The organism is Ruminococcus flavefaciens ATCC 19208, from assembly GCF_000518765.1.
Lineage (GTDB): Bacteria > Bacillota > Clostridia > Oscillospirales > Ruminococcaceae > Ruminococcus > Ruminococcus flavefaciens.
Genome location: NZ_JAEF01000007.1, coordinates 118,305 through 175,975, shown reverse-complemented (window position 1 = coordinate 175,975; position 57,671 = coordinate 118,305). Strand labels below are relative to the sequence as shown.

45 protein-coding genes and 1 riboswitch (1 of these 46 only partly in view) are annotated in these 57,671 nt (G+C 44.3%); of the genes, 29 read left to right on the top strand and 16 right to left on the bottom strand.

Features of this window, described 5'->3' with window-relative positions; genetic code table 11:
* Positions 1–989: the 5' portion of a PFL family protein gene (locus L870_RS0102985; protein ID WP_028516873.1), read on the bottom strand. 370 nt of this gene lie to the left of the window's left edge; the window shows 989 of its 1,359 coding nt (coding positions 1–989); the start codon lies at positions 987–989; its stop codon lies beyond the left edge, outside the window.
* Between the two features lie 18 nt (positions 990–1,007).
* A complete protein-coding gene (locus L870_RS0102980) occupies positions 1,008–1,277 on the bottom strand; it encodes an ACT domain-containing protein (protein ID WP_028516872.1) in 270 nt (89 codons plus the stop codon).
* 307 nt (positions 1,278–1,584) lie between these two features.
* Here L870_RS0102980 and L870_RS0102975 point away from each other — a divergent pair, with 307 nt between their 5' ends.
* From L870_RS0102975 to L870_RS0102920, 12 genes are all read left to right on the top strand, one after another.
* Positions 1,585–2,439 (top strand): histidinol-phosphatase HisJ family protein, encoded by an 855-nt coding sequence (locus tag L870_RS0102975; protein ID WP_028516871.1) that lies wholly within the window; start codon positions 1,585–1,587, stop codon positions 2,437–2,439.
* Positions 2,440–2,452: 13 nt separating this feature from the next.
* Positions 2,453–3,436: a hypothetical protein gene (locus L870_RS0102970; protein WP_028516870.1), complete on the top strand. Its 984-nt coding sequence runs from the start codon at positions 2,453–2,455 to the stop codon at positions 3,434–3,436.
* 181 nt (positions 3,437–3,617) lie between these two features.
* A complete protein-coding gene (locus tag L870_RS0102965; protein ID WP_028516869.1) occupies positions 3,618–4,094 on the top strand; it encodes an Lrp/AsnC family transcriptional regulator in 477 nt (158 codons plus the stop codon).
* Between the two features lie 5 nt (positions 4,095–4,099).
* Positions 4,100–5,278, top strand: a complete 1,179-nt coding sequence (locus tag L870_RS0102960; protein ID WP_028516868.1) for an aminotransferase class I/II-fold pyridoxal phosphate-dependent enzyme — start codon at positions 4,100–4,102, stop codon at positions 5,276–5,278.
* Positions 5,275–6,135 carry a 4-(cytidine 5'-diphospho)-2-C-methyl-D-erythritol kinase gene (ispE, locus tag L870_RS0102955; RefSeq protein ID WP_028516867.1) on the top strand — a complete coding sequence of 287 codons (861 nt, stop codon included), beginning with the start codon at positions 5,275–5,277 and terminating at the stop codon, positions 6,133–6,135. The genes L870_RS0102960 and ispE overlap by 4 nt, the downstream gene beginning before the upstream one ends.
* 190 nt (positions 6,136–6,325) lie before the next feature.
* Positions 6,326–6,715, top strand: a complete 390-nt coding sequence (locus tag L870_RS0102950; protein WP_028516866.1) for a YegP family protein — start codon at positions 6,326–6,328, stop codon at positions 6,713–6,715.
* Between the two features lie 298 nt (positions 6,716–7,013).
* Positions 7,014–7,892, top strand: a complete 879-nt coding sequence (gene dapF / locus L870_RS0102945; RefSeq protein ID WP_028516865.1) for a diaminopimelate epimerase — start codon at positions 7,014–7,016, stop codon at positions 7,890–7,892.
* Positions 7,880–9,091 (top strand): LL-diaminopimelate aminotransferase, encoded by a 1,212-nt coding sequence (locus tag L870_RS0102940; RefSeq protein ID WP_028516864.1) that lies wholly within the window; start codon positions 7,880–7,882, stop codon positions 9,089–9,091. The genes dapF and L870_RS0102940 overlap by 13 nt, the downstream gene beginning before the upstream one ends.
* A 594-nt stretch (positions 9,092–9,685) precedes the next feature.
* Positions 9,686–11,263 (top strand): ribonuclease Y, encoded by a 1,578-nt coding sequence (rny, locus tag L870_RS0102935; RefSeq protein ID WP_028516863.1) that lies wholly within the window; start codon positions 9,686–9,688, stop codon positions 11,261–11,263.
* Between the two features lie 153 nt (positions 11,264–11,416).
* A complete protein-coding gene (locus L870_RS19700) occupies positions 11,417–13,135 on the top strand; it encodes a hypothetical protein (protein ID WP_028516862.1) in 1,719 nt (572 codons plus the stop codon).
* Positions 13,136–13,170: 35 nt separating this feature from the next.
* Positions 13,171–14,640, top strand: a complete 1,470-nt coding sequence (locus L870_RS0102925; protein WP_028516861.1) for an O-antigen ligase family protein — start codon at positions 13,171–13,173, stop codon at positions 14,638–14,640.
* A gap of 178 nt (positions 14,641–14,818) precedes the next feature.
* Positions 14,819–14,989, top strand: a complete 171-nt coding sequence (locus tag L870_RS0102920) for a DUF362 domain-containing protein (RefSeq protein WP_028516860.1) — start codon at positions 14,819–14,821, stop codon at positions 14,987–14,989.
* A 55-nt stretch (positions 14,990–15,044) separates the two neighbouring features.
* Here L870_RS0102920 and L870_RS0102915 read toward each other — a convergent pair whose 3' ends face one another.
* The gene (locus L870_RS0102915; RefSeq protein WP_028516859.1) at positions 15,045–15,227 is read right to left on the bottom strand and encodes a DUF1540 domain-containing protein; all 183 of its coding nucleotides are present in this window, start codon (positions 15,225–15,227) and stop codon (positions 15,045–15,047) included.
* 197 nt (positions 15,228–15,424) lie between these two features.
* Between L870_RS0102915 and L870_RS18280 the strand changes: the two genes are divergently transcribed.
* Positions 15,425–17,383: a DUF6583 family protein gene (locus L870_RS18280; RefSeq protein WP_051411368.1), complete on the top strand. Its 1,959-nt coding sequence runs from the start codon at positions 15,425–15,427 to the stop codon at positions 17,381–17,383.
* Between the two features lie 375 nt (positions 17,384–17,758).
* Here L870_RS18280 and coaBC read toward each other — a convergent pair whose 3' ends face one another.
* From coaBC to L870_RS0102895, 3 genes are read right to left on the bottom strand one after another with little or no spacing between them, the layout of a single operon-like run.
* Positions 17,759–18,949 carry a bifunctional phosphopantothenoylcysteine decarboxylase/phosphopantothenate--cysteine ligase CoaBC gene (gene coaBC, locus L870_RS0102905; RefSeq protein ID WP_028516858.1) on the bottom strand — a complete coding sequence of 397 codons (1,191 nt, stop codon included), beginning with the start codon at positions 18,947–18,949 and terminating at the stop codon, positions 17,759–17,761.
* Between the two features lie 13 nt (positions 18,950–18,962).
* A complete protein-coding gene (locus tag L870_RS0102900; RefSeq protein ID WP_028516857.1) occupies positions 18,963–19,943 on the bottom strand; it encodes a 2-hydroxyacid dehydrogenase in 981 nt (326 codons plus the stop codon).
* A 50-nt stretch (positions 19,944–19,993) separates the two neighbouring features.
* Complete coding sequence (locus L870_RS0102895) at positions 19,994–20,512, bottom strand: cysteine hydrolase family protein (RefSeq protein WP_028516856.1); 519 nt, start codon at positions 20,510–20,512, stop codon at positions 19,994–19,996.
* Positions 20,513–20,953: 441 nt separating this feature from the next.
* Between L870_RS0102895 and L870_RS0102890 the strand changes: the two genes are divergently transcribed.
* Genes L870_RS0102890 through L870_RS0102870 form a run of 5 tightly spaced genes read left to right on the top strand, consistent with a single transcriptional unit; the run spans position 20,954 to position 28,203 of the window.
* The gene (locus L870_RS0102890) at positions 20,954–21,715 is read left to right on the top strand and encodes an ABC transporter ATP-binding protein (RefSeq protein WP_028516855.1); all 762 of its coding nucleotides are present in this window, start codon (positions 20,954–20,956) and stop codon (positions 21,713–21,715) included.
* Between the two features lie 5 nt (positions 21,716–21,720).
* On the top strand, positions 21,721–24,234 hold the full coding sequence (locus L870_RS0102885; RefSeq protein ID WP_028516854.1) for an FtsX-like permease family protein: 2,514 nt from the start codon (positions 21,721–21,723) through the stop codon (positions 24,232–24,234).
* 11 nt (positions 24,235–24,245) lie between these two features.
* Positions 24,246–26,168, top strand: a complete 1,923-nt coding sequence (locus L870_RS0102880) for a serine hydrolase domain-containing protein (protein WP_028516853.1) — start codon at positions 24,246–24,248, stop codon at positions 26,166–26,168.
* A 14-nt stretch (positions 26,169–26,182) separates the two neighbouring features.
* Positions 26,183–26,932 carry a response regulator transcription factor gene (locus tag L870_RS0102875; RefSeq protein ID WP_028516852.1) on the top strand — a complete coding sequence of 250 codons (750 nt, stop codon included), beginning with the start codon at positions 26,183–26,185 and terminating at the stop codon, positions 26,930–26,932.
* Positions 26,929–28,203, top strand: a complete 1,275-nt coding sequence (locus L870_RS0102870) for a HAMP domain-containing sensor histidine kinase (protein WP_028516851.1) — start codon at positions 26,929–26,931, stop codon at positions 28,201–28,203. The genes L870_RS0102875 and L870_RS0102870 overlap by 4 nt, the downstream gene beginning before the upstream one ends.
* Positions 28,204–28,246: 43 nt before the next feature.
* Here the strand turns inward: L870_RS0102870 and L870_RS0102865 are convergent, their stop codons facing one another.
* A complete protein-coding gene (locus L870_RS0102865; RefSeq protein ID WP_028516850.1) occupies positions 28,247–29,755 on the bottom strand; it encodes a dockerin type I repeat-containing protein in 1,509 nt (502 codons plus the stop codon).
* Between the two features lie 369 nt (positions 29,756–30,124).
* Here L870_RS0102865 and L870_RS0102860 point away from each other — a divergent pair, with 369 nt between their 5' ends.
* A complete protein-coding gene (locus L870_RS0102860; protein WP_028516849.1) occupies positions 30,125–32,146 on the top strand; it encodes a dockerin type I domain-containing protein in 2,022 nt (673 codons plus the stop codon).
* Between the two features lie 106 nt (positions 32,147–32,252).
* Here the strand turns inward: L870_RS0102860 and L870_RS0102855 are convergent, their stop codons facing one another.
* Together L870_RS0102855 and L870_RS16420 are read right to left on the bottom strand one after the other, a co-directional pair.
* Complete coding sequence (locus L870_RS0102855) at positions 32,253–33,752, bottom strand: hypothetical protein (protein ID WP_028516848.1); 1,500 nt, start codon at positions 33,750–33,752, stop codon at positions 32,253–32,255.
* Positions 33,749–34,327, bottom strand: a complete 579-nt coding sequence (locus L870_RS16420; RefSeq protein ID WP_037270976.1) for an RNA polymerase sigma factor — start codon at positions 34,325–34,327, stop codon at positions 33,749–33,751. The genes L870_RS0102855 and L870_RS16420 overlap by 4 nt, the downstream gene beginning before the upstream one ends.
* 240 nt (positions 34,328–34,567) lie before the next feature.
* Here L870_RS16420 and L870_RS0102845 point away from each other — a divergent pair, with 240 nt between their 5' ends.
* Positions 34,568–37,114: a glycoside hydrolase family 11 protein gene (locus L870_RS0102845; RefSeq protein ID WP_028516847.1), complete on the top strand. Its 2,547-nt coding sequence runs from the start codon at positions 34,568–34,570 to the stop codon at positions 37,112–37,114.
* A 160-nt stretch (positions 37,115–37,274) separates the two neighbouring features.
* On the opposite strand, the gene L870_RS19695 is transcribed toward L870_RS0102845, so the two are convergent.
* Complete coding sequence (locus tag L870_RS19695) at positions 37,275–41,402, bottom strand: endo-1,4-beta-xylanase (protein WP_051411367.1); 4,128 nt, start codon at positions 41,400–41,402, stop codon at positions 37,275–37,277.
* Between the two features lie 651 nt (positions 41,403–42,053).
* Between L870_RS19695 and L870_RS0102830 the strand changes: the two genes are divergently transcribed.
* A complete protein-coding gene (locus L870_RS0102830) occupies positions 42,054–43,967 on the top strand; it encodes a diguanylate cyclase (protein WP_051411366.1) in 1,914 nt (637 codons plus the stop codon).
* Between the two features lie 138 nt (positions 43,968–44,105).
* On the opposite strand, the gene tnpA is transcribed toward L870_RS0102830, so the two are convergent.
* Complete coding sequence (tnpA, locus tag L870_RS0102825) at positions 44,106–44,573, bottom strand: IS200/IS605 family transposase (RefSeq protein WP_028516845.1); 468 nt, start codon at positions 44,571–44,573, stop codon at positions 44,106–44,108.
* Positions 44,574–44,818: 245 nt separating this feature from the next.
* Here tnpA and L870_RS0102820 point away from each other — a divergent pair, with 245 nt between their 5' ends.
* The gene (locus tag L870_RS0102820; RefSeq protein ID WP_028516844.1) at positions 44,819–45,316 is read left to right on the top strand and encodes an RNA polymerase sigma factor; all 498 of its coding nucleotides are present in this window, start codon (positions 44,819–44,821) and stop codon (positions 45,314–45,316) included.
* Positions 45,313–46,020, top strand: coding sequence for a zf-HC2 domain-containing protein (locus tag L870_RS18270; RefSeq protein ID WP_051411365.1), 708 nt, complete (start codon positions 45,313–45,315; stop codon positions 46,018–46,020). The genes L870_RS0102820 and L870_RS18270 overlap by 4 nt, the downstream gene beginning before the upstream one ends.
* 15 nt (positions 46,021–46,035) lie before the next feature.
* Here the strand turns inward: L870_RS18270 and L870_RS0102810 are convergent, their stop codons facing one another.
* The 5 genes from L870_RS0102810 to asd all read right to left on the bottom strand — a co-directional run bounded on the left by L870_RS0102810 (position 46,036) and on the right by asd (position 50,245).
* Positions 46,036–46,437 carry a PaaI family thioesterase gene (locus L870_RS0102810; protein WP_028516843.1) on the bottom strand — a complete coding sequence of 134 codons (402 nt, stop codon included), beginning with the start codon at positions 46,435–46,437 and terminating at the stop codon, positions 46,036–46,038.
* A 3-nt stretch (positions 46,438–46,440) separates the two neighbouring features.
* On the bottom strand, positions 46,441–47,004 hold the full coding sequence (locus L870_RS0102805; protein ID WP_028516842.1) for a GNAT family N-acetyltransferase: 564 nt from the start codon (positions 47,002–47,004) through the stop codon (positions 46,441–46,443).
* A gap of 83 nt (positions 47,005–47,087) precedes the next feature.
* Positions 47,088–47,837, bottom strand: a complete 750-nt coding sequence (gene dapB / locus L870_RS0102800) for a 4-hydroxy-tetrahydrodipicolinate reductase (RefSeq protein WP_028516841.1) — start codon at positions 47,835–47,837, stop codon at positions 47,088–47,090.
* A 144-nt stretch (positions 47,838–47,981) separates the two neighbouring features.
* Positions 47,982–48,872 (bottom strand): 4-hydroxy-tetrahydrodipicolinate synthase, encoded by an 891-nt coding sequence (gene dapA, locus L870_RS0102795; RefSeq protein WP_028516840.1) that lies wholly within the window; start codon positions 48,870–48,872, stop codon positions 47,982–47,984.
* 293 nt (positions 48,873–49,165) lie between these two features.
* A complete protein-coding gene (gene asd / locus L870_RS0102790; protein ID WP_028516839.1) occupies positions 49,166–50,245 on the bottom strand; it encodes an aspartate-semialdehyde dehydrogenase in 1,080 nt (359 codons plus the stop codon).
* Between the two features lie 102 nt (positions 50,246–50,347).
* Positions 50,348–50,520: riboswitch (Lysine riboswitch) on the bottom strand.
* Between the two features lie 148 nt (positions 50,521–50,668).
* Between asd and queA the strand changes: the two genes are divergently transcribed.
* Genes queA through hflX form a run of 6 tightly spaced genes read left to right on the top strand, consistent with a single transcriptional unit; the run spans position 50,669 to position 57,254 of the window.
* A complete protein-coding gene (gene queA / locus L870_RS0102785; RefSeq protein ID WP_028516838.1) occupies positions 50,669–51,700 on the top strand; it encodes a tRNA preQ1(34) S-adenosylmethionine ribosyltransferase-isomerase QueA in 1,032 nt (343 codons plus the stop codon).
* A gap of 28 nt (positions 51,701–51,728) precedes the next feature.
* Entirely contained in the window at positions 51,729–52,106 is a 378-nt protein-coding gene (locus L870_RS0102780; RefSeq protein ID WP_037270972.1) for a hypothetical protein, read from the top strand.
* Between the two features lie 24 nt (positions 52,107–52,130).
* Complete coding sequence (gene tgt, locus L870_RS0102775; protein ID WP_028516836.1) at positions 52,131–53,261, top strand: tRNA guanosine(34) transglycosylase Tgt; 1,131 nt, start codon at positions 52,131–52,133, stop codon at positions 53,259–53,261.
* Between the two features lie 33 nt (positions 53,262–53,294).
* Positions 53,295–55,682, top strand: a complete 2,388-nt coding sequence (locus L870_RS0102770; RefSeq protein ID WP_028516835.1) for a hypothetical protein — start codon at positions 53,295–53,297, stop codon at positions 55,680–55,682.
* Positions 55,683–55,685: 3 nt separating this feature from the next.
* Entirely contained in the window at positions 55,686–56,003 is a 318-nt protein-coding gene (locus L870_RS0102765; RefSeq protein ID WP_028516834.1) for a GIY-YIG nuclease family protein, read from the top strand.
* A 3-nt stretch (positions 56,004–56,006) separates the two neighbouring features.
* Positions 56,007–57,254 (top strand): GTPase HflX, encoded by a 1,248-nt coding sequence (gene hflX / locus L870_RS16400; RefSeq protein ID WP_037270969.1) that lies wholly within the window; start codon positions 56,007–56,009, stop codon positions 57,252–57,254.
* Positions 57,255–57,671 lie beyond the last annotated feature (417 nt).

The following is a 57,671-nucleotide window of genomic DNA, read 5'->3' as shown; positions in this document are numbered from 1 at the left end:
CCTGAGAGTCCGCCGACTGTAGATGAAGCCATTACGCCGCCTTTCTTTACAGCGTCGTTGAGCATTGCGAGGCAGGCTGTAGTACCGTGAGTACCGCACATTTCAAGTCCCATTTCCTCAAGGATATGAGCAACACTGTCGCCGATAGCAGGTGTAGGAGCAAGTGACAGGTCAACTATACCAAATGGTACTCCGAGAAGCTCGGAAGCTCTTGCGCCGACAAGCTGACCCATACGTGTTATCTTGAATGCGGTCTTTTTGATGATGTCGGCAATTTCGTTTATAGAAGCGTCAGGGTACTTTGTAAGAGCTGCGCGTACAACTCCGGGACCCGATACGCCAACGTGTATCTCGCAGTCAGGCTCGCCCACACCGTGGAAAGCACCTGCCATGAAGGGGTTATCCTCAACGGCATTGCAGAATACAACAAGCTTTGCAGGTCCTATGCAGTCGCGGTCTGCGGTCTTTATTGCAGCTTCCTTGACTATCTGACCCATGAGCTTTACAGCGTCCATATTTATACCCGACTTTGTAGAGCCTATATTTACAGATGAGCAGATGTTCTGTGTAACGTCAAGAGCCTCGGGGATAGACTTGATAAGTGCCATATCTCCTGCGCTGAAGCCCTTGTGTACAAGTGCGGAATATCCGCCTATGAAGTTTACGCCGCAGGTATCGGCAGCTCTCTGGAGAGCCTTTGCAAACTTTACTGTATCACCGTTCGGACAGGCTGCTGCAAGCATAGCGATAGGAGTTACCGAGATACGCTTGTTTACGATAGGGATACCGTACTCGGTCTCTATCTGCTGACCTATAGCAACGAGGTTTCCTGCCTTTGACACTATTTTATTGTAGACCTTTTCGCAGGCTTTATCAATATCCGTGTCGATACAGTCAAGGAGAGAGATACCCATAGTAATGGTACGGATATCAAGGCACTCGTCCTGTATCATGCGGATAGTTTCAAGTATATTGTATACATTAAGCATTGAGCTGACTTCCTTTCATCAGATACTGTGCATTGAGTTGAAGATATCCTCGTGCATGGTGTGGATAGAGAGACCAAGCTCAGTACCGAGGGCTGTCATTCTTTCTACAAGCTCAGAGAAATCGCCCTTGATAGCTGATATATCCACCAGCATTATCATAGCGAACATATCCTGAAGAACGCTCTGTGTTACCTCTATTACATTAACATTGTACTCAGCGCAGATACCGCTTACCTTGTGGAGAATACCCACAGTATCCTTACCTATAACAGTTACAACTGCTCTCATAGTAAAAAACCTCCGTTTTATTGTTATTCGGCGTATTGCGAATGATTGATATAATTATAACACACTTATTCCGAAAAAGCAACAGCCACGGGAAATTTTTTCATCTAAGAACTTAGAACTAAGAGATAAGAACTAAGAGCTAAGAATTGTAGGGGCGGCGTTTCGCCGCCCGTCAATTACGTTTAAATCACAAATGACACACTGTAGGGAACGCCGCCCTCGGCGTTCCGAGCCATTAGCCTGCGCCCCCTTGCTATTTCAAAAATTATATGTTATAATATTAGAATATCAAAAAAGAGGTGATACCATGAAGCTAATGGACTGCCACACACATACGCAGTTTTCGGTTGACTCCGAGGCTGATATAAATAAATGTATCAAGCGAGCCGCTGAGCTGGGACTTGCCGCCTATGCCATTACCGACCACTGTGAGTGCAACGGCTGGTATAAAAAGGAGCACTATTCCGAGAACGAATGGTATCTGCGCGAAAGCTTCGATTATGCTGCCGACTTTGAGAACTCCGTATCTGCGGTGACTGCACTGAAAGAGAAGTGGGCAGGAAAGCTCAACCTTATCTGCGGCGTGGAGCTTGGACAGATAATACATGATACAGAAGCGGCGAAGATAGTCAATGCCGACAAGAGAGTCGACTTCATCATAGGTTCGGTGCATCAGGTCAGGGGCGAGCAGGATTTTTACTTCATAGACTACGAAAAAATGACTATGGACGAGATATACGACCTGCTTGAGCGTTATTTCAAGGAAGCCTATGAAGTCAGCAGGACTGATCTCTTTGACGTTTTCGGTCATATTACCTACTGCCTGCGATACATGAAGCAGAGGAACGGCATAAATGCTGATATAAGCCGCTTTGATGATATAATAGCGGAGATATTCCGTGATCTCGCGCAAAACGGCAGGGGCATAGAGATAAATACTTCGGGACTGAGACAGGGCTTCGGGGACTGCTTCCCCAGCCTTAAATATGTTAAACTGTTCCGCGATATGGGCGGTGAGATAGTCACTATAGGCTCGGACTCCCATACAGTTGAGGATATAGCAGCCAACTCCGCCGACGGCATGGAGATAGCGCGAGCGGCAGGCTTCACAAAGCTTGCTTACTTCAAAAAGAGAAAGCCTTATTTCATTGACATAACATAACGGGGGGATAGATATGAGGACAAAAAAGCTGTTTCTGACAGTGCTTGTACTTGGTATGGCGGCATCTTCCTTCGGCTGCGGCAAAGAGAGCAGCAAGTCAGAGGAAAAAAACTCTGCGAAAGAGACAACTACAGAAGCTGCGGAAGAAGAGACTACGAAAAAGGACAATAAAGGCGGAGATGCTCTTGACGGACTGTCGCTGGGGATGCTTGGATATGTGGAAAAGAGCAAGCAGACTTCCGCAAACATAAACGCCAAGACGCTTTATCATTCTGTTATGTGCGTTCTTACGGACGAGGAAAAGAAGATAGCCAATGATATCATCTACACAAAGACAGGCGAGGGAGAGTTCGGAGAGAAGGTCAACGAGTATTTTGCCGAGCTTGCCCCTCTTGAATATATAGTCATTCCCGATGACTACGGTCAGCCAAAAGCAATTATCTGCTGCGGAGGTACTTCACGAAAGGATAAGGTCGGAGTTTACGGCGATATCGGTGACGCTGACGAGATAAGGGAGATGAAGTGGAAGAAAGTCCTTGAAAAATTCGGTCTTGAGTACAAGAATTACACGGATATCGAGCTTGAAAAGGATGATCTCAGCAATTACAGCTACACTCATGAAGAACCGCAGGGAATAGACTTTGATGATGCTGATGCAGTGAAGTCCTGCGATCTTGCTGCGGCTATCGCATGGGAGTACAACCGCGGCGAAGAAGATATCCCCGTATATCTCTACGGCAAATGGAGCAAGGATACTCCTTTAACAGTTTTGGCAGAGGAAACGGACTGGGAGGTACCTGAGCACGGCGACATAGAGTATGTGCTGGAATACAACGGTTTCAGCGTGATAAATGTTTTCTGCTGGGACACCGAATGCGACAAAAAATATGTGGGCGATGCGGATATGGGATACGGCTATACGAATTTTGTCGGCAAGACATGGGACGACGTACTGGAATACTACGGTTATAAACAGGGCGAATACGTAGAGTATTGATATAGCCGTTAGCCCATTGTAGGGACGACCATTGGTCGTCCGTGAGTGGTTAGTGATTAGTGCATAGTGATCAGATTTGTAGAGGCGCAGGCTCTGCGCTGTAGGGACGCGCATTGCGCGTCAGTAAACATACAACATCAAATCCGGGAACGGACTATTATTAATGAAAGGAACTGATATTATGAAAGACATTGTAAAAATATTACAGCAGAATGCCCGTATATCAAATGCGGCATTGGGTGAGATGCTCGGTATATCCGCAGAAGCAGCCGCAGCAGAGATAGATAAGCTTGAAAAGAGCGGAGTCATCAAGGGCTACAGCGTTATCGTTGACGACGACCTCTACGATAAGTCAGCTGTTTATGCAACTATCGAGCTTAAAGTTACTCCACAGCGCGACTGTGGATTTGACGATATAGCAAAGACAATTATGATGTACGACGAGGTCGAGAGCGTTAGCCTTATGTCATCGGGTGCATATGACCTTGCTGTTGAGGTAAAGGGAAACAATTTAAAGGACGTTGCATTCTTTGTATCTGAGAGACTTGCTACTATTGACGGAATACTTTCGACTTCCACACACTTCATTCTGAAAAAATACAAGGAAAAAGGCATCTTCATTGACGGTGAAGAGCCTGATGAAAGGGGACTCGGCTGATCGTGATAGATTACGATAAAGTCCTTTCAAACAAGATAAAGGACATCAAACCGTCGGGGATACGTAAATTCTTCGATATTGCAGGTACTATGGAGGACGTTATCTCCCTCGGAGTAGGTGAGCCTGACTTCAATACGCCGTGGGCTATAAGAAAAGCAGCTATACAGGTACTTGAAAGAAAACATATCATCTACGGACCTAATAAGGGACTTGCTTCACTCAGAAATACTATTTCAGCACATATCAATAAAAAACATCACGTAAAATATGATCCCGACAAGGAGATAATCGTTACAGTCGGCGGCTCTGAGGCTATAGATCTTGCGTTAAGAGGACTTATCGACCCGGGCGACGAGGTGCTCGTGGTAGAGCCGTGCTTTGTCTGTTATGCTCCACTTGTTGAGCTTGCAGGCGGAGTCCCTGTGTCTGTTCCTACACGCATTGAGAACAACTTCAAGCTTACTCTTGATGACTTCAAGGACAAGATTACAGACCGCACAAAGCTCCTGATACTGCCTTTCCCGAATAATCCTACGGGAGCAGTAATGACTAAAGAGGACTTGGAGCCTATTGCAGATTTTCTCCGTGATACCAATATAATGGTACTCTCGGACGAGATATACTCCGAGCTTACATACGGCAGAAAGCATTTCTCAATAATCGAGCTTGAGGGCATGAGAGAGCGTACTATCTACGTTAACGGCTTCTCAAAGGCTTATGCCATGACAGGCTGGAGACTGGGCTATGTTACCGCTCCCGAGCCTATAATAACCCAGATATCCAAGATACACCAGTACGGTATCATGTGCAGCCCGTTCATAAGTCAGAATGCCGCAGTTGAGGCACTTACCTCCTGTGATAAAGAGGTAGAGAAAATGGTCGAGGAATACAATATCCGACGCCGTTATCTTGTGGGAGAATTCAACCGCCTCGGACTTACCTGCTTTAATCCCGAGGGAGCATTCTATGTGTTCCCGTGTATAAAGAGCACAGGCATGACCAGTGAGGAATTCTGTGAAAGACTGCTCTTTGAGGAGAGAGTTGCGGCTGTTCCGGGAAGTGCTTTCGGTGACAGCGGCGAGGGCTATATGCGTATTTCCTATGCTTATTCTCTCAAACACCTCATGGAAGCTATAAGACGTATCGAGAAGTTCCTGAAAAAGCTGGAGGCTGAGAAGAAATGAGGGTAAAGACAGCGGCAAAGGTCAATCTTGCCCTTGATGTCAAAGGAAAGCTCCCCAACGGCTATCATGCTTTGGAGAGCGTATTCCAGACAGTGGGACTTTATGACGAGGTCACAGTTGAGCTTACCGACAAGGGAATCGAGCTTACCTGTGATGTGCCAGAAAGATTTGCAAGCTCCGACCCTATCCCGTGCGATGAACGGAATATAGCCTATAAAGCTGCAAAGCAGTTCTTTGAAGAGAATGGTATGAGCTTCGGCTGCCGTATACATATAAAAAAGGGGATACCCTCACAGGCAGGAATGGGCGGCGGAAGCACCGATGCAGCGGCTGTTCTCTTCTGTCTTGGCAGGCTTACGGGGAAAAGCATAAATGTTCCCGAAAAGCTTGGTGCGGACGTTCCGTTCTTCTTCACAGGCGGAACTGCCTATGTTGAGGGCATAGGTGAGAGGATAACTCCGATCGCCGATTATTCGGGAAGGATATTGGTTATTGCAAAGGGCAGAGAGGGCGTTTCCACTGCGGAAGCCTACAGGAATATAGATTCTCTCGAAGCTCCTGTGCATCCCGATGCGAAAAAACTTGCGGAGACTATTGAAGAAGCTCCTAATGAGGCGTATGAATGGTTCGGGAATCTCTTTGAGCAGGCTGTACAGCTTGCTGAGATCGACGATATAAAATCGGTCATGACCGGCAAGGGCGCACTTAGCGCAGTAATGACAGGCAGCGGCTCGGCTGTATTCGGACTCTTTGACGATGAGGAGAAAGCTGCGGTATGCGCTGAAGAGCTTGAAAGAGCAGGTTATTTTTCGGCAGTATGCAAAACAGTGTCCGAAAGCTTTATTATTTCAGAATAAATATAGTCAGGAGCGTACATTGTGCGCTCTTTTTTTATCAAAAATTGAACAGATTTACTTTTTGTTCGTTATTTTGATGAAATTTAACAAAATCTATTGACAAGCTGATATAATTCAGTTATAATTATGGTGAAAATCGGCGGCAAGTTCGATTTATAATAATATTGCTGAAAGGTGTTGAAAAAATATTATGGGCAAATTCATCATCAAGACTACCAAGACTGGCTTTACATTCAGCCTGAAGGCTGGAAACGGAGAGGTGATCGCTACAGGCGGAGAGGTATATAATACACTCGCAAGCGTGAAAAACGGCATCGCCAGCGTTATGAAGAACGCTCCTGAGGCTAATCTTGAGGATCAGACCGTAGAAGGATTTCAGACTGAGACAAATCCGAAGTTCGAGATTTACAAGGACAAATCAGGCGAATTCAGATTCCGCCTTAAAGCAAGAAACGGTGAGATCATCGCTTGCTGCGAGAGCGGTTACGTCAAGAAGGACAGCTGTAAGAAGGGTATCGCCAGCGTGAGAAAGAATGCGGTCGATGCTCCTGTTATCGAGCCTGAGCCTGATAAAAAGTAAGTCCTTCAGGGGAATAGGGATATATATGGGTGTGGTAATTCGTTTATCACACCCCTTTTGTTTTACAGTTGAGAGTTGAGAATGTAGGGGCTGGCGTTATTTGCATCGTAAGGCTCGGGCCGCCAAAGGCAGCCCCTACAATTCTCAGCTCTTTTTTCACTAATTAGCTATTGACATCACCTATTACGTTAGTATATAATAAGTGTAGCGAAGCTTTTGCGTGTTAGCAGCGCAGGAGCTGTTTAGCACCGCTGTTTACTGCTCTCTCCCGTGAGTCACCACCGATGGGAGCAAAACTATGAAATTTTCAAAAATGCACGGCATCGGCAACGACTATATCTATGTGAACTGCTTCGAGGAAACTGTCAGTGAGCCAGAAAAGGTCTCTGTAGTCCTCAGCGACAGGCACAAGGGCGTTGGCGGCGATGGTCTTGTACTCATCATGCCCTCGGATATTGCGGATTTCCGCATGAGGATATTCAACGCAGACGGCTCTGAGGCTATGATGTGCGGCAATGCCACACGCTGTATCGGCAAATACGTCTATGATATGGGACTTACCGACAAGACTGACATTACACTGGAGACAAATTCAGGCATAAAATATCTGAAGCTTTATTTAAAGGACAATAAGGTGGATTCTGTTACTGTGGATATGGGCAAGGCTATACTTGTACCAAAGGATATCCCCGTCAACAGCGATCTTGACCGCTTTGTGAGCCGACCTGTTGAGGTCTGCGGCAAAACATGGGATATAACCTGTGTTTCTATGGGAAATCCCCATGCTGTAATCTTCACAGAGGGCATAGCAGAGCTTGACCTTGAAAAAATAGGTCCTCACTTCGAGAACCATGAACTCTTCCCTAATCGCGTGAATACTGAGTTTGCAGAAGTCATCGACGACCATACTCTCAATATGCGCGTCTGGGAGCGCGGAAGCGGCGAGACCTTCGCCTGCGGTACGGGTACCTGTGCTACAGTTGTGGCAGCGGTGCTCAACGGTATCTGCAAGCAGGACGAAGAGGTACTTGTGCATCTTCGCGGAGGAGATCTGCGTATCACTTATAAGTCGGACGGAACTGTACTTATGACAGGTCCTGCTGAGTACGTTTTCGAGGGAGAGGTTTCCGACGAATTCATAAATAAAGCAAAGGAGAATGTTGTATGCCGCAGCTGAACGAAAATTTTCTCAGACTTGAGAAAAACTACCTTTTTATAAATATTGCAAAGAAAATAGCCGCTTTCAAGGAGGCTCACCCCGAGGCTGATATCATAAGAATGGGTATCGGCGATGTTACTCTTCCTATCGCACCTGTTGTCATAGAGGCAATGAAAAAGGGCTGCGATGAAATGGGCGTAAAGGAGACCTTCAAGGGATATGAGGACAGCGGTGCAGGCTATGATTTCCTGCGTGAAGCTGTTTCGGGCTATTATAAGAGCTTCGGAGCTGATGTTGCTCCGAACGAGATAAGGATAAACGACGGTGCAAAGTCTGACTGCGGAAATATCGTGGATATCTTCGGCGACGACAATACTATCCTTGTCACAGACCCTGCTTATCCTGTTTATGTGGACTCTAACCTGATGAGCGGCAGAAAGATAATCTATGCCGACTCAAACGAGGAGAACGGTTTTGCTGCAATGCCTGATGAGTCGGTACACGCAGATATCATCTATCTCTGCTCACCGAATAACCCTACAGGCTCGGTATATAACCGTGAGCAGCTGAAGCAGTGGATAGCTTACGCTAAGAAGAATAATGCTGTAATTATCTATGATTCGGCTTATGAAGCATTTATCACAGATCCTGATGTGCCGAGAAGCATATTCTGCATCGAAGGTGCTAAGGAGTGCTGTATCGAGATGTGCTCACTTTCAAAGACCGCAGGCTTTACAGGTATGAGATGCGGATATACCGTTATCCCCGATGCACTCAAGGTCATCGCAAGCGACGGTACAGAGGTTTCTGTGGCTCAGATATGGGGCAGACGACAGGGAAGCAAGTTCAACGGCGTTTCCTACCCTGTACAGTGCGCAGCAGCTGCTGTATTCACTCCCGAGGGCTTGAAGCAGGTACATGAGAATATAGCTTACTATCAGGAGAATGCACGTATAATATCCGAGACTATGACAAAGCTGGGCGTTAAGTTCACAGGCGGCGTAAATTCGCCGTATATCTGGTTCAAGTGTCCTAATGATATGAAGAGCTGGGATTTCTTCGACCTTATGCTTGAAAAGATAGCAGTTGTGGGAACTCCGGGCGCAGGCTTCGGAAAGAACGGCGAGGGCTGGTTCAGACTGACTTCGTTCGGTGCCAGACAGCGTACTATCGAGGCTATGGAGCGTTTTGAAAAGCTTGTAAATGATATGAAATAATGAAAAGGGCGGAGCTATCCGCCCTTTTTTGCAGCGTGACGCTGCACCCTTGCTCGTCCACTTATCATCAAAAGGGCAATTGCTTCTCGACACGGTGAATATCATCGGGATTTACGGGCGAACACTGTTCGCCCCTACAATTTTTTGCGTTATCTGTTATGTAAGGCATACACGGGCGGATAATATCCGCCCCTGCTAATAACTACTCACTGCTTTCTGCTCACTAACAACTTTTTGGTGCTTTTATTCAAAAAAAATCTATTGACATAGCGCCCGAAATATTATATAATAATTATGTTGTATTTATTTGCATAATATTACTTTGGCAGTATATGCAGCTTTGTTTTAAATCATTATCCGTAAAGGGCGATATATATAAAGTTCCTGCGGTATAAATATGATAATGAAAACAAATTTTGGACGGGGATAAATACGTCCGTCTATTTTTTGCGGGTCGGATCCTATGGGGGATCGGCTCTTGATCTATATATTTACAAATGAATAAAAAAAGCGGCATTTACCGCCTTTCAGTAATAATAAAAAATTATGATACAAACTTTTGATTATTTTTACAAAAAGGAGGTAATGCACTGTATGGATCCAATCATCGCTATTGTCCTTATTATTGCTGCTTTAGCAGCAGGCGTTGGCGTTGGATATGCTCTGTTCTACAAAAAGGGCGTTGAGGCAGGCGTTGAAAAGCGCAAGCACGACGCAGAAGCGATAGTAGGCTCTGCTGAACAGCAGGCTGAGCGTATCATCGAAGATGCCGAAAAGGACGCTGATAATAAGAAGAAAAGCGCGCTCATTGAAGCAAAGGACGAAATACATAAGCTCCGCACTGAAGCAGATAAGGAGATCAAGGATCGCAGAGCAGAGCTGTCACGTCAGGAAAGACGTATGCAGCAGAAGGAAGAAAACTTAGACAAGAAAACTGATAACCTTGAAAAGAAAGAGGAAACTCTCAACCAGAAGATCAAAACAGCTGACGAAAAGCTGAAGGAGGCTGACTCTATAAAGAAGAGCCAGATGGATATTCTGGAGCGTATTTCCGAATTCACCAAGGATCAGGCTAAGGAGTATATCATCTCAAAGCTTGAGGACGATCTGGTACACGAAAAGGCTGTAAAGGTAGCAGCCTACGAGCAGGTTATCAAGGATGAATGTCAGGAGAAGGCAAGAAGCTATATCTCGCTGGCTATCGCCAAGGTTGCTGCCGATCAGGTATCAGAGGCAGCAGTTTCCGTTGTTCCGCTTCCGAATGATGAAATGAAGGGTCGTATCATCGGTCGTGAGGGCCGTAATATAAGAACTCTTGAAACTCTGACAGGTGTTGATCTTATTATTGACGATACTCCCGAGGCTATCACTATTTCCTGTTTTGACCAGATCAGACGTGAGGTCGCAAGGATCGCTCTCGAAAAGCTTATCGCTGACGGAAGAATCCACCCTACACGTATTGAGGAAATGGTCGAAAAGGCTAAGCGTGAGGTCGAGTACCGCATCAAGCAGGAGGGTGAACGTGCTGTTATCGAGACAAATGTTCACGGTCTTAATCATGAGCTTATAAAGCTTATCGGTCGTCTTAAATTCCGTACAAGCTACAGACAGAATGTCCTCGATCATTCCATCGAGGTTGCCAAGCTCTGCGGTGTTCTTGCTTCAGAGCTGGGAGTTGACGCAAATATTGCAAGACGTGCAGGACTTCTTCACGATATCGGTAAGGCTCTTACTGCCGAGATCGAAGGTTCACACGTTCAGATAGGCGTTGATGTTTGTAAAAAATACAACGAAAATCCTGTTATTATCCATGCTGTTGAGGCACATCACAACGATGTCGAGCCAAAGACAGTTATTGCCTGCATAGTTCAGGCAGCCGACGCTATCTCCGCTGCAAGACCTGCCGCAAGAAGCGAAAACTACGAAAGCTATATCAAACGTCTTCAGAAGCTTGAGGAGATATGCAACTCATATGACGGCGTTGAGAAGTGCTTCGCAGTACAGGCAGGACGTGAAGTCAGGATCATGGTTATGCCTGAGGTCATCAATGATGAAAAGATGGTCCTCGTTGCAAGACAGATCGCTCAGCAGATCGAATCTGAAATGGATTATCCGGGTCAGATCAAGGTCAATCTCATTCGTGAGAGCAGAGTTTCTGACTACGCTAAATAATGTGTTTATGCGGTAAATAGTGAACGCAGAAAGTTCGGCTGTCGGGCATTATGCTCGACAGCCATTTTATTTCACTGTGGAAACATAAGCGAGACTGTTTCACTTGTGCTTTCAGAATGAAATACGTCCTTTACGTAAAGGGGGATCATTATTATGAAAAAGACTGCATTTTTCAAAGCACTGACATCATTTGCTGCGACGGCACTGATAGCCGCTGTGACTATTCCCGCAAGTGCGGGAGCTGCATGGAAAAAGGTCTGTACACTGGGAGATCTTAACAATGACAGTCAGGTAAATGTGGCGGATATCGTTGTCCTTTCAAAAGATCTGCACGGCACCGCTAAATTTGATGACAAGAGCGTGTACAGCGTGTCGGGATCAGAGAAGTATTCCATCGAGTTTGCAAACGGAACGCGCATGGACGCTCTGATAAATAACGGAGCTATCCAGAAAGCAGATCTGAATTTCGACAGTACTGTAGATATCCATGATCTTGTGGAGCTCAGAAAAAGCGTACTTAACAGTAATTACAGGGGTAATGTTGTGCAGTGGGTACCAGAAACGACGACTGCCACCACAACAACTACTACCACAACTACAACGACTACAACAACAACCACTACTACTACAACCACCGCGCTAAAGAAGGACTTTATCCCTGCTCCTGTGTATGATATGTACGGAACTCTGCCTTCACAGGGCGATGCGAACCTGATAATATTCTATGTGGATTTCCCTGACTGCAAGTTCGATTACGAGCCGTCTACAGACCGCATTGAAGAGATAGCATTCGGCGGAGAGAATAAAAACTCAAAGATGTATCCGTTTGAGAGCTTCTCAGCTTTCTATTCCAGAGCTTCAAAGGGAAATATGAACCTTCAGGGCAAGGCTTACAGATATACCTGCAAAAAGAATATAAGCAATTATGAGGGCGATGTATACAAGACCGACTTTACTACGGAAGTAATAAAGAATATGGACAGCCAGATAGACTATACAAAGTTCGATGCAGATCATAACGGAGAAATAGATGCTATACTCTTCTGCGTTCCAAGCTCATCGGACGAGAACGACTGGTGGCCGTGCGCAGGCGGATACGGCGGAAATTACTGGACAAGAGTGGACGGTATGGCTATAGGTCACGTTATAACAGGCAATGCCGCTATAAAGAGCGATAACGACTATGTAGACTTTACTTCCACCTATCTCCATGAAATGGGTCACTGTATGGGACTTCCCGACTATTACCTCTATGAGGCTGAGGACTTTGAGGGAATGCACGGTTCGGCAGGCTATGACCTTATGGACGAGGCTTTTTCTGACTTCAGCGCTGTATCCAAGCTCATGCTGGGCTGGTACAGAGAGGATCAGATACAGGTCTATGACCGCTCTAAGGGAGCACAGACATTTACGCTTACCAACGGTCAGTCAGATGAAGGAAACTGTCTGATAATACCCAATAATTCCCTTAACAGCGAATATAAATCCGAGTACTTCATTCTTGAGTATACGACACTTGATGCAAATAACAGTCAGGTTAAGGGGCATTTCTGGTGGAGACCTACGGGCAGCGGTGTAAGAGTGCTGCATATAGAGGCTACGGAAGCCGATGACGGCTGGAGGAAGTATTTCCTGTACGAGAGTGGAAACAATGAGTATACCAACAATGATAGCGGCAAACGCTTTGTAAGGCTGGTAGATGACGGTGACAAGGACAACCTTCTCAGAGAAGGCTCATCAGTAAACGGCAGTACAAACGGTTTCAGATGGTATGACGCAAGCGGCGGACAGACTATTGACCCGGGACTGACTATCACCGTAGGCAAAAAGAGCGGCAGCAGCTATACTGTTACTGTGACACCAAATAATTAAATACTGCATGAAATGCAGGAAGGAAAATACAAAACATGGCAAAAACATTATTTAATTCGTCCGAAAAATCCAATTTTATCCTTAACATGACAGAGGAGCAGTATTCAAAGCTTGCTTCAAGAGGTCTTGCATTGGCAATGATGATGGCTCCGCTGTTCACTATCGCACCTGAGATATACGCCAATGAGGTGAATATAAAAGCAAGCTATGCGTTTACGGCAGGCGGACTTGTTACAGGTGGAGTTATCGCAATGATAATCGCTATCATCGGTATGATGAAGAAGTATATAAGCAAGTGGAACGCTTTTCCCGTATGTGCTATGGCAGCAATGGTGCTGTGGGGCGTAGTATCTCTTGTGAACGGCGTTGACCTGAATATTTCGTTTTACGGCTATCCCGAAAGAGGAGAGGGCTTGCTTGCCATAATCTTTTATTTATGCTTTTTCTCGGCAGCTGCATCGCTGAAGCGCGAAACGGCGCTGAAGACTATTGTTGACGGTATCGTGGGAGCAGGCATAATAAACAGTGCGGTATCGCTTATACAGGTATTTGCAGGAAAGCTCAGCCATTATACCAATGCTATGGGTATAAAGATAAATGCTGCCTCCGGTCTTTCAATGTCACCGCTTTTCCTTGCTATGGTGCTCACACTTTCACTTACTGCTGCACTTATAGGCTTCATGACATCTGAAAGCAAGGTGCGCAGAACGGTTTTCATATGCTCTGCACTGCTTTTCTCATTCGTGATGATGTTCACATATTCGCTTATCGGTATATGCGGACTTGCAATTGCTGTGATAATCTCAGCTATAGCTGCAATTAAGCTGAAAGCTCCGAAGAAACGTCTTGTATGTCTACCTGCAAGCCTTGCTGCGGCAGGAGCTGCAATAGCTCTGGTTTTCGGAGGAGTTATCGGTGATATAAATTCGTACAGGCTTTATGACGGAAGGCTGCTCTGGTGGTGCGACAGTTACATGAGAGCATCGGCATCAGGCAACTATGATCCCGAGACAGTTGATATTGACGATACATTTGAGGTATATTCTTATCTTAATATAAAGTCACTGGATATCATCGAGAATAACGCCCTTTACGGAACAGGTCCGGATCAGCTTGCGTTTTCACTTATTAATACTTTTGCGGAAGTAGACCCTGATATGTCTATTCCAGAGTTTATGGTAAGCGATGTAAACAGAGGCACATTTGACAAGGTATATAATGAGTATCTCTATACCGCTGCTACAAGAGGAATTCCTTCTCTTATCGCTTTTGTACTTACCCTTATCGGTGCTGTGGCACTGGGCATAAAGTCGATCCGCAAAAGAAAGACAGCCGAAGCAGTTACTGTATTTGCAATAGCTGTAACAGGCGTGCTTGTATTCTTCATAGGATGCAGCAGCATAACCTTTGCTCCTGTTTTCTGGACAGCCGCAGGTGCTGCCTGTGCAGGTATAGCTTCGGAAAAGGAAACGAAAGCTCAGAAAAAACAGAATAATAAAAAATAATTGTACAGCAAAGCCTGAGAGACTGACTCTCAGGCTTTATTTTACGGTTTATCGGGAATTTGCAGGCTTTTACGTAAGCATAGACTAACAAAAAACTCTTGATTTTTTGTAATAATATGATACAATGTAAATAACGAGGAGCAAGTATGCTCCCGATTAATACGGAGGTGCATGTATAATGGCATATATTATTTCTGATGATTGTGTAATGTGCGGTGCTTGCGCAGGTGAGTGCCCTGTAGGCGCAATTTCTGAGGGCGACGGCAAGTACGTTATCGACGCTGATGCTTGTGTAGAGTGCGGCGCTTGTGCAGGCGTATGTCCTGTTGGTGCTCCTAACGCTGAGTAATCAAAAAAGCGTAAGCAGTTCCTTATATCGGAACTGCTTATTTTTTTACTGTTTTTTATTCGCAGCAGCCTGAGCGCTTTACGAATGAATTGCAGTCTGTACATTCGGGTACGGTAGGATCGGATTCGTGAGTGCCTACCGAAATGCAGTCGAGAGAACAGTAGTTTTCGGATACAAGGTTATGGCGGCACTGTGATACGTCACACTTGATGCTCTTGTTTTTCTTCATTTCTTCCATGATAAACATCTCCATTCAAAGAATTGTCCTTATGGACTATTTATATTCTGCCACGTAAATTATGAATTATTCGTTATATATTTATTACAGCATGAAAACAAAACGGGAGAAATATTGACTTTTTCGTCGATATATGATAATATTAACGTTAAGGGAGAACAAGCTCTCTTAATGATATTTTTATGGAGGGGATCTGTATGTCAAATTATGATCAGAACAATGGCTTCGACAATTCTCAGTTCGATGCTTCGATGAGTGCTTCGGGTGTTGAGAATGTCACAAAAAAGGGCAAGGGAAAGAAAGCAGCTCTGATAGGGGGTATATCGGCAGCTGTAGTAGTAGGCGGCAGTGCAGCAGCATACGCTTTCTCTGATACCGTTAAAAATCAGGTAAAGCTGCGTCTTAGCAAGCCTGAAAAGTATTATGCATGGGTAACTGATAAGAATTCCGCTACCATCGGCGAAATAGCAAGCGAAAAATACAAGACTGCACTTGATAATATCAAGAAGGGAACAGAAGTTGATCTGTCTGTTTACTATGAGGCAAATGACAGCGTTAAAGACCTTATCATTGATAATATCTTCGGCGGAAGAGGCGATGACGAGGAAGAAAATCAGGTAATTGACGTTATCAGAAATACAGACAAATATGCTCTGTCTGCAAACGTTGCAGTCAAGAAGGGCGTTTTCAATTCAAGTGCCGGTATTGATCTTGACGATGAGCGCGTTGTAAGCTTTGATGTAGCAGGCAATACCGAAGAAATGGGTTATTATTTCCGCATTCCCGAGCTGAAGGAAAAGTGGATCGGCTTTGATGCTTCGGATATTGTGGAAGAGATCGGTGATTCAGAGGTTATAGATACATTCAAGGATATACTCAAAGATCCGGGTTCATTCCTTTCACCCGAGGAGCTTGAAACTGAGATCAACAGATACGCAGGTGTATGGGCAAACTTTGCAAAAGATGTTGAGCTTGAAAAGAGCGAAGAGATCGACATCAGTGATATCACCGTAAAGTACACTGTTGCTACAGTTGAGCTCAACGACAAGGATATGGATAAGCTTGAGCTTGAGTTCTTAAAGGAACTGAAGGACGATGAGATCATAAAGGGTATCATTACTGATAAGTTTGAGATCGTTGACGAGGACGAGTTTGAAGAATCCATACAGGACGAGATCGACTCTGTAAAGGAAGACCTTGACGATAACGAGTACGACAAGGAGACTCTCCTTACAATAGATACCTATATCGACGCTACAGGTACTATCCGCGGATTTAATTTCTCAGCTGATGACGAGACTCTCTTTATGGCGATCGGCAAGGACGGCGACAGCATCAGAGGTGAAGTTAAGGCTATAGATGAGGACGGCGAGGTTCCGTTCAGCATTGAGCTTACTGCCGAGGAAAACGGCAAGAAGTACAGCGGAGACATCACATTCACATCTACAAGCTATTCATATCGTGATGATGATACAGTTACGAAGGAAGCTGTAGTGAAGTTTGATGATTTCGAGATAGTTAACGAAGAAAAGCACTATGTAAATGCTGACATTGCTATCAATATCCCTGATCTTGATCCAATCGACATTGCTTTGAGCTCTGACGGCAAGAAGCAGGATATCAGTCTTGCACTTCGTTTTGACGGAACAGATTACGGCAGAGCAGGATTTACTTATGCTATAAACCACGGTACAGATGTTGAGTCTCCCGATAAGAACGATGCATTTATGATAGATAAGGACAGCGCAAGTGATTTCGAGTTAGACGATTATGTAACAGAAGATGAACTGACAGACTTCTTTAAGAGCACACTTAAAAAGATAGGCTTTGACGACAAGTTTGTTGATAAGTATTCAGATTCAATAACAGAGTATGTTTCAGATGAAGTTGACGATGGTTTCAGCATGATCGACGATGATGATTATGACTGGGATTTCGATGATGACGATTGGGACGATGACGACTGGGACTGGGACGATGAAGATGATGACGATGATATCATCGGCGGTTCAGACAGCTCAGGCTTCAAATATGAATTCAACCGTGATGACTTCGACTATGATGATTACAAGGACTACTATACAAAGGAAGAATTTGAAGAAATGCTTGACGAACTGGAATCATACTACGCAGATATTAACAAGAAAGCTTCATAACAAAGCATAAAGAAAGACCTCCGATTATCGGGGGTCTTTTTTGTTTAGTCCTTAGCCTGTAGGGGATGGCGTCCTTGACGTCCCGAAAGGTTAGGTGTATAGTGAGTAGATTGTAGGGGCGAGTTCTGCTCGCCCGTATTTCCCGTAACCGTTATGTATGCCGTGATGTGCATGGAGATGTCCGTATAAAAAAGGGCGGATAGCTCTGCATATAGCATTGCTGACCAAATCAAAGATTTGGAGCACTGCTTAATTATCCGCCCTTACACATCGTATCTTGTTGATTGCATCGTAAGACGCGGACGACCAATGGTCGTCCCTACAATTATTTCATGTTACTTATACGGGACGTCGAGGACGCCAGCCCCTACACTTTTAGCTCATTGTTTTGAGTTTGGAAAGTATGACATTTGCGGCATCGAATTTGCTCATAAGCTCCATTTCTTCATCGCCGTCATTAGTTATCATGGTAATGATATTGGTATCAGTTCCGAAGCCTGCACCTGCGCTCCTGATAGAGTTAGCGCATATCATGTCGCAGTTCTTTTTTGTGAGCTTCTTGCGTGAATTCTCGATAACATTGTCGGTTTCCATTGAGAAGCCGCATATTACCTGTCCTTCACGGCGGTTCTCGCCGATATATTTGAGGATATCGGTAGTACGCTTCAGCGGTATGCTCATATCGCTGTCGGACTTCTTTATCTTGCTGTCGGCAGTTGTTACGGGAGTATAATCAGCGACTGCGGCAGCCTTTATAACTATGTCTGACTCGTCAAGGCGTTCCTTTACTGCGTTGAACATATCCTCGGCAGACTTTACGGGAACCACGTTCACGAACATAGGCGGCTCAACGTCTGTATGTGCCGCAACTACGGTAACATCGGCGCCGCGGAGCATAGCAGCTCTTGCAAGTGCAAAGCCCATTTTGCCGCTTGAATGGTTGGTGATGAATCTTACAGGGTCTATGCTCTCACGGGTAGCACCTGCGGTAACCAGTACCTTTTTGCCTGCAAGGTCTTTCTCGAAAGCAGCCTCACGGACGATGTATTCAAGAAGAGTTTCCTCGTCGGGGAGCTTTCCGTCGCCGATATCACGGTTTGCAAGCATTCCGCGGACAGGCTCTACTATCTCATAGCCGAATTTTTTCAGTTTCTCGATATTGTCCTGAACGATAGGGTTATGGAACATATTATGGTTCATTGCAGGAGCGATAATCTTCTTGCAGGTGCAGGCCATAACAGTAGTTGTGAGCATATCGTCTGCGATGCCGTTGGCTATCTTGCCGATAACATTTGCAGAAGCAGGAGCTATCATAACTACATCAGCCTTTTTGGCAATAGAAACGTGCTCCACACTGTATTCAAAGTTACGGTCAAATGTATCTATCAGGCACTTGTGCTGAGTAATTGTCTCGAAAGTAAGGGGATGAACAAAATTAAGGGAATTGGGAGTCATGGCAACATGGACATCTGCTCCTAACTTGGTGAGCATACGTGCAAGGTTGCATATCTTGTATACGGCTATAGAGCCTGTGACTCCGAGAAAAACAGTTTTTCCTGTAAGCATGGTAAACGCTTCCTTATATATGAAGTTCGTTAGCGCACTCCTCGCCCTTATGGCAGGCGATAAGGTTGCTGACGGTAGTTTCTGCGATATTGCTGAGAGCCTCCTCGGTGAGGAAAGCCTGATGGGAAGTTACGATGACATTTGGCATCGAGATAAGTCTTGCAAGAGTATCATCGGCGATGATGTGTCCAGAGAAGTCCTGGAAGAACACGTTGGCTTCTTCTTCGTATACATCGAGGCAGGCTGCACCTATCTTACGTGCCTTTATGCCTTCGAGGAGAGCCTCTGCGTCAATGAGAGCACCTCTTGATGTATTTACGATGACTACACCCTTTTTCAGCTTTTCAATGGACTTTTCATCTATCATATGATAGGTCTCATCTGTGAGAGGGCAGTGGAAGGAGATTATATCACTGCGGCTGAAAAGCTCGTCAAGCTCAACGTACTCGATATCGCTGTCCTTAGCAGGGAACTTATCATAAGCGATAACGTTCATTCCGAAGCCGCGGCAGATGTTGATGAAGATGCGTCCTATCTTACCTGTACCCACAACGCCTACGGTCTTGCCGTGAAGGTCAAAGCCTGTAAGTCCGTTAAGTGAGAAGTTGTGGTCTCTTGTGCGGATAAAAGCCTTGTGTACGCGGCGGATAGAGGTGAGCAGGAGAGCCATTGCGTGTTCTGCAACTGCATAGGGTGAATAAGCAGGAACGCTTACTACTCTCAGCTTTCCTTTTGCGTACTTGATATCAACGTTGTTATAGCCTGCACATCTGAGCGCAAGTATCTTAACTCCGAGAGCGGCAAGCTTGTCTATTACAGCAGCATTCACTGTATCGTTTACGAATACGCATACTGCTTCACAGCCCTTTGCAAGTGCGGCAGTATCCTCGTTGAGTTTTGTCTCATAAAACTTGAACGTGATTTTGTTTTCCTTTCCGAATTTCTCGAATGAAGGAGTATCATATGGCTTGGTATCGAAAAAAGCGACCTTCATGTAATTTCACCTACCCGTATCATATAGTGGCTCAGCCGTTTATTCTATTATTACACTATCTTTGCAAATATACCTGCAAGTGAAGCGATATATGTTTTCTGAACTGTATCGGCAGGGATAGTCTCACCGTTTATAGTCAGATCCATAGTAGCGCAGGCATTTGCTACGAGAGTTACATCATAGCCGTGATCCATAGCAGCGCGGACTGTAGTATCTACGCACATATGTGTCATCATACCGCATACGATAAGCTTTTCAACACCGAGGCTGCGGAGGCAGTCGTTGAGCTCTGTACCGAGGAAGCTGTTAGGGCAGTATTTGATTATAACAGTATCGGTAGGAAGCGGCTTGACTCTTTCTGATATCTCACAGCCGTATGTCCCTTCGACAAAAAAGTCGTCATCAAGCTGATTGATATGCTTTATATATATAATGTGTCGTCCCAGTTCGCGGCTTTCTTTGATAAGGTCGATTATGTGATCCTCTGCCTCACGGGCATTGTGAAGCTCACAAGCTCCTCCTTCAAAGTAGTCGTTTTGTACATCTATGATAAGCAAAGCTTCTTTCATAATTCATATCTCCTCATATAATATTTTTAATTTAAGTATACCACATCGCGTTAGCTCTGTCAATCACTTTACCCGTTGTCATAATCACGAAAAATCTTGTTTTTTCGGTCGAAAAAATGTCATGGAGCATAGTGATGATGCAGTATAAGGCGAAAAACGGGAGCTTAATTCAACAAATAGTATAATGTGGCGTTTGAATTACGAATGGTACGATAATGACATAGGCGTTAGTATGTACAGGTAAATAAGAAGATGTCTTATTGAAAAAACAGCGCTGCTATGGTATAATCTATGTATTAAGGTCTTTGATAATAAACAATTAAGAATTTGATAAGAAATTAATAGTAGTATGATAAAGAAGTTTCCGGAAAAATGAGGTATACTAAGATCACAGAATAAATGCAGGGCACTTGGGGGCAGCTGCGGAAAAGGAGTATTTTTATGAGTACTGCTGTATTACATACAGAAAAGCTGTGCAAGACCTTCTCAAGCGGAGGTTTTCAGCAGCACGTTATCAAAAATCTTGATATTGAGATCCGCGAAAAGGATTTCACTGTGATCATGGGTTCTTCGGGCTCGGGCAAATCCACACTTCTGTACGCACTTTCGGGCATGGATAAGCCTTCTCTCGGAAAGGTATTCTTTGGAAGTGAAGACATATCGGGGCTTTCAAACGATGCGCTTGCGGTATTCCGCCGTAAAAACTGCGGTTTTGTATTCCAGAGCATATACCTTCTTGAAAATATGACGGTGTTCGACAATGTTATGACAGGAGCACTTGTGGCACAGAAGAATTCTGCGGAGCTTGTGAAAAAAGCCGAGCAGCTTCTTGAAAAGGTGGGCATAAAGAAAGAGTGCTGGAATAAGTATCCCAATCAGCTTTCGGGCGGCGAGTGTCAGCGTGTGGGCATCGTTCGTGCAGTAATAAACGATCCTAAGATACTGTTTGCAGATGAGCCTACAGGAAGTCTTAATTCCGCTTCGAGCCGTGATGTGCTGGATATTTTCACAGAGCTTCACAATAAGGGGCAGAGCATCGTCATGGTAACACATGATGTAAAAACTGCTCTCCGCGGAAACAGAGTCATCTTCTTATCTGACGGTACGATAAGCGGCGAGTATGAAATGCCGAAATACGGTACTGACGATATCAAAAAGCGCCGTGACGGCTTGCAGGATTTCCTTGACAGAATGGGATGGTGACGGCAATGGGAAAGATCGTTAGACTGTCATGGGCAAATATCAAAAAGCATAAGCTTGAGACCATAGCACTTGTTATACTTATATCGCTGTGTATGCTTCTTATGAGTTCATCTCTTGAGGGAATAAACGGTTTAAAGACAATATTTCCGAATATGATGAAAAATACCGAGAGCTATGAGAACTATATGCTCATTACGGAAAGCTCATATGACAAGGAATATGAAAATATACTCAGCTCGGACGAGCGTGTGGAGAAATGTGCTGTATCTGAGCTTCTGTACAGCATGAGTACGAATTATCTTGACGCAAATGACAAGGAACAGGCTTTGTATATGGCGTTCATTACCGAGGATAATGATGAGAAGTTTGAAAAATTAAAGATCGAAACTACCCTTAGCGATGCTGAGATCGCAGATATCGCTCATCCGATATATATGCCGTATGATGCTGAGGCAAGTCTGAACTGTAAAGTCGGGGATAAATTCGATATGGTATACGGTACGAGAAGATTCTCGTTTACCGTTGCAGGCTTTTACGACACTGTCCTTTTCGACTCAACAGGCGGCGGACTGAAAATGATAGTTTCCGATGAGGATTATCATGTGCTTGAAAGTGTTCTTACAAAGTACGCCCTGTTTGCATATAATGACGGTCAGGGAAAAGGCGGCATAAAGCTTTTTAATGAAATGCTCGACGCTTTTGAGGATTATTCAAATCTTGATGTCCAGAGCGGCTGCATTGGAATAGTCTATGATGGCATCAAGAGCGGCGTTGAAGCTACTGTGGATATTCTTATGAAGATAATGATAGCTATGGCTGTTATCATAATAATATCCGTTGTTATTATGATACGCTTTAGAATAGCAGGAGATATCAAGGATCAGATCGTATCAATAGGTGTTCTTGAAGCTCTTGGATATACCTCAAGGAATATCACATTTTCATATGTAATAGAGTATCTTATTATTTCTGTTGTGGGAATACTTATAGGTACAGGCGGCTGTTTCGTTATTTCACCTGTTCTGTTCCGTGTCGGCGAGATAATGTCGGGACATCATATGTACGGCAGCGTCAAGGCATTACCTATACTGATCCCTGCCGCAGGCATACTGCTCTTTGTTTTCTTGATAGCTTATGTAAGAGCAAACATGGTAAAGAAGTATCCTCCTGTACGTGCTTTGCGCAAGGGCTTGAAGGATCACCGCTTCGGCAAGGAGCGTTTCCCGCTCAGAGACACTAAGAACAACGTTCATCTTCGCCTTGCCATGAAGGGCTTTGTGAAGAATTTCAAGCAGAATATCGGACTTACAGTATGTATAACTATTTCTTCTATCGCTATCGTGTTCAGTTTTATCATGTTCAATTTCTTCAGCGGCGGCATGAATGCAATTGCTATGAGCGCAGGCATGGAGATGAGCAACCTGCGTGTTGAGCTTATGAACTCGGCAGACGCTTATGAGTTTGCAGCTGAGATCGAACAGATGCCCGAGGTGAGAAAGGCTACTCCCACATCGGGAATAAGTAAAATGTTAAAGCTTGTGGAATGCAACGAGTTCATGTTCCCTATGGCGTTCAGAGACTTTAAGGATACGGAAAATATATTTCCTGTGCAGGGACGTTTCCCCGAGCATGACAACGAGCTTATGATAACAAATTTGTGTGCAAGGATAGAAAATATAAACGTGGGAGACAGTGTTACACTGGATTATCTCAACGTTAAAAGGAAGTATATAGTAACAGGTATCGTTACCTGTCTTACCAACGGCGGTATAAACATTTATCTTACAGAGGACGGTATGAAGAGAATCATTCCTACATATTCTCCTGATACTGTTGAGGTCTATCTGAAGGACGGCGTCAATGCAGAAGAATTCAGATACATGCTTACTAAGGAATACGGCAGAAGCATCTCGGACATTTCTGATGATGACAACTCATCGGGTTCGTATGAGGAGAGGATAAAGGCAGAGGCAGAAAGACAGATAGCAGATATTATGGCAAGCTGCGGCGCAACTCACATAGAGTATGCCATTCAGTCAGGTGATACGGTCATCAAGGGCAACAGCAGCGGATTTGTGATAAATTCGATAATGAATATAGGCGATATCATGGATACTCAGCTTTCTGCACTGGCGAAGGCTATATCTATCGTAACCACACTGTTTATGATACTCTCTGCCGTTGTTGTAATGATAATAATCTTTATACTTATGGAATCAAGCATAAGGAGACAGCGCAAGGAATTCGGAATAATGAAGGGTATGGGATATACCTCAAAGGAACTTATGCTCCAGCTGGCATTCAGGATAATGCCTGCGGCACTTTTCTCGGTTGTTATCGGAACCTTTGTCGGTGTTGCAGCTGTCAGCATCATAACGGGCTTTGTGGGTAAAATTTCCATAAATATGCCTGCTGTTATAGCTATGGATATCGTATTTCTTCTTTTCTGCTTTGGCTGTGCATATATCGGCGCAAGAAAGATCAAGAAGATATCGGTTTACGAGCTTATGACGGAATAAGGAGGATATGTATGAAAAAGAACAGAATAGCTGCACTTGCGGCTGCGGTGATGGTTGCCGCATCTGCGGCAGCAGTACCTGTAAGTGCTGAACGTGATATAGTTGATAATAAAACCTATGACAGCCATGATACACTTTCGTGTGTCGGCTCTGTCAGCAAAACCTTTGCGGCAGCTGCTGTTATGCAGCTTGCCGATCAGGGCAAGGTAGATATAGACAAGCCAATTACAGAGTATCTTCCTGATTTCAGAATGGCTGATCCGAGATATAAGGACATAACGGTACGTATGCTTATGAACCATACTTCGGGTCTGATGGGAACTACAGCGGGAGATTTCATGCTCTTTGATGACAGAGATACAGCTCCCCATGATACTATGCTTCAGGAGCTGAGCACACAGAGACTTAAAGCTGATCCGGGGGACTTCGGGGCTTACTGCAATGACGGATTTGAGCTTGTTGAGCTTATAGTGGAGCAGGTCGGCGGTATGTCGTTTACAGATTATATTGAAAAGAATATCTGCAAGCCTCTCGGTATGCAGCAGACGGGTACGGCATGGAATGTTTTCCGCACCGATGAGCAGGTAAAGACCTTCTGGAACGGAGATGTGCTTCTGGCTGCGGATTATTGCATGGATCTCGGTTCGGGAGGCATACATTCCACGGCATCAGAGCTTTGCACCTTCGGAAGTGCTTTCTTTACAGGCGATGAGCGTCTTATCTCTGATAAGTCAAAGAAAGAAATGAACAAGACCGCAGTTGAGGATAAATATGAGGACGGATTTGGTCTGGGCTGGGATCAGGTGGAGTATGCCGATTACGATGCAGCAGGAGTAAAGGTCGTAAGCAAGGGCGGAGACACCATGAATCAGCATGCAGGACTGGTCGTAGCTCCTGATGAAAAGATAAGCGTAGCCGTACTGTCATCAGGGGGAAGCAGTATGTACAATGAGCTTATGGCAATGGCGCTTATGGATATAGCTCTTTCGGAAAAAGGAATAAATGTACAGCATGGTTCAGCTGAAAAGAAGCAGACCCTTGACACTGTTCCCGAGAAATATCTTGCTTATGAGGATATCTATATAACAAGTGAAGCTGTCTATAAGGTCACATTCCCTGACAGAAAATATATGGAGATAGCCTGCATAAGTAGCGATAAGGAAAAGGTACAGGATTATATGTATACCTCCGATGATGATTTCGTTCTCATGGACGGAAATATTTCTTCGGGCAGGGCTGTACAGTCAAAGCAGCAGGAAGTTCTGACCTTCAGGAACCGAAAGGGTATTGATTATATCTGCTGTGATAATTATTTTGAGGTCGGCAGTAAAAATAAGCTTTCCATGTCATCATATAAAATGCAGAGAGCAGAAGCAAATCCTGTCAGCGATTCTGTGCAGGCGGCATGGGATGCAAGAAACGGAAAGAAATACTATTTTTACAACGGAAAATATTCAAATACCTACTATTCGGAAATGCCTTGTGTATCTGTAAAGACTGTTCCCGAGGCAAAGGGATACACTTCTTTAGGCAAGATCATCGACAGCGATAATCTCAGATCTGCACTTGTTATGCCGGGAGGAAGAGATCTGCAGGATATAACTGTAAAGAATGAAAACGGATATGAGATCCTGGATATAACCAACTGCGCTGTAGAGTTTATTTCCGAGGACGCTATCCCCGAGCTTGACAGCAGCGTAACAGAAATAAATCTCAGCACTAAAAAGGCAAAATGGTTCCGTATAGGGGCTGCCGAAAACAAGACACTTATGCTCGATATACCTGAAAATGCAGCGGTATATGTATACGATCAGTACGACCGTATGACCTATTCGAGCTATATGCCGAATTACGGCAATGCAGTGCCTGTGCCTGCAAACGGAAAGATCGTTTTCCTCGGTGAGGACGGAGGCATTATAAATATCACACAGTAAAAAGGAGTAATTATATGAAATATCAGTGTCTGATGATCGACGATGATGTGACTATCGCAGAAACTACTGCGGAGTATTTCAATATTTTTGATATAAGCACAGCATATGTTACAAGCTTTGATGATGCGGTGAAGTTCATTGACGAAAACCAGGTGTCACTTCTGCTGCTGGATATCAATCTTGGTGAAAAATCGGGATTTGAGCTTTGCAAAAAGATCAGGGCACAGTATGATATGCCTATTCTGTTCATAAGCGCGAGAACAAGTGACGATGATGTTCTGACTGCGCTGAACATAGGCGGCGACGATTACATAAAAAAGCCTTATACCCTGAATATACTTCTTGCCAAGGTAAAGGCGATACTTAAACGATATGAAAAAGCGGCGGAGGCAGCAGTTGCTGTCTCCGCAAAAGCCGTTTCGGGGGATAGCCGTTTGCAGTGCAGGGAAGTATTTATAGCGGACGGACTTGTACTGGATACGGGCAGGCATAAGCTGAATAAAAACGGCAGCGAGGTAAACCTTAAAGCTATGGAGTATAAGATGCTGGTTTATCTTCTCGAAAACCGCGGCCGTGTGGTCACTAAGGACGAATTCCTGAAAAACGTATGGGGAGATGAATTCATAGGCGAGGGAACACTTGCGGTGCATATACGTCATCTGCGCGAGAAGATAGAAACAGACCCGAATTCTCCCGATATCATCAAGACTGTCTGGGGCGTTGGGTATATTATCGAGGACGGAGAGGCAGGACAGGAAGCATGAAGTTTTATACAAGGCTCCTGCTGACCATCGCAGCTATAATAGTATGCGGTATAGCTCTGTTTATGAGCATCACTTTTTCGTACAGGAGCAAGAGTACAGATACATTGCAGGTGAATGATCTTACACAGACTGTAAAGGAAAACTGGGACGATATAGCCTCGTTTGACCCAAGTGAATTCAGCGATGAAATGATAATATTCAACAGTGATGATTTTGTTGTATATTCCAAGGTCGGGATCGAACTGAAAAATGTCAACTCCATCGAGGAAGCTGTCAATAAAGGCTGTCTTTGTATGTCTGTGGCAGACGGCAGCCGCCTTATGGGAACCATAATCATACCCGACCCGGATAAACTAAGGTTTGATATGGTAAAGCAGAAGCTTATAGGAGCAGCTATGATAATGGCTCTGCTTTTTATTCTTGCAGGAGTGCTTTACGGCAGCTATGTGCGCAGGAATATTATTGACCCATTCAAAAGAATGGAAAAATTCGCTGTGAATGTAGCCTCGGGAAGTCTTGATGAGCCGATAATGCTGGAAAAGAACAATCTTTTCGGAGCATTCACGGAAAGCTTTGATATCATGCGCGAGGAGCTGAAACGTTCCAGACAGATCGAAGCTGAATTGAAGCAGAAGGAAAAAGAGATGATAGCATCGCTCAGCCATGATCTCAAAACTCCAATAACAGGAATAAAGCTTATTTGCGAGCTGCTTTCGGTAAAGGTGAAGGACGGATATGTTCTGAAAAAAGTCGGCAGTATCCATCAGAAGTCGGAACAGATAAACATTCTTGTAAGTGACCTTCTTGCATCAGTGCTGGACGATCTTGGAGAAATGAATGTGAGCTGCTGTGATGAGAGCTCGGAGATACTGCATGAGATCATTGCCGAGCATGACAGCCGCGGACTTGCGAATGAAGGTGAGATACCGCAGTGTCTTATACAGGTGGACAGACCAAGACTTTCACAGGTCGTCGGCAATATCGTAAGCAACTCATATAAATATGCAGGTACAGCTATAGATATAAGCTACAGCATAAATGACAGCTGCCTTGAAATGTCCATAAGAGATCACGGCGAAGGTGTTCCTGCCGATGAGCTTGATATGATAACAAGCAAATTCTACCGCGGAAAGAAAAATTCAGTCGGTAAGGACGGCAGCGGACTTGGATTGTATATTGCAAGGGAACTCATGGATAAAATGAACGGCGAGCTTATATGCTCATGTCCCAGCGACGGTTTCTGCGTTACCCTGATGATACCGCTTTCATAAAAATATGAACAAGCCCCGAGGCAATGCCTCGGGGCTGAATTTCTTATGGTAAGGTTTTTATTTTGCCGAGAACAAAGGATTGCAGGAGAACAAGGTCTGCAACATCGAATTTACCGTTTTTGTTCAGATCCATATGTGCATCTGCTGCGGTGTTTTCGTCATTGAGCTGTGATATGATAGCATATCTTGCCGAAACGAGGTCCATTGAGTCAACCTGTTTGTCGTTGTTGAAGTCGCCTGCAATGATATCGGGAATACTGTTTTCAAAGAAACTGATATCATTTTTCGTAACATCAACACTGCCGAGAGCACCGCAGTTGTGGAAAGCAAGCTCTATGAGAGAGATCTTGTTCACGGCAGAAAACTCAGGTATATGGTTCATGTGCTCATAAACGTCTATGCAGCTTTCATATGAGTCTGCATCGTCTGTGTCCTTGCGTACAGCAAGATAGCATATATCATCATATGAGCTTACATCGCCGTAGAAATGGTATTTACCTTTGTATAAGTCATATTCATGTCCGTTTTGAGTATAGGACGTTATAAGCTCTGATGATTTGAATTGCAGAGAATTGCCGACACCGTATGATGCTTCGTAGCTTTTGAAAAACTCGTCAATATCCATGCCCGAGATCTTTTCGGCTATCCTGAATTCAGTATGTGTATTAGTATCAGCAGATGAAAGATATAACGTGTATACCATTCCGTACTTTCCGTCCATACTGTCGTTGATATGATGATCAATGGATATATCATTCTTTTCACTGAGCTCATAAACAGAGATTCTTCCAAGATTGAGTTCCACGTAAGAGTCTACGTAGTTCGCAGTATTGAAGAGTATATTTTTATTCGCATTTATTGTGAAGCAGCCGTCGGGACGGGCGAGCATTTCATTGCCTGATATAAGGTAATAATCAGGAGAATAGAAATCGTATTTGCCTATGATGATATAGCTGCTTTTTCTCATGGATATATCCGAATATATTTTTGCAGGAGCAGCTGTATCACTAAGTTTTAGTGCGCTGACATCACAGCTGCACTTGTATTCATTCTGATCAAAGGTAACATTGGTAAGCTTGCCTGTTTTTAGTCCGAAGTTCTGTGCAGCTTCAATAAGCTCATAAAGAGGCATGAAGCTGCCTTCATTGGGGTCTGTTCCTTCACGGTATACATGGTAGAAAATATAATCGTTGTAATCGGTCTCGAGGTTTTTGATCTGCTCGGGATAATACATCGGCTTTTGCCTGCAAACATGGTATATCTCGCTGCCGATCTCAATTGTTCCTGCGTAATTGGCAAAGGAATTGCTTTTTATATCGCTCTCGGCGATATTTTTGAATTCAAGGGTACTGTCCGGGGACTCCATGATTATTTTGGCATAGGTATATCCGTCTGTTGTCTCTACAATAGTGCCGTAATCAAAAACATCGTTGTTGAGCTTGTTGACAAGGTCTGAGATAAGCGAAGCTGAAGTACACATTGCAGCCGATGACGCACACGAAAAAGTTATGAGTGATGCACCGAGTACAGCTAATGCTTTTTTGAGATTCATAATAGGTCCCCCTTTGTATTTTTTATTGTGTGATTTTTTTATCGGCGTTCATAAATAAACCGCCATAATACTGTATAAATTGTACACTGTTTTGGTTGAAAAGTCAAGTGGATTATTGCTGTTTATCGGCATTTCTGTCTATTAATGCGAACATTGTGTTTACAGGCGCGGCATTGCCTGAAATTATTGACACACACGGTTATTTGTGATATTATAAAAACAGATTCCTTTCAATTAAAGAATTCGATAAGATCGGTAAAAATGAGTGTTTTTTGATCATTGTTTTTTATTTGAGGTATATATTTGTATGTATAAGTTCTTCTAAAAATCATGCCTGTTAAACGGCGAACAGAAGGGAAGTAGTATAAGATGAAAAATAGTAATCACAAGGCTTCAAGGATAATTTCAGGCTGTATTGCAGCGCTGCTTACTGTGGGCAGCAGTATGATGTCAGCTACTGACAGCGTGGCTGATGCAGCGGTCACTGACGGCATCAAGCCTGTAAAGATAACCTCGTCAACGTTTCCTGATGCCAATTTCAGATCATATATTTCAAGTGCTTTTGATAAGGACAAAGACGGTACTTTAGATGCCGATGAGATACTGGTAGCAAGAAATATCTGGTGCAACAAAATGAATATCAAGTCATTGAAGGGTATTGAGTATCTTACGGAGCTGCGCGGACTCTACTGCATGGATAACCAGATATCAACAATGGATCTCAGCAAAAATCAGGAGATCACAGGTGTGTGGTGTTCGGGCAATCTGTTTACTTCACTTGATTTCTCAACTAATCCAACGCTTGAATGGGTGTACTGCTTTGACTGTCATATAACTTCGCTGAACGTAGCTCAGAATCCTAAAATGTCATATATTGAATGCAATTCTAACCCGCTGAAGGAGCTTGATGTATCTCATAACCCTGTGCTTGAGCATCTGATGTGCGGCGACTGCGGACTTACATCTCTTGATCTCAGTCATAATCCGAATATGCAGCACCTTGATGCTTTCAGGAATAAATTCACGACACTTGACGTTACCTGCTGTCCTAAGATGAAAAGACTGAATGTCTGGGATAACCATGAGCTGGGAAGCATTGATGTCAGCAAGTGTCCGGGATTGCAGTATTATAACTGCTCAAATAACGGGGCAACAAGTGTTGATGTTAGCCATAACCCAGAGCTCAACAAGCTGAGCTGTGCGTATAATGAGCTTGAAGAGATAGATATTTCTCACAATCCAAAGCTTGCTTACCTTGATTGTATGCAAAATCATCTGAAAGGCATTGATCTGTCGCATAATCCGAATCTGCGCTTTTTGCAGGCGTTTATAAATGATTTTACCGAGCTTGATATCGGCTATAATCCTTTCCTTATAAAGACCTATAACGAAGGCGAAATAGAGGATATCTGGGATTATGGCAAATTCCACGCATGGACGATAGACTACGGCGGAGATACCTCCACTGGCGGAGATAATATATTCTCACTGAGCTTAGATAATAAGGTTAATCTGCATACAGAACTTAAAACAGCTTTTCCTACAGAAAATGATAACGATGATAATATAACAGATACAAAGGAGCTTATTACCCGTGAGGCTGCTGTTCAGACGCTGTACGAAATGGCAGGCAAGCCGAGCGTGAGCGGACTGAAGTCAAGATTTACAGATGTAGAGCACGGGGCATGGTATGAGGATGCACTGCTCTGGGGCGAGAAAAATGCTCTCTGTCTTGGTTATCCTTATGTTCTTTCCGATACCTTCGGCGTCGGCAAATGGGTAACAAGAGAGGATATAGCGCTCATGATGATGAGATTTTCTGAATATATGGGCTATGAGCGTTCTATCGACTTCGGAAGAAGCGATGACTTCATGGACTATTATGAAGTGGACTTCGATCACTGGGAGGCTGTATGCTGGGCTTGTACATGGCATATCATCGAAGGAAAGGGTGAGGAAGGAGCTCCAAAGGAGGAGCGTATTATAGACCCTCACGGCAAGGCAACACGTACTGAATTTACAGAGATGATAAACCAGATGCTGGAAGTAAATAAAAAGTCAATGGAATTCCATATTCCTGAAAATCCCGAGACTCCCGTAACACCTGTGGAACCTGCTATACAGACGGATTATTCACTTGGTGACGTTGATAACAGCAAACGAGTAGATTCTGTTGACGCTTCTATAGTTCTCAGAAATTATGCTCAGACATCGACAAATCAGAAGAGCAGTTTCAACGAAAAGCAGGAAGCTGCTGCTGATGTCAATAAAGACGGCATAGTTGATTCAGTTGATGCTTCAAAGATACTTGCATACTATGCTTATGCTTCGACTGAGAAACAGAATGTTATCTCAATGGAAGAATTCATGCAGAAGGAAGCAAATAAATAAAAAACAGTTGATTATGTGGAGCCCCCCCTTTTCTGAAGAAAGGGGGGCTATTTTAAATTATTATAAACGTCTGTAGGAGTATATCATTCAATAATGAGATAAATGTTTACTCGTTATTATAACATTCACTAAAATAGACGTACTCTACTCTAATAGAATCTGAGAATATTATATCACCACAGTCATATGTTTTGTTTTTGAAGTCGATATCGATATCGAACAAGTCTATATATTCCTGTTTGTCCTTAGGACGGCAGCGTACATGGATGTGGCATGGTGCATCATCGTTCTTACCGTACCCAACAGTGAATGCTAATCGAGTATTGTCAGGATCATCAGAATATGTATCATTTACATCAGTTTCGACCAGCACAGTTCCATCGCAGTATGTATCCGTATGCTCTACAATATACTGAGTGCCGCTCTTAAGTATGCCATTATTCAGGAAATATGACTTGTCGATATAAACACTCGCAAAGTCATCACAGTGAGGCTCAGCCTTTCTTCTCTCCAGTCTCTGACGTTCTTCCTCCTGCATTTCTTTTTCTCTTTCTATAAATGCAGCAGTCTTTTCTTTATATAATGTAAATTCTGTCAGGTCAAAATAAGAAAATTCTATAGCGTCATATTTTGCTTTGATTGAATTATATTCTTCCGCGGATATAACGTCATTATTACGATAATATATGAATCTATTGGTTGGGTCAGGGTCATCGCGGTGCTTTTCATAATACTCCCAGTCATAAGTTGTCCATAATTTTACTGTATCAATAGAATAATCATCGCCCATTGTCACATAGTAATTTACTGTACCGCCTTCCCTGTTTACAAGTTTTATACATTTTCTGTCACTGCTTATTCCAAAATCATTTGTAAAACTATAAGAATTAGCGTTAAATCCTTCTTCATTTATATCATATACGAATTCAGAGCCGTTATATCTGTATATATTAAGTACAGGATATGCATTCTGATATACTACTAAAAGCTCAGGTACATTGTCAGCATTCAGATCTTCATATCCATACCTGACATCAAAAGCAAACTGATCTTCACGGTCTATTTTGTCAAGCACCTTTTCACGCGCTGCTTCAATATCGCTCTGCGGCACAGGAGAAGTTATATTGAAATCCTTTGCTACATATGTTGTTACGGTGTTATATTCGGTTACGGTCTCTGTTGCTGTAGTCGTTGCTGTACCTGTTCCTTTGTGTGTTACAGTCGTACCTGTGTTGGTCACATTCGGGTCGGCATTTGTTGTGATATTCTCGTCAGGCAGCACAGGGCGTTCAGGCTTTTTATGCAGCAATAATGCAGTCGTTCCGATAAGCACTGCCGCAGCGGCAAGGCTTGCTGAAGCAGTAACTATGCGCTTTATCCTTGAACGTTTGTAGGTCTCTGCATCGCCTGATACGGTATATCCGTCATTATCTGTATTTCCTTCTGCGTTGATTCCTTTTGCCTTGTTGAATTTTTCCCTGCTCATTTTCAGCATTCTGTCTTTTGCGTTTTGTGTCAGTATGGGAGAATCTGCTCCCATTTCCTTTATTTTGTTTTCATTTGCGTTTTCAAGCACTTCAAATCCTATCTTTCTGTTATCGCTCATAATCTACCCTCCTTCAGATCAAAGCCTTCAGCCGAAAGCAGTTCCTTCAGCTTTTTCAGAGCGCGGCTGCACTTTACACGGACAGTAGCAGCAGGCATCGACAGCTTCTTGCCTATCTCACCGGATTTCATATTGTAATAATACTTGTGTATCATAATGGAAGAATCAGGTTCGCCAAGTGATTTGATACATTTTATCATTACATTTTGCAGCTCTGTCTGCTCGGCAGTTTCAGCAACGGCATCATCTGACGGCAGCTGTGTATCCATCTCCTCGATGTAAGATTTTTGTCTGCTTTTAGCCGTAAGTGAACGGAACATATTGATCGCTTTATTTGCAGCGATCTTTCCTATGTAGCCTTTTAAGTCACCGTTTATGTTCTGCTTGCTGTCATAGCAGAGAAAGACGGCAGAAAAAACATCGCTGACGCATTCCTCTATATCCTCAGCACTTCCACAGCTCCTTAGCTTATTGAAAACGATGGAATATACATAGTTGATATATTCTTCAAAGAGCGTGTTCTGCGCCTCGGCAGGTGATTTTTCAAATAGTCTGCGGTATTCATTATCAGTCATAGTATTCCCCCTTTTTTATTTTTCGGAGATGTTTTATCGTTTTCATTATACTTACTCGGAGACCAAATGTAAAGTGTTTCATGGATATAAAATTTTTTTGGAAAGATTTCGGGCACAGATTTTTATGTGCATATTAAATTTATGTAAAATAGCAAAATTTTGCTTGATTTATCTGAAAATAAAGTATATAATATGTGCATAATATAACGATTAATATCAAACATTTAAAGGAGGGCAAAAATGAACAAGTGTATGAAGAAGATGTTCTCAGCCATGACTGCGGCGGCAGTATGTGCTGTGAACGTGTCAGCATTTCCGGCTAATTCGGGAATGATAGTAGATCATAACAGCAGTGGTGTCGATAAGGGCTACTATTATGAATTCAAAAATAATGACGATGTCGGTACTGCTTGTGTTAATATGGAACCGGGCGGATACTACGAGTGCAGCTGGGGCAATGATGAGGACTTCACAACAGCAAGAGGCTGGAAGTTTGCTTCACCTGTAAAATATTCAGACCTTGGCTATATGTCTTTGTGCTATAAGCAATATGTGAACATTGACGGATACTATTCAAAAGACGGCTATGTAAGATTTGGTATACGTGTCCGCAATTCTGACGGCAAGACCTTTACTATACTTGAACTGGACGAATCTTCCGACAAACTCAGTATCACCGAAAAGAACGACGGATACGAAAAAATCAGCAGCATGGAATGTGTGGACGAATTCAAGACGAAAAACCTATGGGGAGAGTTCGACGAAGTCAGAAAAAAGAGCGTAGATTATACACTTTATTCTTCTACAGATGAAGATTCTCCTATGTTATACCGCAGAGATGAGTCATTGGAGGCTAATTTCTACGATGATAATACACGTTGGGTATGTGTCAGCGATAAGCTTGCTGCAATGGCAGCAGCAGGCTGTGATATAGGTGATATCACCGATATCACTCTATTTGTTGAGGCAGCACATTCAAAGGGCGATGCCAGGATATATATGTCTGAAATCGAAATAGAGAATATGCCTGAACTTGTGCAGAATGAGTGTGAAGATGAAGAAGCACCGCTGATCCTGAGAGAATATTACGATGACGGTGTCCGCACAGATTACTACTATAATTTAAGCAGCGGCTACCCTGCAAGAATGCAGGTCCTTGCTCCTTCGCTTTTCAAAGCTGACTGGGATTCCACAGAAAATGAATATAACAATGATCCGGTCTTCCAGCGCGGAAAGAAGTTTAAGAAAGGCCAGTCCTATAAGGCAATTGCAAATTCTTCCATAGATTATTCTATGAATATAGACGCTGAGGGAAAATATTTCACAGCGACTTATGCTGATCTTGTTGGACCTCAGACGGACGAGTATAATTACGCTGTGGATATATATATAGTTGATGCTTATCAGGACTGGAGCCCGAATTATGTCGAAAAGGTCGGAGAGCTTACAGCAGATGGACAGGGATATGATGTATATTATGTTTTATTGACTCTTGAAGGAAGCTTCAAGCCTGTTAGAAGGCATATATATTATTTTATCAGCAAAGATGCAGAAGAAAACGGCAGAAACGGAAAGGTCTCCGCTAAGCATGAGCTCGCACCGTTTACTGAGTTCGTAAAAGATAAGGGAACGATCTTGGGTGAACCTGTGACGCTGACCGCGTTTGTGAACGGCGGTAAGGCAAAGGGAAGCGTTGAGCTTGTAAAGAACGAAGTAACTATTCCTGAGTTTACTCGTGATGACGGTTACTATGACAGAGAGCTCAGGAAACTCTCTGTCAACTCAGAACACCGTTTCAAGCAGATAGAAGATGTTTGTTATGATGTTGACGGCGAGAATGCTTCCATGGAGGGCTATGCAGGCGAGAAGATAGACTGTAATTGGAAGAAAGAATCTGAGTCGATGTGGTCATCAGGTACAGATAAGGAACATCATTCCTTCAGCATATTCAAGGATAGACAAAACGATTTTAATTGGAGCGGTTTTGAAGGTGTGTTTTCTTTTACTGATCCTGAGTCCGACGACTCACAGGATACAGATGCAGGCACAGCTGATCTGACAGGCGGCTTTAAAGATGATGAAAAGGTATATGTGGATTACAGCGTTGATCTCGGAGAGCTTACCGATGAGGGCGAAAACTCAAACGTTATCATAGGCGGTTATGTTCAGTGCCATAATAACGATTACCGTTCTGAATCTTCATGGAACGGCTGGTTCTCGGATAACGGCGAGTGTCAGACCTATGATATACTTATCGCCGATAAATGGGACAAGGAAATAGGAACGGAAATTATTTCTTTCCCTGCCCGTGATGTGATAGAACTCGGAACTATAGAGTCGGACGGCGTAGTATATAATGTAAAGGAATACTATCCCGAAGCATCACACAGAATATGTCCTTATATAATAGTATCACGTGTAGAATCACTGAAGCCGTCAGAGGCTGAGGATATTCCCGAAAACCATACACGCTATGAAAGCACGATCTGTATTACAGATATCGTTGAAAAGCTCAAAGCCTTTGATCTGAAACTCCATACGACAGAATTAGCTGGATTTAAAATGCATACCTTCCATAATGCAGGCTCGGCAGTCATCAATACCGCTGAGATCAGAGTAATACCTGATGAAGAAAAGCTTTATACAGCTGATGATGTTCAGAAGCTTAAAGACTTCATTCTCGGAAAAAAGGTCGATATCGAAAAAGATACGAATTACGACCTTAACGGTGACGGTGTATGGGATACATACGATCTTTGTCTGATGAGAAACAGACTCGAAAAATAACAATATCATAAAACACTAAGGGGCGAATGGAATCATTCGCCCCTTAAATTTATCTGGACTGATTAAAAAAAAATCCCTCGGCATAATACCGAGGGAAAAAAGAGAAGAATTACTATCTTGTGTAAAAACAAATGTGTATGAATGAAGTTGTTGTTGGTAATTACTGGCCTTCGTGGAAGAAGTATGGGAGTGCATCGTAAACGTAATGTCTTACATAGCCCCACCAGTGTGTTTTGCCCTGAGCAACCATGAAGTAGAAGTTGCCCTTTGAGAAGTCAGATGTATATACGAACTGGCTCATCTTCTTCATTTCCTCAACCTGTGGGTTAACGTTTGGATAAGCTATATCATCTGAACCTGTTGCAGCGAAGATGAAGTACTCATTCTTCTTGAGACCAGACTTGTCGATAGCGTTAGCGATTGACTTAGCCTTGTCGTATGCAGAGTTACCGTTCCAGTGGTCACCGCTGAGTGGCATGAAGTAGCCAACGATGTCGAGGCAATTCTCGAGAACAGCCCATGTTGAAACTGAACCCATTGAGAAGCCGCCGTATGCTCTGTGCATTCTTGACTTCTGGAGTGATGACTGTGAAGTATCTCCGCCTGCATATGTTGAATATTTGCCTTCTACGAAAGGAACTACGCTCTGACGGAACTCACTGTAGAACCTACCTGCTTCAGTCTTGTTGAAAGTAGGAGTAACAACGATAAGAGGCTCCATGTCGCCGTTCTTTATCATGTTGTCGAAGAGGTTCTGCATCATTGTGTCGTTCTGACCAAAGAGAGTATTCTCGTCCTCTCCGCCGCCGTGCATGAGGTAGAAGATATTGTACTTCTTGCTCTTGTCATAGCCGTATGGGAGGTATACGTTAAGGTTGTTGTAACCGTTGATACCGTTGTAGCTTTCCTTTACTACCTTACCCTGCTGGCTGCACTGGTTGAAGTAGTTGCCGGGAGCTTCCTTGAACTGAACGTTTGCGTTGTAGTTGAAGTTAGATGTACGCTCAGGAACTTCGCCGACTGTACCGCCGCCTGTTACAACTGAGGACTTTGTTCCCTCTGATGCAACAACAACGTTGTCAAGATAGAAGTCCATTGTATCGCCTGAATCAGGGAGAGTCTCGATGTAGAGGACCATATCGCCTGAGTTGTCAGGAATTGTGAATGAAGTGTTTTCGAGCTTTGTCCACTGACCGCTCTTAGCACTTACCTTTGCAATGCTTGTGTAAACAGCTGAATCGCCTTCGCCCTGCTGGAGTGACATCTGGATAGTTGCATCGCTGCCTGACTGCTGGAGAACAGCAGCACTGAAGCTGTATGACTGTCCTACTACGAAGTCAGAACCAAGAGTTACAGCTGCACCGTTCCACTCAGCTGATCTGTCTGAAACATAGAGAGCCTTGCCGCTGTAGTTGCTGTCTGCGCTTACTTCTACAGAAGCACTGCCTCTGCCTGACCAGCTCTGAACGCCTGAATCGAATGAATTATCAAGGTATGTCTTGTTTACTGCAACAGGCTTGGTAGTAGTTGTTGTTGCAGCCTGAGTTGCTTGTGCCTGAGTCTGTGCTGAACCGCCGTTAACGTTGATATTTGCTGACCAGCTCTCAGGAAGTGTATTAACAAGACCTAAGAGATATTTCTGGAGTGTCAGAGCGTCGTTTGTTGTGATACCGCCGCCTGCCTGATTTACGTCAGCGTTTGCAGCTGCCTTTTCTGAAAGTGAATATTTATCAGGATTTGCAAGTGACTGCATGATAAGAACTACGTCGCCCATATCAATTGTTCCGTCACAGTTTGCATCGCCCCACTTTGAAACCTTAGCTTCAAATGCAGCCTTAGGATCCTGTGTAACAACAGGAGCAGTTGTTGTAGTAGTTGTTGTAGTTGTTGTAGTTGTAGTAGTTGTGGTGGTTGTAGTCTGCGTAGCATACTTATCCATTATCTTGATAATGTCGTTGTAGAATGACTTAGGCTGGTAGTTGCTGAATGGAAGCGGTGAACCACCGTTCTCACGGTATCTCCAGCTTCTCTCATCGGTTGTACCCCAGAGAGTTACGCATGAGATGTTCTTAGCGTGTTTACAGATAACTTCGAAGATCTCAGGGTAAAGCTTGCTGTTTGTACCTGTGCTGTTTGTGATATCAAGCTCTGTTACCTGAACATCAAGACCGAGGCTCTCAAACTTCTTGATAGCTGTCTCGTACTCACTTGCTGAAGGATATCTTGAATCAAGGTGTGACTGCATACCGATACCGTCTATGTAGTCGCCGGCAGCCATTACCTTCTTAGCCATGTTGTAGAGGTCATTGGTCTTTGCGCTCATGTACTCATTATAATCGTTGAGGTAGAGCTTTGTTGTTGATGGAGCATACTGTCTTGCATACTTGAATGCGTTGATAACGAAGCTGTCGTTACCGTATACTCTTACCCAACCTGAGTTGCTTGCAGGTCTCATTCCGCCGCCGTCGTTAACGAAGAGCTCGTTACATACGTCGTAAGAATGGAGCTTAAGGTTAGGATAATTCTGCTTGATAGCAGCGAATGTATTCTTGATCATGCTCTCAAGACGCTTGTTCATTCTGTCAGCAGATACGTCTCTGCCGTTCTCCTGGAACAGTGAGTTAGGAGTCTGGCTGTACCATACGAAGGTATGACCGCGAACACCGATTCCGTTCTGTTGAGCGAACTTAAGAATAGGATCTGCATTTCTGAGGCTGATGTTTACATTATCGCCGTTTACACCAGCTACGATAGAATCAGGCTTCATTTCATTTTCACAGGTGATAGAGTTGTAGTTCTGCTTGATGAAGTTCTGTCCCTGTGAAGTATTTATTTCATTTGCACTTACAGAAGTACCGAGTCTGAATAACGGACCTGCGTGATCCTTGAATCCGCTGCCGCCCTTCTGGTATGTGTAATCCATGTTCTGGTGTGCGGAAACTCCTTCTCCTGTCGGTACAGGTGTAGGATCAATAGTAGGTGCAGGATCGCCAACCTTGCCGCCGCCTGTTGTTACAGATGAGCTCTTGCCTGACTTGGATACCTGAACTGCGTCTACATAGAAGTCGCAGAGATCTCCTGAGCTCTCAGGTGTCTCGATATAGAGAATCATGTCACCTGAATTTGAAGGAATAGTAAACTTTGTATTTTCGATCTTTGTCCACTCGCCGCTCTTTGTGTCAGCTGTTGCGATCTTTGTGTAAGATGCGCTGTTGCCGTCGCCCTGCTGGAGTGACATCTGTATTGTTACAGGACTGCCTGAGTTCTGCATTACAGCAGCACTGAAGCTGTATGTCTGTCCTGCTACGAATGCGCCTGAATCAAGCGGGATAGCACAGCCATTCCACTCGTTTGCTCTTCCTGAAACATAGAGTGACTTGCTGCCGTCATAGTAGCTGTTTGAGTCAGTAGAAACTGTTGCATCGCCTCTGCCTGACCAATCGTCCTTGCCGCTCTCAAATGTGCTTGTGAAGTAGTCGCCGTTTTTATCGGGCTCTACTGTTGGTTTTGCAGGTGTATCTGTACCCGGATCCGGCTCGGGACTATCAAGTCCGTCAGGATAAACTCTAACGCTCTTTACATTAGCAGATCCGTTTGATCTGTAGCCTTCGATGTTAAGTGAAACTTCATAAAGTGTACCTGACATATCAAGACCTGCCTTTGACCATGCGTCAAAGTGTCTGCCAACGTGGATAGTACCCTTCATGTAGTTTGTCTGGTTGTTAGCTGAGCCACTTGTCTTACGGATGCTCCAGTACTGTGGGAATGTTGCTGTACCGTCAAGTGATGGCTGGTTGTAACGCATTGTCTTTGCAATGTCGTATGTATTTCCGTCAAGAGTTACTGTACCCTTGTTCTCTCCCTGTCCGGGTGGTCTCCAGTCGCCCCAGCCTTCTACGATGTAGTATTCCATAAGAGGATTTCTTGTCCATCCGTATACACACATATAAGAATTTCCTCTTGGTGTGTACTCAACGTCATAAGTAAGTGTGATGTCCTTACCTATGTTCTTGTAATTCTGCTTCTTGCTGTCATAGTTTTTGCCCATACGAGCAAGGAAGTTTTCAATGTTGCTCCATGAGCAGGTAAATGATCCTGCGCCCGGCTGCATTGAAACCTGACCCTGACTGTTCTGGTTCCACATTTCGTAGTCGTATCCGCCGATGTTTCCTCTCTGCTGGGCGTCAGCAGCATTTGCTACTACAGCAGGAACAGCAGGGATACTTGAAGCAACCATCAGTGCAGTAATGCCTGCGCTGACAAATCTTTTGAAGTTGCTTTTTTTCATGTCGATCATTCCTCACTTTCATTTGTGATTAAAATAAATGATATCTTTTGTTTTTGACTAAGGAAAAGCACAAAAACTCTAACCTGTTTTCGCGTCCCTCCTCTTCCTCAGCTTCTGTTATCATTTTATTACATTTCTGTGAACTATTCAAGTCAAATTTTGCTAAGAATCTATTCGCTTGCTCATTTTTTGCTGTTTTTGTACATTTTTAGCCGCTGATTTCCGTTTTTTTTATACACTCTACTGTGATAGCACTTTAACCTGCTATTTTTCGAGAAAAAACGCTATTTACAAGTGGTAGATTTATTGTCAAATATTACTTTTTGTGCTGGCGTTTTACCCTTTATACTATATTATATATTTATAGCATATACACAAAAATTATATTTATTGTTTTTTTGCGTTTTACAATTTGACGGCGGCTATTTTACCCTCATTATATAAAAATGGTCAGTAATATTTTCCACTTTATAATATGATTTTACCATTTTATAGTTTTACATCGCTAAAATTTCTTTGTAGGTGTGCACAAACTGTAATATGCTTTGATGTGTAAATCACCGAATTTTTTTAAAATCCTTTATTTTTTTATGCTGATATATTATAATATAATTAAGTATAAACTTAAACTGATCTTTATGAGGGGATAATATGGATTCTGGGATGACTAAAAAGGTCGCAGTTGTTGTTTCTGCTCTTGATGAAGAGTATCAGAACAACATAATACGCGGCATAAACAGATCTGCCGAAGAAAACCAGCTTAGTGTATCATATTTCGCCGCATTCGGCGGACTTGTCAACAGCAAAAGGTTTGATCTCGGTGAATACAGCATATATGATGTTATTGATTACTCTAAATTTGACGGTATCCTGCTGATGTTAAACACCTTCGGCGATCCTGTGATCCGTCGGAAGCTTTTGGACAGGATAAGCGCGGCTCATAAACCCACTGTTGTCTTTGAACCTACAGATAATCCTGATTTTTACGATATATGCATTGACAACTTCTCCGTTATGAAGGAGCTTGTCAATCATATAATAAAGCATCACCACGCTAAAGTTATCAATTGCATAACAGGACCTCTTGCCAATCCCGAAGCGCAGCTGCGATTTGATGCAGTGCGTGAAACAATGGCAGAAAACGGGATCGAGCTTGATGAAAACCGTATTTTTTACGGAAATTTCCGCAGTCATGACGGCAAGGAGGCTATTGATGATTTCATGCAGTCGGGGCTTTCACTTCCCGACGCTTTTATATGTGCAAACGACAGCATGGCTCTTACTGTGGTATCATCGCTGGAAAAATACGGATATAAAGTCCCTGACGATGTTATCGTAACAGGCTTTGACAACACCTTCAACGCACGAAATGCTTTTCCTGCTCTCACTACTGTGAACCGTCCTCTGCTTGAAGCAGGTTATAAAGCCTGTGATATACTCGTAAATCTTCTGTACGGCAATAAACAGCCGCGCAATACCATACTCAAATCGTCGCCCATTTTCTCCGAAAGCTGCGGCTGCACCGATGAAACTGCCGACGACCTGAAAACCTATAAAAAACGCACATACAACCGTATGGAGGCTACAAACAATAATATCCACGCCCTTAACAGACTTACTGCCGAGCTTGCAGGTACCGAAACTGCATCTGCAACCTATGATGTTGTGGAAAAATGCATGGGCGACTTGAATCTCGAGAAGTTCTGCCTTTGTCTTACAGAGGACTGGCAGGAGGCTTATTCCTCAGCTCACGACCTTTCATCTTCCAAAAGCCTTTATTCTCAGTATATGACCGCTCCGCTCATCTGGGATAAGGGCGAACGCAGGAGCGTTGACCTCTTCGCAAGCAGCGATATGTTTCCCGAAAGCTTTGGAAACGGCTTCGAGATCAACTATTTTCTCCCGCTGCATTTCAGCGAAAGATGTCTCGGCTATTACATAATCAAAAACAGCGACTTCCCTATCTCAAGTCTGCTGTGCCATACCTTGTCCATGAATCTCAGTAACTCTCTTGAAAATATCCGCAAGCTGTGTCACCTTAACAAGGCTATGGACGAGCTAAACCGCCTTTACGTCATTGATCCGCTCTGCAATATCTATAACCGCAACGGCTTCTTCAATATCGCCGAAAACCTGTTTAAAGAGTGCATTGCCCACCATAAAGAGGTAATGATAAGCTTCATCGACATGGACGGTTTGAAATTCATCAATGACAATTACGGTCATAACGAGGGCGATTTTGCTATACAGCGACTTGCCGCAATTATCCGAAAGTGCAGCGGCACAAGAAGCATATGTGCACGTTTCGGCGGTGACGAGTTTGTTATCATGACTGCAAACGCAGGCGAAGACTACGCCTTTGAGCTTGAAAAACGTTTGTATACCGCTCTTGACAATATCAACAGCATCGTAAGAAAGCCTTACATAATATCCGCAAGTATAGGCAGTATCATTACTTCCGAGAAGGATAACGAAACGCTCTACGATGTTATTGACAGAGCTGACGATAAGATGTATGCAGTCAAAAAAGAAAAGAAAAAAGCAAGGTTTTCCGAACCTTTATAATCATAACCACCACTTAAGTGGTGGTTTGCACAGCCCCTAAAAGGGGCGAATACAGGCTCACCCACTAAAGTGGGCACTGAAGGTTTGACATTGCATTACTATCTCGAGCAGCCGCTTCAAGCGGCTGTTTCTTTTTGCTTACTTATTCTTACTACCCGTAAACGGGTCAATGTACTCCTTGAATGTTAGCTGATCTGCCATGCAATCTTCTTCTGTTTGATTCTTTATGTATTCTCGTATGACTTTTTCGTTACGCCCTACTGTATCCACATAATATCCTCTGCACCAGAAATGTCGGCTTCCATATTTGTACTTCATATTTGCGTGTCTGTCGAATATCATTAGTGTACTTTTCCCCTTGAGATATCCCATGAATTGTGCTATACTTAAATACGGCGGAATGCTTACCAGCATATGTATATGATCTGTCATTGCTGTTGCCTCTATTATTTCTACTCCTTTTTGTTCGCACAGCTTTCTGAGTATCTGCCCTATATCTGCCTTCAACTGTCCATATATAGCTTTTCTTCTGTATTTCGGCGCAAACACTATGTGATACTGACATCTGTATGTGGAGTGGGTTGTATGCTTTATTTCATTTTTCATTGTTAATAACCTCCTTGTATCTCAGATAGTAATGCGGTCGCCAAACCTTTACTATTCTACCATACTTGGAGGTTATTTTTAAGCTTTTGCTAAAGCATTTTTATTCCCCCAGTAGAACTGGGGGTTTAGTTACGCTAAAGCGCCAATCAAAAAAGTCTCTTTATCAGGCATAAATGCTGATATAAAGAGACTTTTTTGTAATAAAACTGTTTTGCATTCGTCTAACTTTATGAGGAGGTGAGAAGATGAAACGGGAATTCCACGAAATATACGAAAAATACAGTCCTGACCTATATTCCTTTATCCTGAGAATGTGCGGCAGCGAGCAGCTTGCCAAGGACATTTTGCAGGATACCATGCTGAAGGCTATGACCAATGCCGATAACTTCAAAGGAAGCTGTTCTGTAAGGACATGGCTGTGTACTATCGCAAAAAATCTATACTTCGACCACCTCAAAAAAGCCGAGACCAAGAACCATCCCCTCGACATTCTTGACGAACCTGCCTCCACCAGCAATATCGAGGCAGATATCATCAACAAGGACACTTCCCTGCGCATACATCATCTTCTCCACGAACTCGAAGAACCCTACCGCGAGGTGTTCACACTGAGAGTTTTTGCGGAGCTGAAATTCTCCGACATAGGAAATGTTTTCGGCAAAAGCGAAAACTGGGCAGGCGTGACCTTTTACCGCGCAAAACAGAAGCTTATACAGTTAATGAAAAAGGAGGGACTTTTATGAAAAACAGCATTATCCCCTGCAATGTAATAATAGATATGCTGCCGCTGTACAAAGAGAAGATATGCAGCGACGAGACCAAAGAGCTTGTAGAGGAGCATCTCCGCAGCTGTGAGAACTGCCGACAGCTGTATGAGGAGCTGTCTCTTCCTGCTCCGAAAAACGAGACCGCCCCAAGCGAAGCCGAGACCTTCAAAAAAGTCGGCAAAAAGCTGAACAGAGCGAAATTTTACAGAAGATCTCTTATACTGATATTAGCAGTTATAGCATTGATAAACGCAGCATGGCTAAAACTGAAGTTTTTTCCATATAAGGACTTTTCATTTGGAATGATCGAATATGATACAGACGAAGGAAAGCTTTATCAGGAATTGAACGGCAATTATTATTATAACGTCAATTTCCCGAATTATCTGGATTTTTTTAGTGGAAAGCTCTATGTGTGGAAATCAGGAAATTATATTGATAATAAGGTTACTGAGCTGAGAATTATGCCGAGGGTAACAGGCGATGTCAAATATGCAGTAACAATAATGACAGATTCATGTGTTTACGGAATACCAATAACTAAATCACTGGAGTTTGACCCGAGCGGATATAAAGTACATGATAACGACGAAAAAATGAAACAGCTTATTATAGAAAACCGCGCCGAAATAGAAGAACTCATGAATGCCGCACAGAAAAAATGGGGAGAGTATCTTTGATACTCTCCCTTGCTTTTATGCTTTCCTGAATCCCATGCACTGTACAGCAGCAACAGGATTTCCCAGCTCATCGCGTATATCCACGTTATAGCAGCAGATGCTCCTGCCGTCCTTTATGAGCTTTGCCTCAGCGATTATACGCTGAGTTTTCGGCACTCCGATAAACGAGGCATCGCAGTTTAGTCCCACAACTCCTGCTTTCTGCCAGTTTGAAGCCACAGCAAATGCGAAATCCGCAAGTGTGAAGTAAACTCCGCCCATTATACCTCCGACCGCGTTTTTATGGTGGTCATTGAGTTCAAGGCTGCATTTTGCATAGTGATCGTCGATCTCGTCCACTACTGCGCCCATTTCCGTTGCAAAATGATCTCCGCAGAATACCTCGCGTACCTTTTCAAGTGTTTCCTTATCTACCATAAATTACCTCCTGCTTTCGTACTCGTCCCTGAGGATAGAGAAATAAAGCCTGCCTACATACTGCCCGTTCATAAAGAAATAGTCCCTGAGAGTACCCTCATATGTAAATCCGCACTTCTCGATGACTCTCTTTGACGGAGCATTTATAGTCTTGGTGCATATCTGTACCTTATGCAGGTTCATCTTATCAAAGCCGAAATCTATGACCGCTTTTGCAGCCTCTGTGCAGTAGCCTTTGCACTGGAACTGCGCACCGATGCAGTATTCTATCTCAGCGAAGTGATTTTTGCTGTCAACGAGAAAATATGCTATCTGACCGATGCATTCACCGCTTTCCTTGCTGATAATCGCCCAGCGGTAGTAGTCCTCACGGGAATAGTTTCCGATGTATTTGTCAAGAAGTCCCTTTGTCTCCTCTAATGTAGAATACGTAGGCTCGGAATACATCATCTGGACCTTTTCATCGCTTGCCCAGTTCTTAAAGACCGCCTCGCAGTCCGAATACTCAAATTTCCTGAGTATCAGTCTTTCCGTTTCAATAGTCTGTGTACCGATATGTGTCAGCATAGCTTGCCCCTTTCATTTCCGTATATAATTATGAATTAAACAAAATCTCCCCTGATATAGAAGCTACATCAGGGGAAGCTGTCTTATACAAGTTTTGACATATCGTAAAGTCCGGGCTTCTGATCCTTGAGGAATACAGCCGCATTTACAGCACCTGCTGCAAAAACGGTCTTTGAAGCAGCGGAATGTGAAAGTGTGATAACTTCGTCATTTCCTGCAAATATTACATCGTGCTCACCTACGATAGTGCCTCCGCGGATAGCATGCATACCGATCTCGGACTTCTCTCGCTTCTGACGGCGTGAGTGACGGTCGTAAACGTAGTGCTTTGAATTGTCAAGAGTCTCGTTGATAGCATTTGCAAGCATGATAGCAGTACCGCTTGGTGCGTCTATCTTCTGATTATGATGCTTTTCAACTATCTCGATATCGAACTGATCGCCCAGTACGGCAGCTGCCTTCTTAGCAAGCTCTACAAGGAGATTTATGCCGAGAGACATATTGAATGTAAAGAAAACAGGTATCTGCTGTGCAGCAGCCTTTATCTTTGCGATCTGCTCGTCACTGTAGCCTGTTGCACCTATTACTAAAGGAGTACCTGTTGAGAAGCAGTAGTCCAGAAGTCCGTCCAGTGAAGCAGGATTTGAAAAGTCTATTATTACATCGGGCTTTACTGGGAGCTGTGCAGGAGTCTCAACTATAGGGAAATCTGCATACTCCTTGGTAAAGATATCAATACCAGCAACTACCTTGCAGTCCTCGCGCTCTGACGCGCAGTTGTAGATATTCTTGCCCATTTTGCCGTTAGCACCGCAAATAGCTATATTTGTCATGTTTTACACTCCTTTATTTTAATTCGGAATGCGGAATTAGGAATTCGGAATCAATGTATCCCTGACAGGACGGATATAAATATATTTGATGTGTCAGCGTAAGCTGACACCATCAATTCCGAATTACGCATTCCTAATTCTTAATTACTTGATGAGGTTGTGCTTTGCAAGAGTAGCTCTGAGCTTAGCGTTATGCTCCTCTGTCATCTCGCAGAGAGGCAGACGACACGGACCTGCATTCCAGCCCACCATGTTCATAGCTTCCTTTACAGGAATAGGATTTACCTCGATGAACAGATCGTTGATGATATCAAGGTACTTTATCTGGAGCTTCATAGCCTCTTCAAAGTTGTTATCAAGGCAGAGCTGTACCATATCGTGCATTTCCTTTGGTATAACGTGTGAAGCAACAGAGATAACTCCCTTTCCGCCCAGTGACATAACAGGAACTACCATATCATCGTTGCCGCTGTAGATGTCTATATCATCACCGCAGGCAGCTGCAAGCTTTGCAACATAGCTGATATTGCCGCTTGCTTCCTTGATAGCAGCGATATTTCTGTGCTTAGCAAGCTCCTTTACAGTAGCTACTTCAAATCCGCAGCCTGTTCTGCTTGGAACATTGTAAAGGATTATCGGGATATTTACAGCGTCTGCGATAGCTGTAAAATGAGCGATAAGTCCCTTCTGTGTAGCCTTATTATAATAAGGAGTAACGTGGAGAAGAGCATCTGCGCCTGCTGCCTCAGCCTCCTTTGAAAGCTCAACAGCATAATGTGTATCATTGCTGCCTGCACCTGCAATAACAGGAACTCTGCCTGCAACATGCTTTACAGCGAACTTGATGCAGTCGCGGTGCTCGTCATCTGTCATAGTAGCGGACTCACCTGTAGTGCCGCAGATAACAACAGCGTCAGTGCCCTTTGCGATCTGATCATCGATGATACGTCCGAGTTCGTCATAGTTGATAGAACCGTCGGCATTCATCGGAGTGATTATTGCTATAGCTGCGCCGGTGAAAATTGTATTCTTCATAGCTTTATTCCTTTCATAAAAGTAGAATGTAGGGAACGCCGCCCTCGGCGTTCCAAAGACATATTATTACAGTAACGGGGCGATGTGGGCATCGCCCCCTACATCAGTATTATGATTACATATGTAGGGGACGGCATCCTCGACGCCCCATAATATTTACACATATAGCGGAACGCCGAGGGCGGCGTTCCCTACAAATATATTCGTTGCCGTAAGCGATGGCAGACTTTGATATATATCAATAGTCAGCGAGTTCACGAACGACAACGTGTATGCCCGAGTGGGCTCCCCGCTTAATCAAAGTATCCCTTAGCTGCAAGGAGTTCAGCAAGGAGGACACCGCCGCCTGCTGCACCTCTGAGTGTATTGTGTGAAAGGCAAACGAACTTGTAATCGTACTGTGAATCCTCTCTAAGTCTGCCTGTTGAAACAGCCATACCGCCTTCGAGGTTTCTGTCCAGCTTAGCCTGCGGACGGTCATTCTCCTCGAAGTAGTGGATAAACTGCTTAGGTGCGCTCGGGAGCTGTAGTTCCTGAGGAACGCCCTTGAAGTCAGCCCAGAGCTTGAGGATCTCTTCCTTTGAAGGCTTATTCTCGAATGTTACGAATACAGCAGCTGTATGTCCGTCTGAAACAGGAACACGGAGACACTGTGTTGTGATGTTAGGAGCTGTAGCTTTTACGATCTCGTTGCCCTTGATCTCGCCCCATACCTTGAGCGGCTCCTGCTCGGACTTCTCTTCCTCACCGCCGATGTAAGGGATAAGGTTATCTACCATTTCAGGCCATGTCTCGAAGTTCTTGCCTGCGCCGGAGATTGCCTGATAAGTACAAGCCAGAACGTTCTTGAGGCCGAACTTTCTCAGTGGGTGAAGTGCAGGAACATAGCTCTGGATAGAGCAGTTTGATTTAACTGCAATGAAGCCTCTCTTTGTGCCGAGACGCTCACGCTGAGCCTTGATGATCTCGATATGCTCAGGGTTTATCTCAGGCACTACCATAGGAACATCAGGTGTGAATCTGTGTGCGGAGTTATTGGAAACGATAGGGCACTCGGCCTTAGCATAAGCCTCTTCGAGAGCCTTTATCTCGTCTTTTTTCATATCAACGGCACAGAAGCAGAAATCCACCATGCCTGCGATCTTCTCGATATCGTTTGTAGCGTCCATGAGGACCATATCCTTCATAGCTGCGGGCATAGGAACAGCCATCTTCCAGCGGCTGCCTGCTGCCTGCTCATATGTCTGACCTGCGCTTCTCGGTGAAGCTGCAAGAACCTTTACATTGAACCACGGGTGATTTTCGAGCAGAGTTGCAAATCTCTGTCCTACCATGCCCGTTGCACCTATAATACCTACGTTATACTGTTTCATATTGACCTCTCCTTAAAAAAATTTTCCATAAAATAACAAAAACCGGTTGCAAACCGGCTCATCATGCGTTATAATAGAAATGTTGACATATCAGAAATAAAATATGCCGATAGCTCTCCATCAAAAGCATGATGACAGCTGCAAACCTGTTAAGTGTGCAGCCAGAACTGAATTTACCAAAGACAGCTCTTCGGCGGCATTGCCTTTCGCTGAACACCATCGGACGGGTCGTCCCGTGTACAGGTACTTTTCGCAGCCGCGCCTCTACCTTGTAACTATAATAGCACTTAAATCAGCTATTGTCAATACATTCTTGAAAATTTTATTTCAGCCGTTAGCTGTTAGCCATTAGCCGTTGGCTTGTAGGGAACGGCGCCCCCGCCGTTCCGCTAAGGGCTAAAGGCTAAACAGAAGGAGATATTAATGGAACTTCTTAAATCCGATTTTTATTATGAGCTTCCCGAGGAGCTCATCGCTCAGACTCCCATAGAGCCGCGAAACGCCTCGCGTATGATGTGCGTTGACCGCAAAACAGGAGCTATAACTCACGATCACTTCTATAATTTATGCGACCACCTCAGAGAAGGTGACTTGCTTGTAATGAACGATTCACGTGTTATTCCTGCAAGACTTTACGGTGAAAAAATAGGCAACCAGACCTTTATCGAATTTCTCCTGCTTGAGCAGAAGGGCGACAAGCGCTGGGAGATAATCTGCCGTCCGGGCAAAAAAGCCAAGGTGGGCACACGCTTCTCATTTGGCGGCGGCAGACTGGTGGCTGAGGTAGTTGAAGTAAAGGACGACGGCAACCGTATCGTACAATTCGAGTGCGAGGGCAACTTCTTTACCGCTCTCGAAGATGTGGGACAGATGCCCCTTCCGCCTTACATAAAGGAAAAGCTTGAGAACCGCGAACGCTATCAGACAGTATATTCAAAGGAACTGGGTTCAGCAGCCGCACCGACAGCAGGTCTGCACTTTACTCCCGAGATGCTGGACGATATCCGCGCAAGGGGTATAAAGACTGCTTTCGTAACTCTCCATGTGGGACTTGGCACATTCCGTCCCGTCAAGGAAGATAACGTACTCGACCACAAAATGCACAGCGAGCATTATTACCTCCCTAAGGAGACTGCCGACCTTATAAACGAGACAAAGGCAAACGGGGGCAGAGTAATAGCCGTAGGAACCACCACCTGCCGAACACTTGAAAGTGTGGCAAGCTTTTACGGCAATATTTCCGAACATGAAGGATATACCGATATATTTATCTACCCGTCATATGAATTCAAATGCATAGACGGACTCATAACAAACTTCCACCTTCCCGAAAGTACGCTCATAATGCTTGTTTCGGCTTTCATGGGGTATGACAACACGATGAACGCTTACAAAACAGCTGTCGAAGAGAAATACCGATTCTTCAGCTTTGGTGACAGTATGTGTATACTTTAAAAAAAAATTGAAGGGAAAAAGATAAAAAATGACTGATATTGAACTTTTGGAATTTTTTAAGGGAATTATTGATCTTGAGGAAGGACCTATCGTCATCTGTAATATGGATTACAGGATAGTATACGAAAACCCTGCTGCTATTAAATACTATGCTCCTGCATCACCGCTGACAGGTAAGCTTCTTTCATCAGTTATGGACGAGGAAATGATGAGCAAGGTCACAATGTGCGTTGAATGGTTCAAGGAAGGCGCAAATAACAACAAGGTCTTTGCACTTCATGACGATCATAACAATATGGATATGTATATTTTAGCTATAAGAAATTCAAAGTCCGAGCTTATCGGCTTCTACGGCAGACGTGAGGACAGAACTCCCGACGACGGCAAATTGTTCGACCTTGACTGATAAATAAAACACAAAGGAGAAGCTATGTTCAAACTTCTTAAAACCGATAAAAAAGCGCGCCGAGGTACTTTTGAGACCGTTCACGGCACTTTCCAGACACCATGCTTTATGAATGTAGGCACTGCCGCTGCAATAAAGGGCGGCATATCCTCAGTCGACCTTAAAGGGCTGAAAACCCAGGTAGAGCTCTGCAACACCTATCACCTGCACCTCCGCCCCGGCGACTATGTAGTAAAGCAGATGGGCGGTCTGCACAAGTTTATGAACTGGGATAAGCCTATCCTTACCGACAGCGGCGGATTTCAGGTATTTTCCCTTGCACAGCTGCGAAAAATAAAGGAGGAAGGTGTTTACTTCGCATCTCATATCGACGGTCATCGCATATTCATGGGTCCCGAGGAAAGTATGCAGATACAGTCCAATCTTGCGTCGACTATCGCAATGGCATTTGACGAATGTATCGAAAATCCCTCCCCTTACAAATATGTTGCTGACTCCATCGAGCGCACCACACGCTGGCTCATACGCTGCAAGGAGGAAATGGCTCGTCTGAACAGCCTCCCCGATACAATAAACAAGCACCAGATGCTTTTCGGCATAAATCAGGGCTCCACCTTCGATGATCTGCGCATCAAGCACATGGAGGATATCGCCAAGCTTGATCTTGACGGATACGCTATCGGCGGACTTGCCGTAGGTGAAGAGACTGAGGAAATGTACCGCATAATCGACGTAGTAGAGCCATATATGCCTGTGGACAAGCCCCGCTATCTCATGGGTGTGGGAACTCCATCAAATATAATAGAGGCTGTTGCACGAGGAGTTGATATGTTCGACTGCGTAATGCCAAGCCGAAATGCCCGTCATGCAACTGTTTTCACATGGAGCGGAATAATGCACCTCACCAACAAGTGCTATGAGACAGACCCGCGCCCTGTTGACGAGCAGTGCGACTGCCCGACCTGCCGCAATTTCAGCCGCGCATATGTGCGCCACCTGTTCAAAGCCAACGAACAGCTTGCAGGCAGACTTGCAGTACAGCACAACCTCTATTTCTACAATACGCTCACCGAAAAGATACGCGAAGCCATCGACGAGGACCGCTTCGAGCAGTTCCGCGGAAAATATTCCGAGCTTCTCGCCACAAGAATATAATATCACGGCATAACGCCATAATACGGAGTTTATATGAATACGTTCCTGTTTGTTTTAATGCTTGCGGTCTCTGTCGCAGTGACCGCTGTTTTTCTGCATGAGATAAAATGCGACATCAACGGCAGCACAAAAATAAGCAAAAAGGCCAAAAGTCTGCGCAGCCTTGCCCGCTGCGGCGCGGTGCTTCTTATGTTTATAGCAGCCGCAGAGGCTTTCGGCATAATAAATATAAGCGAATACAAGGGCGCTTTTCTGATGCTGGGAGGAGCCGCAGGAGCATCTATGCTCGCCTGCACTGTCAATAAAAAGAAAAAATACCATACAGTTCTGACTGCTGTAAAAACACTTCTTATCGCTGTAATACTTGAAGCCACTATCTTCAATATCCCCACATTCCGTCTCTGGTTCGGAAGCTACGGAGAAATGAGCTTTTCAGCTCAGGAGCTCTCGGAAGACAGCAATATTGAGTACCGTCCTGCCGAGGACGATGTAGCCGTTATCGGAGACCGTTCCACCACATTCACATTCAAGGGCATCAATGAAGAGGTGGCAGACGTTTTCGTGGATATAGACTTCGGCAAAAACACCAAGGCTGCAAGCATCTCAATTGATGCTATGGACGAAACAAGGACTACCGACTACAGACAGATGATAGCTGAGGGCACTCCTGTAAAGGGCAAGCCTCATTCACACTATATACAGCTTCACCTTTCAGGCGATGCGAGCAATCTTAAACTTACAGTATCTCCTCTTGACGAGGGCATGGTGTACATCAAAGGCATCACCTTCAACAAACAGATACCTATGAGCATCTCATGGTCAAGACTGTTCCTTATCGTATTTGCAGCCTGCTTCTGGCAGCTTATGATGAAGAGCAAGACCATGCAGTACAGCTTCACCAAGAATAAAAGGATATTCCGCCTTGCCTGCGTCATCATAACCGATATCGCCTGTCTTGCCGCAGTACTCATTACCTTCACAAAGCTTGACAACACTTCTATCACCGATATAATGAAGCGTCCGTCGGGAAATCAGATGACTCAGGAGCTTGTTGAAGCCTTTGAGCACGGCAGCACTCACCTGCTCACCAAGCCTACCGACGAGCTCAACAACTTCCCTACCCCATACAACAGTGATGCTCTTGACGAGGCACATATCCGCTATCAGTGGGATCACGTATACTTCAATCAGCAGTATTTCAGCTATTACGGTATAGCTCCGGTTGTACTGGTATTCCTGCCGTATCATCTTCTGACGGGATACTACTTCCCCGATTCTATGGCAGTTCTCCTGTTTGCTATCATTGGTATGATCGGACTTACAAAGCTTTACAAGGAGTTCCTGAAGAAATTCTTCCCGAAAACTCCCACAGGCATAGCTATTGCAGGACTTATACTCATTCAGACCGTAAGCGGAGTATGGTTCAGCATAGGCAGACCACTTTTCTATGAAGTGGCTATGTCCGCAGGCTTTGCAGCGCTTACGTGGGCGGTATATTTCATGTTCTCCGCAAACATAATAGGCACAGAAAAGCCCATACTCAGCAGAACTGTAATATCCTCGCTTCTCTTTGCAATAGCAGTTCTCTGCCGTCCTACACTTGTACTCTACTGCATAACCGCAGCACTGTTTATGCTGCTTGCACTCCCCCGTGTATCAGCATCAGGCAAAAAGGAGGAAAACAAGCTTTTCACCGCTTCGGGAGTCCGCTATCTGCTCTGTGCGATTGTACCTATGGCTTGCATAGGTCTTGTGCAGATGTGGTACAACTACGACCGTTTCGGCTCGCCGTTTGAATTCGGCATACAGTATTCACTTACTATCAACGACTTCACAAAGACTCAGTTCCACAGCCGTCTTTCATGGACAGCTCTGTACAACTACTTCCTCAATCCGCCTGTTTTCAGGACTTATTATCCTATCATCGGCACTGAGTTCCAGTTCATGAACGCAGGAGGCTATTTCTACGCAGACCTTAATTCCACAGCAAATACCTCGGGACTTTTCTTCCTTGCACTGCCTATGTTCGTATATCTGCTCTCAGGCAAAGCTGTAAATATGGTCCGCGGCGGAAGAAAGCAGAAGCTTCTGTCCGCAGCATACATAGCTATACCATGTCTGTTCATACCCTTCGGCATCGTTGCTTCCGTATGGGAAAGCGGCTATGCAGTGCGCTATATGGTGGATTTCGCATGGCAGTCACTTCTCGGCGCATACACCATTATATTCTTCTTCTACAGCCGACTTACAGACCCAACCAAGAAAAAGCTCATATCCGCATTTATGTGGTTTTCGGTAATTTGGGGACTTACCGTAGCAGGTGTACAGGAATTCAATCAGGCATTCCGCTTTGATATCTACAACAGAGAATTCCCCGAAATGGCTTACGAAGTCCAGAGAATGTTCGCATTCTGGGTATAAACAATGTACTATATCTATATCATAAAATGCGAGGGAGACCTGCTGTATACAGGCATAACCAACGATGTGAAACGCCGCATGAGCGAGCATTTCGGCAGAACTGAAAAATGCGCGAAATACACCCGTTCACACAAAGCTGTCTCTCTCGAAGCTCTTTGGAGCTGTGAAAACCGAAGTCTCGCTTCAAAGCTCGAATACCGAATAAAGCAGCTCTCCAAAGCGCAAAAGCTGAAGCTCATTGCCGACAACAGCTGCTTTGGAGAGCTTTTTGGTACAGAGCTTTCCGAAAAATACACCCGTGAGACTATTGACAAGGAGTAATATATGTACGAAAACAAGACCGAAGATCTCCCCGTAAATACTGTCCTCGCCTGTGTTGATACAGGTGAATTCGATGCGGAGATCTCCATAAACGAGCTGGCAGAGCTTGCAGCTACGGCAAATGCCGAGGTCGTTGGCACTATAATACAAAAGCGTCCCGCCTATGATCCTGCCACCTGCATGGGCGCAGGCAGACTGGAGGAGCTGAAAGAGCAGCTTGAAACTCTCGAAGCCGAGCTTGTAATATTCGACCACGAGCTCACAGGCGTACAGGTGAGAAATATCGAACAGATTCTGGACGTGCGCGTTATTGACAGAACTACACTGATACTCGACATCTTCGCCCAGCGCGCAAGGACAAAAGAGGGTAAATTGCAGGTAGAGCTTGCACAGCAGAAGTACCGTCTCCCCCGTCTTACAGGCATGGGAACTGCCCTTTCCAGACTTGGCGGCGGTATCGGCACAAGAGGTCCCGGTGAAACAAAACTTGAGACCGACAAGCGTCATATCCGCAAGCGCATAAGCTACCTTGAAGCCGAGCTTGAGGAACTGAAAAAGCACCGTAACTTTTCACGTTCACGCCGCAAAAAGGACGGCGTACTGTGTGCAGCCATTGTTGGATATACAAATGTGGGCAAGTCCACTCTCCTCAATGCACTGACAGATGCAGGAGTCCTTGCAGAAAACAAGCTCTTTGCCACACTTGATATCACATCACGCTCCATCGAGCTCCCCGATGGCAGAAGCGTCATGCTCATAGATACAGTCGGACTTATCAGACGGCTCCCGCATAATCTTGTTGAAGCCTTCAAGTCCACCCTTGAAGAAGCTGCTGCTGCGGATATTATTCTGAATGTACAGGACTTGTCCTCACCAGAGATAAAGGAGCAGGCAGAGGTCACGGCAAGCCTGCTTAACGAGCTGGGCTGCGAGGGAATACCGCAGATATACGTTATGAACAAGGCTGATGCCGCACCGTTCACGGACACGGTTTTCGAGGACGACAATACAGTTATGATAAGTGCGAAGGAGCAGACAGGCTTTGACAAGCTCCTTGAATGTATAATGAAAAATCTGCCCGAGACTGCAAAGCGCATGAAGCTGCTTATCCCCTACGATAAAGGCGGATTTATCGGCAAAATAAGGCAGGACGGCAAGATATTCTCCGAGGAATACGCTGAAAACGGCACTGTCATCGACGCACTCATTGATGTAAAGCTCATCAAGGAAGCGGAGAACTATAAAGTCTGAGGACTTTTCCGCGAAAACACGTTGACACAAACACTTAAAAACGCTATAATTAAGTTATGAGTTGAGAATTGAGAGTTGAGAGTTAATATGTTCGCTGCGGCGACACCATAACTGTCAACTCTAAACTAAATCAAAATTTAAAGGCGTAAAAACTTGCCGAGTGTATGAACGGGATTCCAAAGGGCCTGTGTTCCTTTGGCAGAGTCCAGAGGCAGAGCCTTTGGTCGCTGTTCCCAGCTTTTAAAGAACAGCGAAATAATACGAAGGCGCACCGCAAGGGTGAATTCCGAAAACAATCCAGTGAATTGTTTTCGGAAGAGGGTGACTCCCCACGGGGTGGGGAGATGTCGCAGCGCGACAGAGGGGACGGACCCGATTAGGGGGTCCTGCAAGAGAGGGCGTCCCTTAACAGTTTGA

What these genes read in the sequence shown, in the direction of transcription:
- L870_RS0102980 (WP_028516872.1), bottom strand. Translation starts at nt 1,277, where the DNA reads ATGAGAGCAGTTGTAACTGTTATAGGTAAGGATACTGTGGGTATTCTC.
- L870_RS0102975 (WP_028516871.1), top strand. Translation starts at nt 1,585, where the DNA reads ATGAAGCTAATGGACTGCCACACACATACGCAGTTTTCGGTTGACTCC.
- L870_RS0102970 (WP_028516870.1), top strand. Translation starts at nt 2,453, where the DNA reads ATGAGGACAAAAAAGCTGTTTCTGACAGTGCTTGTACTTGGTATGGCG.
- L870_RS0102965 (WP_028516869.1), top strand. Translation starts at nt 3,618, where the DNA reads ATGAAAGACATTGTAAAAATATTACAGCAGAATGCCCGTATATCAAAT.
- ispE (WP_028516867.1), top strand. Translation starts at nt 5,275, where the DNA reads ATGAGGGTAAAGACAGCGGCAAAGGTCAATCTTGCCCTTGATGTCAAA.
- L870_RS0102950 (WP_028516866.1), top strand. Translation starts at nt 6,326, where the DNA reads ATGGGCAAATTCATCATCAAGACTACCAAGACTGGCTTTACATTCAGC.
- dapF (WP_028516865.1), top strand. Translation starts at nt 7,014, where the DNA reads ATGAAATTTTCAAAAATGCACGGCATCGGCAACGACTATATCTATGTG.
- L870_RS0102940 (WP_028516864.1), top strand. Translation starts at nt 7,880, where the DNA reads ATGCCGCAGCTGAACGAAAATTTTCTCAGACTTGAGAAAAACTACCTT.
- rny (WP_028516863.1), top strand. Translation starts at nt 9,686, where the DNA reads ATGGATCCAATCATCGCTATTGTCCTTATTATTGCTGCTTTAGCAGCA.
- L870_RS19700 (WP_028516862.1), top strand. Translation starts at nt 11,417, where the DNA reads ATGAAAAAGACTGCATTTTTCAAAGCACTGACATCATTTGCTGCGACG.
- L870_RS0102925 (WP_028516861.1), top strand. Translation starts at nt 13,171, where the DNA reads ATGGCAAAAACATTATTTAATTCGTCCGAAAAATCCAATTTTATCCTT.
- L870_RS0102920 (WP_028516860.1), top strand. Translation starts at nt 14,819, where the DNA reads ATGGCATATATTATTTCTGATGATTGTGTAATGTGCGGTGCTTGCGCA.
- L870_RS0102915 (WP_028516859.1), bottom strand. Translation starts at nt 15,227, where the DNA reads ATGGAAGAAATGAAGAAAAACAAGAGCATCAAGTGTGACGTATCACAG.
- L870_RS18280 (WP_051411368.1), top strand. Translation starts at nt 15,425, where the DNA reads ATGTCAAATTATGATCAGAACAATGGCTTCGACAATTCTCAGTTCGAT.
- coaBC (WP_028516858.1), bottom strand. Translation starts at nt 18,949, where the DNA reads ATGCTTACAGGAAAAACTGTTTTTCTCGGAGTCACAGGCTCTATAGCC.
- L870_RS0102900 (WP_028516857.1), bottom strand. Translation starts at nt 19,943, where the DNA reads ATGAAGGTCGCTTTTTTCGATACCAAGCCATATGATACTCCTTCATTC.
- L870_RS0102895 (WP_028516856.1), bottom strand. Translation starts at nt 20,512, where the DNA reads ATGAAAGAAGCTTTGCTTATCATAGATGTACAAAACGACTACTTTGAA.
- L870_RS0102890 (WP_028516855.1), top strand. Translation starts at nt 20,954, where the DNA reads ATGAGTACTGCTGTATTACATACAGAAAAGCTGTGCAAGACCTTCTCA.
- L870_RS0102885 (WP_028516854.1), top strand. Translation starts at nt 21,721, where the DNA reads ATGGGAAAGATCGTTAGACTGTCATGGGCAAATATCAAAAAGCATAAG.
- L870_RS0102880 (WP_028516853.1), top strand. Translation starts at nt 24,246, where the DNA reads ATGAAAAAGAACAGAATAGCTGCACTTGCGGCTGCGGTGATGGTTGCC.
- L870_RS0102875 (WP_028516852.1), top strand. Translation starts at nt 26,183, where the DNA reads ATGAAATATCAGTGTCTGATGATCGACGATGATGTGACTATCGCAGAA.
- L870_RS0102870 (WP_028516851.1), top strand. Translation starts at nt 26,929, where the DNA reads ATGAAGTTTTATACAAGGCTCCTGCTGACCATCGCAGCTATAATAGTA.
- L870_RS0102865 (WP_028516850.1), bottom strand. Translation starts at nt 29,755, where the DNA reads ATGAATCTCAAAAAAGCATTAGCTGTACTCGGTGCATCACTCATAACT.
- L870_RS0102860 (WP_028516849.1), top strand. Translation starts at nt 30,125, where the DNA reads ATGAAAAATAGTAATCACAAGGCTTCAAGGATAATTTCAGGCTGTATT.
- L870_RS0102855 (WP_028516848.1), bottom strand. Translation starts at nt 33,752, where the DNA reads ATGAGCGATAACAGAAAGATAGGATTTGAAGTGCTTGAAAACGCAAAT.
- L870_RS16420 (WP_037270976.1), bottom strand. Translation starts at nt 34,327, where the DNA reads ATGACTGATAATGAATACCGCAGACTATTTGAAAAATCACCTGCCGAG.
- L870_RS0102845 (WP_028516847.1), top strand. Translation starts at nt 34,568, where the DNA reads ATGAACAAGTGTATGAAGAAGATGTTCTCAGCCATGACTGCGGCGGCA.
- L870_RS19695 (WP_051411367.1), bottom strand. Translation starts at nt 41,402, where the DNA reads ATGAAAAAAAGCAACTTCAAAAGATTTGTCAGCGCAGGCATTACTGCA.
- L870_RS0102830 (WP_051411366.1), top strand. Translation starts at nt 42,054, where the DNA reads ATGGATTCTGGGATGACTAAAAAGGTCGCAGTTGTTGTTTCTGCTCTT.
- tnpA (WP_028516845.1), bottom strand. Translation starts at nt 44,573, where the DNA reads ATGAAAAATGAAATAAAGCATACAACCCACTCCACATACAGATGTCAG.
- L870_RS0102820 (WP_028516844.1), top strand. Translation starts at nt 44,819, where the DNA reads ATGAAACGGGAATTCCACGAAATATACGAAAAATACAGTCCTGACCTA.
- L870_RS18270 (WP_051411365.1), top strand. Translation starts at nt 45,313, where the DNA reads ATGAAAAACAGCATTATCCCCTGCAATGTAATAATAGATATGCTGCCG.
- L870_RS0102810 (WP_028516843.1), bottom strand. Translation starts at nt 46,437, where the DNA reads ATGGTAGATAAGGAAACACTTGAAAAGGTACGCGAGGTATTCTGCGGA.
- L870_RS0102805 (WP_028516842.1), bottom strand. Translation starts at nt 47,004, where the DNA reads ATGCTGACACATATCGGTACACAGACTATTGAAACGGAAAGACTGATA.
- dapB (WP_028516841.1), bottom strand. Translation starts at nt 47,837, where the DNA reads ATGACAAATATAGCTATTTGCGGTGCTAACGGCAAAATGGGCAAGAAT.
- dapA (WP_028516840.1), bottom strand. Translation starts at nt 48,872, where the DNA reads ATGAAGAATACAATTTTCACCGGCGCAGCTATAGCAATAATCACTCCG.
- asd (WP_028516839.1), bottom strand. Translation starts at nt 50,245, where the DNA reads ATGAAACAGTATAACGTAGGTATTATAGGTGCAACGGGCATGGTAGGA.
- queA (WP_028516838.1), top strand. Translation starts at nt 50,669, where the DNA reads ATGGAACTTCTTAAATCCGATTTTTATTATGAGCTTCCCGAGGAGCTC.
- L870_RS0102780 (WP_037270972.1), top strand. Translation starts at nt 51,729, where the DNA reads ATGACTGATATTGAACTTTTGGAATTTTTTAAGGGAATTATTGATCTT.
- tgt (WP_028516836.1), top strand. Translation starts at nt 52,131, where the DNA reads ATGTTCAAACTTCTTAAAACCGATAAAAAAGCGCGCCGAGGTACTTTT.
- L870_RS0102770 (WP_028516835.1), top strand. Translation starts at nt 53,295, where the DNA reads ATGAATACGTTCCTGTTTGTTTTAATGCTTGCGGTCTCTGTCGCAGTG.
- L870_RS0102765 (WP_028516834.1), top strand. Translation starts at nt 55,686, where the DNA reads ATGTACTATATCTATATCATAAAATGCGAGGGAGACCTGCTGTATACA.
- hflX (WP_037270969.1), top strand. Translation starts at nt 56,007, where the DNA reads ATGTACGAAAACAAGACCGAAGATCTCCCCGTAAATACTGTCCTCGCC.